Source organism: Lacrimispora brassicae, from assembly GCF_054772055.1.
The window spans coordinates 173,015-230,685 of the sequence record NZ_BRYH01000048.1; the positions used below are offsets into that span (position 1 = coordinate 173,015).

Annotated in this window: 48 protein-coding genes (2 of these 48 running past the window's edge); 8 read left to right on the forward strand and 40 right to left on the reverse strand. The window is 44.0% G+C overall.

The features are described from left to right. The 16 genes from ACYVD3_RS21820 to ACYVD3_RS21895 all read right to left on the reverse strand — a co-directional run. Positions 1-1,524: the 5' portion of an FAD-dependent oxidoreductase gene (locus ACYVD3_RS21820; RefSeq protein WP_460644607.1), read on the reverse strand. Its footprint begins 228 nt before the window's first position; 1,524 of the gene's 1,752 nt are visible here — the first part of the coding sequence; the start codon lies at positions 1,522-1,524; its stop codon lies beyond the left edge, outside the window. Then, entirely contained in the window at positions 1,521-2,804 is a 1,284-nt protein-coding gene (locus ACYVD3_RS21825; protein ID WP_460644608.1) for an FAD-dependent oxidoreductase, read from the reverse strand. Before ACYVD3_RS21825 ends, ACYVD3_RS21820 begins: the two co-directional genes overlap by 4 nt. Positions 2,805-2,814: 10 nt before the next feature. Beyond that, entirely contained in the window at positions 2,815-3,666 is an 852-nt protein-coding gene (locus tag ACYVD3_RS21830; RefSeq protein WP_460644609.1) for a carbohydrate ABC transporter permease, read from the reverse strand. Between the two features lie 227 nt (positions 3,667-3,893). Next, the gene (locus ACYVD3_RS21835; protein WP_460644610.1) at positions 3,894-4,790 is read right to left on the reverse strand and encodes a carbohydrate ABC transporter permease; all 897 of its coding nucleotides are present in this window, start codon (positions 4,788-4,790) and stop codon (positions 3,894-3,896) included. Between the two features lie 131 nt (positions 4,791-4,921). Next, positions 4,922-6,319 (reverse strand): ABC transporter substrate-binding protein, encoded by a 1,398-nt coding sequence (locus ACYVD3_RS21840; RefSeq protein WP_460644611.1) that lies wholly within the window; start codon positions 6,317-6,319, stop codon positions 4,922-4,924. Positions 6,320-6,581: 262 nt separating this feature from the next. Further along, on the reverse strand, positions 6,582-8,228 hold the full coding sequence (locus ACYVD3_RS21845) for a response regulator (protein ID WP_460644612.1): 1,647 nt from the start codon (positions 8,226-8,228) through the stop codon (positions 6,582-6,584). Continuing rightward, complete coding sequence (locus ACYVD3_RS21850; protein ID WP_460644613.1) at positions 8,203-10,050, reverse strand: cache domain-containing sensor histidine kinase; 1,848 nt, start codon at positions 10,048-10,050, stop codon at positions 8,203-8,205. Before ACYVD3_RS21850 ends, ACYVD3_RS21845 begins: the two co-directional genes overlap by 26 nt. 409 nt (positions 10,051-10,459) lie before the next feature. After that, complete coding sequence (locus tag ACYVD3_RS21855) at positions 10,460-12,436, reverse strand: ABC transporter permease (protein WP_460644614.1); 1,977 nt, start codon at positions 12,434-12,436, stop codon at positions 10,460-10,462. Continuing rightward, positions 12,426-13,190: an ABC transporter ATP-binding protein gene (locus ACYVD3_RS21860; RefSeq protein WP_460644615.1), complete on the reverse strand. Its 765-nt coding sequence runs from the start codon at positions 13,188-13,190 to the stop codon at positions 12,426-12,428. Before ACYVD3_RS21860 ends, ACYVD3_RS21855 begins: the two co-directional genes overlap by 11 nt. 17 nt (positions 13,191-13,207) lie before the next feature. Further along, positions 13,208-14,020 (reverse strand): TraX family protein, encoded by an 813-nt coding sequence (locus ACYVD3_RS21865; protein ID WP_460644616.1) that lies wholly within the window; start codon positions 14,018-14,020, stop codon positions 13,208-13,210. 105 nt (positions 14,021-14,125) lie between these two features. Then, complete coding sequence (locus ACYVD3_RS21870; RefSeq protein WP_460644617.1) at positions 14,126-14,755, reverse strand: biosynthetic peptidoglycan transglycosylase; 630 nt, start codon at positions 14,753-14,755, stop codon at positions 14,126-14,128. A gap of 131 nt (positions 14,756-14,886) precedes the next feature. Continuing rightward, the gene (locus ACYVD3_RS21875) at positions 14,887-15,897 is read right to left on the reverse strand and encodes a sensor histidine kinase (protein ID WP_460644618.1); all 1,011 of its coding nucleotides are present in this window, start codon (positions 15,895-15,897) and stop codon (positions 14,887-14,889) included. Then, positions 15,894-16,556, reverse strand: coding sequence for a response regulator transcription factor (locus ACYVD3_RS21880; protein ID WP_460644619.1), 663 nt, complete (start codon positions 16,554-16,556; stop codon positions 15,894-15,896). The genes ACYVD3_RS21875 and ACYVD3_RS21880 overlap by 4 nt, the downstream gene beginning before the upstream one ends. A 61-nt stretch (positions 16,557-16,617) precedes the next feature. Next, positions 16,618-16,770, reverse strand: coding sequence for a hypothetical protein (locus tag ACYVD3_RS21885; protein WP_460644620.1), 153 nt, complete (start codon positions 16,768-16,770; stop codon positions 16,618-16,620). A gap of 355 nt (positions 16,771-17,125) precedes the next feature. Continuing rightward, positions 17,126-17,884 (reverse strand): class I SAM-dependent methyltransferase, encoded by a 759-nt coding sequence (locus ACYVD3_RS21890; RefSeq protein WP_460644621.1) that lies wholly within the window; start codon positions 17,882-17,884, stop codon positions 17,126-17,128. Next, entirely contained in the window at positions 17,878-18,777 is a 900-nt protein-coding gene (locus ACYVD3_RS21895) for an AraC family transcriptional regulator (RefSeq protein ID WP_460644622.1), read from the reverse strand. Before ACYVD3_RS21895 ends, ACYVD3_RS21890 begins: the two co-directional genes overlap by 7 nt. Positions 18,778-19,005: 228 nt before the next feature. Between ACYVD3_RS21895 and ACYVD3_RS21900 the strand changes: the two genes are divergently transcribed. Then, positions 19,006-20,196 (forward strand): coenzyme F420-0:L-glutamate ligase, encoded by a 1,191-nt coding sequence (locus ACYVD3_RS21900; protein WP_460644623.1) that lies wholly within the window; start codon positions 19,006-19,008, stop codon positions 20,194-20,196. A 144-nt stretch (positions 20,197-20,340) separates the two neighbouring features. On the opposite strand, the gene ACYVD3_RS21905 is transcribed toward ACYVD3_RS21900, so the two are convergent. The 8 genes from ACYVD3_RS21905 to ACYVD3_RS21940 all read right to left on the reverse strand — a co-directional run bounded on the left by ACYVD3_RS21905 (position 20,341) and on the right by ACYVD3_RS21940 (position 32,687). Continuing rightward, positions 20,341-20,829, reverse strand: a complete 489-nt coding sequence (locus ACYVD3_RS21905; RefSeq protein ID WP_460644624.1) for a pyridoxamine 5'-phosphate oxidase family protein — start codon at positions 20,827-20,829, stop codon at positions 20,341-20,343. Positions 20,830-20,949: 120 nt separating this feature from the next. Continuing rightward, positions 20,950-21,789 carry a nitroreductase family protein gene (locus tag ACYVD3_RS21910; protein ID WP_460644625.1) on the reverse strand — a complete coding sequence of 280 codons (840 nt, stop codon included), beginning with the start codon at positions 21,787-21,789 and terminating at the stop codon, positions 20,950-20,952. 118 nt (positions 21,790-21,907) lie between these two features. After that, positions 21,908-22,279, reverse strand: a complete 372-nt coding sequence (locus tag ACYVD3_RS21915; RefSeq protein WP_460644626.1) for a nitroreductase family protein — start codon at positions 22,277-22,279, stop codon at positions 21,908-21,910. Between the two features lie 7 nt (positions 22,280-22,286). Then, entirely contained in the window at positions 22,287-22,436 is a 150-nt protein-coding gene (locus ACYVD3_RS21920; RefSeq protein WP_460644627.1) for a nitroreductase family protein, read from the reverse strand. A gap of 27 nt (positions 22,437-22,463) precedes the next feature. Beyond that, the gene (locus ACYVD3_RS21925; protein WP_460644628.1) at positions 22,464-22,922 is read right to left on the reverse strand and encodes a MarR family winged helix-turn-helix transcriptional regulator; all 459 of its coding nucleotides are present in this window, start codon (positions 22,920-22,922) and stop codon (positions 22,464-22,466) included. Positions 22,923-23,086: 164 nt separating this feature from the next. After that, a complete protein-coding gene (locus tag ACYVD3_RS21930) occupies positions 23,087-24,022 on the reverse strand; it encodes a metallophosphoesterase (RefSeq protein ID WP_460644629.1) in 936 nt (311 codons plus the stop codon). A gap of 92 nt (positions 24,023-24,114) precedes the next feature. Continuing rightward, entirely contained in the window at positions 24,115-26,547 is a 2,433-nt protein-coding gene (locus ACYVD3_RS21935; protein ID WP_460644630.1) for a GH36-type glycosyl hydrolase domain-containing protein, read from the reverse strand. A gap of 41 nt (positions 26,548-26,588) precedes the next feature. Beyond that, entirely contained in the window at positions 26,589-32,687 is a 6,099-nt protein-coding gene (locus ACYVD3_RS21940) for a glucoamylase family protein (RefSeq protein ID WP_460644631.1), read from the reverse strand. Between the two features lie 436 nt (positions 32,688-33,123). On the opposite strand from ACYVD3_RS21940, the gene ACYVD3_RS21945 reads away from it, so the two are divergent. The 3 genes from ACYVD3_RS21945 to ACYVD3_RS21955 all read left to right on the forward strand — a co-directional run bounded on the left by ACYVD3_RS21945 (position 33,124) and on the right by ACYVD3_RS21955 (position 34,292). Beyond that, complete coding sequence (locus ACYVD3_RS21945) at positions 33,124-33,486, forward strand: winged helix-turn-helix transcriptional regulator (protein WP_460644632.1); 363 nt, start codon at positions 33,124-33,126, stop codon at positions 33,484-33,486. Between the two features lie 87 nt (positions 33,487-33,573). Further along, a complete protein-coding gene (locus tag ACYVD3_RS21950; protein ID WP_460644718.1) occupies positions 33,574-33,993 on the forward strand; it encodes a pyridoxamine 5'-phosphate oxidase family protein in 420 nt (139 codons plus the stop codon). Positions 33,994-34,091: 98 nt separating this feature from the next. Continuing rightward, entirely contained in the window at positions 34,092-34,292 is a 201-nt protein-coding gene (locus ACYVD3_RS21955) for a DUF4177 domain-containing protein (protein WP_460644633.1), read from the forward strand. 361 nt (positions 34,293-34,653) lie between these two features. On the opposite strand, the gene ACYVD3_RS21960 is transcribed toward ACYVD3_RS21955, so the two are convergent. Then, positions 34,654-35,190, reverse strand: coding sequence for a flavin reductase family protein (locus ACYVD3_RS21960; protein ID WP_460644634.1), 537 nt, complete (start codon positions 35,188-35,190; stop codon positions 34,654-34,656). Positions 35,191-35,294: 104 nt separating this feature from the next. On the opposite strand from ACYVD3_RS21960, the gene ACYVD3_RS21965 reads away from it, so the two are divergent. The 4 genes from ACYVD3_RS21965 (at position 35,295) to ACYVD3_RS21980 (ending at position 40,286) form a co-directional block, all read left to right on the forward strand. Next, a complete protein-coding gene (locus ACYVD3_RS21965; RefSeq protein WP_460644635.1) occupies positions 35,295-35,615 on the forward strand; it encodes a winged helix-turn-helix transcriptional regulator in 321 nt (106 codons plus the stop codon). Between the two features lie 641 nt (positions 35,616-36,256). Next, the gene (locus ACYVD3_RS21970) at positions 36,257-36,814 is read left to right on the forward strand and encodes an SOS response-associated peptidase (RefSeq protein WP_460644636.1); all 558 of its coding nucleotides are present in this window, start codon (positions 36,257-36,259) and stop codon (positions 36,812-36,814) included. Positions 36,815-37,188: 374 nt separating this feature from the next. Beyond that, positions 37,189-38,901: a sensor histidine kinase gene (locus ACYVD3_RS21975; protein ID WP_460644637.1), complete on the forward strand. Its 1,713-nt coding sequence runs from the start codon at positions 37,189-37,191 to the stop codon at positions 38,899-38,901. Beyond that, positions 38,898-40,286: a response regulator transcription factor gene (locus tag ACYVD3_RS21980; RefSeq protein ID WP_460644638.1), complete on the forward strand. Its 1,389-nt coding sequence runs from the start codon at positions 38,898-38,900 to the stop codon at positions 40,284-40,286. The genes ACYVD3_RS21975 and ACYVD3_RS21980 overlap by 4 nt, the downstream gene beginning before the upstream one ends. A gap of 57 nt (positions 40,287-40,343) precedes the next feature. Here the strand turns inward: ACYVD3_RS21980 and ACYVD3_RS21985 are convergent, their stop codons facing one another. From ACYVD3_RS21985 to ACYVD3_RS22055, 15 genes are all read right to left on the reverse strand, one after another. After that, complete coding sequence (locus ACYVD3_RS21985; RefSeq protein WP_460644639.1) at positions 40,344-41,666, reverse strand: ABC transporter substrate-binding protein; 1,323 nt, start codon at positions 41,664-41,666, stop codon at positions 40,344-40,346. Between the two features lie 6 nt (positions 41,667-41,672). Then, complete coding sequence (locus tag ACYVD3_RS21990; RefSeq protein ID WP_460644640.1) at positions 41,673-42,980, reverse strand: alkaline phosphatase family protein; 1,308 nt, start codon at positions 42,978-42,980, stop codon at positions 41,673-41,675. A gap of 24 nt (positions 42,981-43,004) precedes the next feature. Beyond that, entirely contained in the window at positions 43,005-43,850 is an 846-nt protein-coding gene (locus ACYVD3_RS21995) for a carbohydrate ABC transporter permease (protein WP_460644641.1), read from the reverse strand. A 16-nt stretch (positions 43,851-43,866) separates the two neighbouring features. After that, on the reverse strand, positions 43,867-44,769 hold the full coding sequence (locus ACYVD3_RS22000; RefSeq protein WP_460644642.1) for a carbohydrate ABC transporter permease: 903 nt from the start codon (positions 44,767-44,769) through the stop codon (positions 43,867-43,869). Between the two features lie 3 nt (positions 44,770-44,772). Then, the gene (locus tag ACYVD3_RS22005; RefSeq protein WP_460644643.1) at positions 44,773-45,819 is read right to left on the reverse strand and encodes an ABC transporter ATP-binding protein; all 1,047 of its coding nucleotides are present in this window, start codon (positions 45,817-45,819) and stop codon (positions 44,773-44,775) included. Positions 45,820-46,215: 396 nt separating this feature from the next. Next, on the reverse strand, positions 46,216-46,773 hold the full coding sequence (locus ACYVD3_RS22010; RefSeq protein WP_460644644.1) for a YdeI/OmpD-associated family protein: 558 nt from the start codon (positions 46,771-46,773) through the stop codon (positions 46,216-46,218). Positions 46,774-47,130: 357 nt separating this feature from the next. After that, on the reverse strand, positions 47,131-47,337 hold the full coding sequence (locus ACYVD3_RS22015) for a hypothetical protein (protein WP_460644645.1): 207 nt from the start codon (positions 47,335-47,337) through the stop codon (positions 47,131-47,133). A 30-nt stretch (positions 47,338-47,367) separates the two neighbouring features. After that, the gene (locus ACYVD3_RS22020; protein WP_460644646.1) at positions 47,368-49,065 is read right to left on the reverse strand and encodes a right-handed parallel beta-helix repeat-containing protein; all 1,698 of its coding nucleotides are present in this window, start codon (positions 49,063-49,065) and stop codon (positions 47,368-47,370) included. Beyond that, positions 49,062-49,841, reverse strand: a complete 780-nt coding sequence (locus ACYVD3_RS22025) for an SGNH/GDSL hydrolase family protein (protein WP_460644647.1) — start codon at positions 49,839-49,841, stop codon at positions 49,062-49,064. The genes ACYVD3_RS22020 and ACYVD3_RS22025 overlap by 4 nt, the downstream gene beginning before the upstream one ends. Before the next feature lie 55 nt (positions 49,842-49,896). Further along, entirely contained in the window at positions 49,897-51,546 is a 1,650-nt protein-coding gene (locus ACYVD3_RS22030; RefSeq protein ID WP_460644648.1) for an MGH1-like glycoside hydrolase domain-containing protein, read from the reverse strand. A gap of 17 nt (positions 51,547-51,563) precedes the next feature. Further along, positions 51,564-53,240 (reverse strand): alpha-amylase family glycosyl hydrolase, encoded by a 1,677-nt coding sequence (locus ACYVD3_RS22035; protein WP_460644649.1) that lies wholly within the window; start codon positions 53,238-53,240, stop codon positions 51,564-51,566. Between the two features lie 67 nt (positions 53,241-53,307). Next, entirely contained in the window at positions 53,308-54,411 is a 1,104-nt protein-coding gene (locus ACYVD3_RS22040) for an ABC transporter ATP-binding protein (protein WP_460644650.1), read from the reverse strand. 10 nt (positions 54,412-54,421) lie between these two features. Next, entirely contained in the window at positions 54,422-55,465 is a 1,044-nt protein-coding gene (locus tag ACYVD3_RS22045) for a carbohydrate ABC transporter permease (protein ID WP_460644651.1), read from the reverse strand. Then, on the reverse strand, positions 55,462-56,370 hold the full coding sequence (locus tag ACYVD3_RS22050; protein WP_460644652.1) for a carbohydrate ABC transporter permease: 909 nt from the start codon (positions 56,368-56,370) through the stop codon (positions 55,462-55,464). Before ACYVD3_RS22050 ends, ACYVD3_RS22045 begins: the two co-directional genes overlap by 4 nt. A gap of 109 nt (positions 56,371-56,479) precedes the next feature. Further along, a protein-coding gene (locus ACYVD3_RS22055) for an ABC transporter substrate-binding protein (RefSeq protein ID WP_460644653.1) crosses the window boundary here: on the reverse strand, positions 56,480-57,671 show its 3' portion. Its footprint extends 149 nt past the window's final position; 1,192 of the gene's 1,341 nt are visible here — the last part of the coding sequence; its start codon lies off the right edge, out of view; its stop codon occupies positions 56,480-56,482.

Genomic DNA, 57,671 nt, shown 5'->3' on the forward strand with positions numbered 1-57,671 from the left:
CTGGTTTATGGACGGGGTGATCTCCCGGCTTAAATTGGAATCCAGTATCAGGCGTATTTCCCTGATGGGCTTCTTTTCCGGCAGAGATAAAAGCAGGGAAGGCTGGTCCTCTATGGGGGCACGCCAGCAGTTGGACTCTCCCTCAACCGTTCTTGCTACTCCGTTTACTGCCTTTTCCGGCTGGGATCCCGGGATATGGCAGGTGGCTGTCACTACCGCCTGCCTGGCGTAATCAGCAGGATCCTGGTTGACAATAAAGGGGATATAACAGTCATCCTTTAAAAGCTCCTGCTGAAGCTCTCCCACACAGTTAAGGATCTCTCTTGGTACCAGATTCCTTTTTACCGCCATGGAAGCGGCGGTACCTACTGCCTGGCCTACGACCCCACAGGTTCCCATAACCCTTGTGGAGGAAAATGCCACATGGGAACAGCTAATGGCCCTGCCTCCTAAAAACAGGTTCCGGATGTTTTTTGAATACAGGCACCGGTAGGGAATGGAGTATATGCCTTTTACCTGGTTCCAGACCGTAGGAACCTCACCCTCATTTAAAAAGCCTTCTACCGTATGAATATCCATGGGCCAGCCTCCATAGGCTACGGCATCCTCAAACCGGGTGCTTTCCAGACAATCCTTTTCCGTCAGAACATAATCTCCTATGAGCCTGCGGCTTTCCCTTTTTCCAGGGAGAAAGCCCACCCATTCAAGCTCCATACGCTCCGCTCCGTGATCTCCGCCGTTTTTAATATGATCCCATACGCCGAATACAGCCTTTAACAGTTCATCCCGAAGCTCTTCCCCATGGGAAATCACATCCCGTTCTCCGCCTCCCAGCTCGATCCACCAGTACCCGGAGGTGACGTCGCTGTGGTCCCGCAGCATAAGCTGCTCCCCGGTATAGGTATTGGCCCAGAAAGGCTTTATAAAGGGCACCTCATGTCCCATATCCCTGGCCTTGAACATGAGGGAATTTCCCATGGTATAAGGATCCTCTGTTTCCGGGGCCAGAGACTCTCCATATTGGGAACTGCTCTCTCTTCCCATCCGGTACTCCGCTCCTGCCTTAGCCCCCAGCACACCGTCTCCCGTGGCATCTAAAAACAGATGGCCGTAAATACAGAAGTTTTTCTCCGTTGTCATCTGTAGGGCGCATACCGCCTGGATCCTGTCGCCATCACATAAAACCTCCGTCATATGAGTATTTAAATAAAGGGTGAGATTTTCCTGATAATGGACCTTTTCCCATAGAACGGAATCAAAAATCGGATACACCATCTCCGGGTTTCTCCGCTTGTTCTCCAGAAGGATCTCTTCTAAAATTCCGGTTTCCCTGGCATTGGGAACCGACATGTGATGATCCGCCCCGCAAATGTGCATCCGGATTTCAGAGCTGGCATTGCCCCCTAACACCGGCCTGTCATGGATCAGGGCCGTTTTTGCCCCTCTTCTGGCGGCGGCAATGGCCGCGCAGACGCCGGACATACCGCCTCCCACTACGACAAAGTCATAATGAAATGTATTCACGGATTCACCCCCAATTCCATGAGACGGCTCTGAACCTTTTTCACCTCAAGGGCTCTGGGAATCATTCCTGAAGCGGCGCACATGGCTGCTGCAATGCCCACCGCCTGCCCCATATTGGCGCAGATGGGCATGACGCGGTAATTGGAATGGGCCATGTGGGTTCCTGAAATATTTCTTCCCGCCAGATACAGATTGTCAATTTCTAAAGGCACGAAACAGCCGTAAGGGATGGTATACCCTTTTGACTGGGGGAAATGCTTTTGACAGCCGGTTTCATCAAGGCCATTGCCGGTCAGATTGTGCACATCAAAATTGAAACTGGCCTTTGCCACCACCCAGTTGTCGAATACCCGGGCCTCCAGGATATCCTCCTCTGTGATGGTCTCTTCTCCTTTAAAATGCCTGGTTTCCCGGATTCCCACCAGGGAGGCGGAGCTGATGATATAACAGTTTTCAAAGCCAGGGACATATCTTCTAAGAAAAGCAACTATTTTCTCCATCTGCTCTCTGCAGACCAGGGTTGCCTTTGTAAGATCCTCCACACTTGTGCCGTCCACTCCGGTGCAGTTGGTCATATTACAGGTGACCACTCCGGGAAGCGTTGTCTTGTATAAGAGCACATGTCCCGCAGGACTGGGCAGGTATTTTTTTCCCAGCTCCTGTAAATCCCCGTCAGGAAGGGCAAAGCTTTCTTCAAAGCCGCCTGGAAAAACGCCCCTTTCCTCATCCACACCTGCCACCTTAAACATGATCGTAGCAGGCTGCATGAGCCCGTCGCCTTCTCTGCCCTTAAAATAAGGAGCACCGGCCTTTGCCGCTATATCCCCGTCTCCTGTGGCGTCAATGACGATCTTGGCAAGGACAGCTTCCCTGCCTGATTTGCTTTCCAGGATCACTCCCTTAATCACATTTTCTTCCATAATGGCGTCGCTGGCAAAGGTATACAACCGGAGGCAAACCCCTGCCTCCGTAAGCATGCGAAGGAAAACTGTTTTTAAGCGCTCCGGATTGATGATCTGCCGTCCTTTTCCGGTAAGCTCTGCCGAACGGCTTAAGATTTCCTCGTAAAATCCCCCTTCCGTTTTCCCCGTCCAGTGGCTCATAAGCCCCGTGGTGGCAATTCCTCCCACATCTCCCGTCTGTTCCGCCAGCATGGTTACTGCGCCTTCTCTTGCAGCCGCAACCGCCGCCCCGATTCCTGCCGGGCCTCCGCCCAGTACCAGCACATCCACTTCACGTATTACGGGTATTTCTCTCTTATTTTCTGTTATATATTTCATATTCTCAACCTTATCCTTTCACCGCACCGGCCACCAGGCCCTTGACAAGAAACTTCTGCCCCAGCAAAAATACGAGGAAAGCCGGAACCAGGGCAGAGGCTGCCGCTGCCATGACCAGGTTGTATTCCGTCACGCTTTCTTCAATAAAATTCGTAAGGGCAATGGGAATTGTATACAATCTCCAGTCGCTTAAAAATACCAGCGGCTCCAGATAGCTGTTCCAGTTCCAAAGGAACACCACCATTGCCAGAGACGCCATATTGGGCTTGGCAATGGGAACCATGATCTTTAGCCAAATGAGAAACTCATGGGCGCCATCCACCCTTGCCGACTCCCTCAGCTCATCGGGAATCTGCATAAAATACTGGCGCATGAGAAATGTGCCTGTAATAGTAATCAGCCCCGGCAGGATCAGGGTTAAGTGAGTTCCGGTCAGACCCATTTTGTTGAACATAACAAACTTGGGAATCAGCGTTACCTGGCCGGGGATCATCATGGTGGCCAGATAGATCAGGAACAGAACATCTCGCCCCCTGAACTTTATTTTGGCAAAGGCATATCCCGCCAGTGTGCTGGTGAGCACCGATCCCGTCAGATTGATGGCAGCGATCTTTAAGGAGTTCCAGTATGCCAGGCCAAAATGGTAATTCCTTGCTGCCAGGCCTCCCACATTCCACACTTTCTTGTAGTTATCCGGATAAAAATATTTTGGTATCCATTCAATCGGCAGCTTCATGACATCCAGTGGAAGCTTCATTGATGCCGAAAGCATCCATAAAAACGGGGTAACCATGGAGACAGCCAGAGCCCCTATGACTACAGTAAACAGGACCCTTAAAATGATCCGTTGATATTTCTTCATTCCATCCGCCTCCTTTCCTCTTTATCGCCCATGTCCTCTGGGCATACAGGTATACCCGCAGGGTGTTTCCTCTTTATTGCCCATGCCCTTTGGGCATACAGGTATACCCGCAGGGTGTTTCCTCTTTATTGCCCATGCCCTTTGGGCATACAGGTATACCCGCAGGGTGTTTCCTCTTTATTGCCCATGCCCTTTGGGCATATAGGTATACCCCCAGGGTGTTTCCTCTAATAGCTGACCCATTTTTTCTGCCCTGCCCATTGGAACATGGTTATACCGAATAAAATCAAAAATAATATCCATGACATGGCAGAAGCATATCCCATCTTGTAAAAGGTAAAGGCTGAAGTGTAAATATAGTAAACCAGCACATTGGTGGCCGTTCCTGGGCCGCCTCTTGTCATGATCTGTATGGGCGCAAACACCTGAAAGGAAGTGATAAACGTGGTAATGATCAGGAAAAAGGTGGTTGGTGACAAAAACGGAATCGTAAGCCTGAAAAACTTCTGAACTTCATTGGCGCCGTCAATGTCCGCAGCCTCATAAACCTCCTGGGGAAGCCCCTGAAGTGCTGACGTATAGATCATATTGGCATATCCCACTCCCGACCATACGGTCATGAGCATCAGCGCCGGCAGAGCCCAGGTTGTATCTCCAAGCCACTGGGGAGGATTTTCCACTCCAAAGAACTTTACCATCTGGGTAAATGGTCCCCAGGGGGAATACATCATCACCCATACTATGGCAACCGCCACGATATTGGATATGTAGGGCATAAAAAGCGCCAGCCTCATGGGAAGTCTGGCAACGCAGTATTTATCGATGATGACCGCCAGCACCAGTGCCAGGAAAACTGTTACCGGCACCACTCCCACCGCGAAAATTATGGTGTTAATCAGGGAACTGGTAAACCATTTATCCTGCCACATTTCGACAAAGTTTGTAAGTCCGATAAAGTTCCAGTTGCCGATCCCCTTGGTATAATCCCAGTCCGTAAAGCTGATGATCAGGGAAAAGATCATGGGAAACAGGGTGAAAAGACACACACCGATAACATTGGGCAGTACGAAAGCATAACCTGTCAAATCTATTTTTAACTGTTTGCTAAGCCTGATTTTCTTCATGATCAGCGGTTCCCTCCTTTCTTCTTTTTTGCTCACGTATTTTGAGCAGCCAGGTACACCCGAAGAGTGTTTCTTTTATTTTCCCGGGGCTGCCGTTTCTTTTACGGCAGCCCCGGGAAGTATGTCTCCGATTATTTCTGCAAAAGCTCATCTGCCCTTGCTTTGGCCTTTTTCATGCCATCTTCAACCGTCTGCTTTCCGATAAAGATACCTTCCAGCTCCTCGACAACGATTTTCTTTACCTCTGCGATATGATTGGTAATAGAAGGAACCGCATAATTGTCGGCTGGTGTTATGAGTATCTTCTGAGTGGTTTCTGTATCCAGATAATCCTCAGCTCCCATGACAAACGCCTCAGTCACTTCCAGGGCATTATAAGTATTGGAAGCCGGTACACGGCCGCCTTCTACTACAGGAAGCATTCCCTCGGTGGCGTACCACTTTGCAAATTCCCATGCAGCGTCAATGTTCTGGGACTTTGGATTGATGCACAGATGATCTCCATAGCCGCCCTGGGTGTATTTTCTCTGTCCCTCTTCCACCACCGGATAAGGAGCAAAAGCCGTCTTAAAATCATGAGGATAGCTGTCCTGATCTTTAACGCTTCTTACAATCCATGGGCCCACCGTCATTGCAGATTTTCCTGTCAGGAACATGCTTTCCTGTGACAGCTTCTGGGTTACGGAATCCGTATGCGTAGGAGATGTTTTATCCACATTCATCATGTTATTGATCAGCTCAACGGATTTAAGCACTACCGGATCGTCAAAGCTGGTTTCCTTGTCATTTATATACATAGGATCTCCGCCGTTGGTCTGGGCGGCTAAATAGCCGAAAAGGTAGGTCAGATCCTGCTGGGAATTCCAGAACATGCCGTAAACCTTATCCTGACCTTCTCCATGAGTAAGCTTTTTGGCAATCTCCCGGAATTCCTCAAAGGTCCATTCCGTAGGAATTTCAATCCCAGCAGCTTCAAACATGTCTTGATTTAATACTATTCCGTACTGATCCAGCTTTGTTGGAATGGAATAAGGCTTCCCGTTAATGTAATACGCTTCGGCCAGAGTTCCAAAATATTTTGTCAGCTGGAAATCATCCCGGGCAATGAGCTCCGAAAGATCCAGCGCCATGTTTCCTTCCGCCCGCTTTGTCAGGACATCGGTGGCGTAGGTCATATAAAGATCCACTCCGTCTCCTGAGAGAAGATTTGTTTCCAGCTTTAAATTTCCCGTATCATCATTTACAAACCTCTCGTACTCTACCTGTATCCCTTTATCCTTGTAGAGCTGATTAAAGTTATCGCAAACCGCCTGAGGCCCGGCTTCCGCGGGAACGCCTCCCCACATCCGTAAAACCACGGGTTCTCCGTTACCTGCTTTTGGTTCCTCAGTTTTTGCTGCTTCTGTTTTTGCTGTCTCTGCCGACGCAGTCACCTGTTCCGTCTTCTGACCTCCCTGGCAGCCGGCCATCACTGACATTGCCATGAGAGATGCCATGACGAGAGCCCCTGATTTTTTCCACTTTCTCATTGTACCTTCCTCCAATAATTTTGATTTAGTTCAGACATGCAGAAATATTTGCGCAATTTGCGCGTGTGAGCTTGCTCACTAAGAGCAAATTACGCAAATATTTCTATAGGGCAGATGCCCCACATGCTTAAACCGTAACAACTGTTTATACTATAGCAAAAACAGCAGGTAAGTGATATCCCTCTGCCTGCTGTCTTTCTTCCAATTTTATCGATTCCCGGTTCCCCTGGTTCCTTTTTTTTCCAATACTTTAAAATTCTGCTTATTTTCTTTCAGATCCTGCTATTTCCTCTGCTTTTTTTAACCGTGCCTGGCGGTATTCCAAAGGGGACTGCCCCACGCTCTTTTTAAACTGGGTGCTGAAATAATTGGGATTAAAAATCCCGACCTGGTCTGCAATCTCATTCACCTTCAAATCGCTGCGTTCCAGTAAGTATCTGGCATGCTCCATCCTCACCCGGTAAACATATTCCACAAAGCTGATCCCTTCCTCCTTTTTAAATAGGTGAGAAAAATAACTGCCGCTCATGTTCACCATGGCCGCAATGTCCGCAACCTGCATTTCTTCCTTCATATGGCTTCGTACAAAGCTCTTTGCTTCGGCAACCTCTTTCCTTAAGACCCTGCCGCTGTTTGATTCATACTCCTTTTTATACTGCTCCACCAGCTCCAATACAGATTGCCGGATTTTTTCCAGATACGTATAATCATTGATGGAAGCCTCCATGTTTATTCCGTTTTTATCCAGGAATATATCGATATCGGCTCTGCTGCGGGCAAAGGAGGCTGCCAGGGCCCCATAAGCCTTTCTCAGCAGATAACGGATCTCCTCCGGCTCCCATTGGTTTTTTTCTTTCAGAAATTCAAAAAACTCCTCCAGAAACTTTTTTATCCCGTAAAAATCATGCTCCGCCGCCAGGCGCTCTAAGACAGAGCTGTGAAACCCCGACGGCAGCACAGCCCTTTCCCTGACGGTCCCCATGTATTGATGAAGCTTTCCGGGTTCCGAAAAAAAGCGCAGTTTCAGCGTGTCACGGTTCTGGGCAATGGCTTCCTTTATCCCTTTGATCCCTGTATATTCCCCGCTTAATGCTCCGCTTACCTCCAGGCCGTAATACTGCCTGGCGCAACTGGCAAAGATGCCAAACTCCTTTTCCATTGCAGTAAAAAAGGATTTATGGTCCTGATGTTCTTCCCGGTTTACTGCCACGGCAAAATCATATTCCCCATATTGGAACACCTCCGCCTGGTGATGGCGGCCAAACAGTTCACTAAGAATATTATCCATGGTAAATATGAGAAGCTCCAAATCCATAAAATCCCCTTTTTTTCTTGCCACCTTAAAATCATCGATGGTAATGGAGAGAATACAGAATGGCCGGTCAAAGCTCATGGCAAGGGGCAGCTTTGCCAGCTCCTCCAGATATTTTTTCAAAAAGGTTTCAGAGTTTAAGATCCTTTTAAACAATCCTCTTTTTATGACTTCCAGATTCCTTTCCGCCAGTGCGGAGGCTTCCTGGGCTGTGTCTGTCCCTTTTCCGGAAGAAGTGGCTTCATCCATGATTTTCAGCAGCTCCTCCGGCTTCACCGTCAATTTAAAAACATAATCAAACGCCCCCATTTTCATGGCACTTCTTACGTTGTCAAAATCATTATAGCTGCTTAAGACAACAAACTGAATGTGAGGATACTTTTCCCTGCACTCAGAGATCAGCTCAAAGCCATCCACCGGGCTCATCTTTAAGTCCGTAAGAACGATATCCGGCTGGTACTGCCTGATCTTTTGAAGGGCCTCTTCCCCGTCCGATGCGTCACAGACGATCCGGTATCCATAGTTTTCCCATTTGATCAATGACTGGATTCCCAGGCGCACCAAAACCTCATCATCCACGATCATTACCTTTTTCATCCCCTGATTTCTCCTCTCTTATTACCGGAAGCGTGAACAATACCACAGTCCCCCTTGTTTTAAGGCTTTCTATGGTCAGCCCGTATTCATTGCCAAAGGTAATCCGGATATACTCATCCACATTCTTGATCCCGATGCCTGTCAGCTTGCTTTCCTTTACCCGGTCCTTTCTGTAAGCCTCAAACTGCCTGATGACATTGGGGGAAATGCCCACTCCATCATCCTCCACATAAATGTTAAGGCTGCCCTCCTCCGTAAAACCGTAAATCCGGATCTGGATTTCCTCCCTGTCCTTGTCATATCCATGGATAATGGCATTTTCCACAATGGGCTGAAGGATGAATTTAACTGTTTTCAAATTCATGATGTCTTCTTCAAGATCGATTTCCAGCCTGCAATGGTTTCCATAGCGGCAATTCTGGATATAGAGATAATTCCTGATGTTCTCCACCTCTTCCGCCACCGTTACCATGCAGTTTTCCCTGCTCATGCTGTATTTTAATATATGGGCCAGAGCATCAATGCCATCCACAATATTGTCTGCTCCCCTTATGATCGCCATCCAGCGTATGGTCGACAGAGTATTGAAGAGAAAATGGGGATTTAACTGTGCCCGCAGGGATTCATACCGGTATTTTTCCTTTACCTCGTGCTCGTTTTTAAGCTGTTGAAACAAACCGCGGATGTTTACGGACATTTGCCGGAAGGAGCGGTTTAACTGGCCGATCTCATCGGAGCGCTCCATGTCGATGCCTTTTAAATCCATGTCCAGAGTATAATTTTCCATCTGGCCGCTGAGTTTTACAATGGGCTTTACCAGCATCCTGATGGATAAATACAGGATCAGGATCAGAGCGCATATGACGATCAGAAGGGTCACGTTCATCCGGAACCCGATCATTTCCATCTGGTTGGTCACTTCCTGATAATTGGTAAAGTGAAAAACCTTCATCTGCTGCTCGTTAAACACCCAGGGCTTTGGTATGGTGTAATAGCTGATGAGAAAATTCCCCCCTTCGGTCTGGTACCGTAAGTTCCCGCTTTTTTTCTCCGCCGTCTCCCGGTACAGGTGCCTTAAATCCTCTTCATGAATAAGTCCCTTGGTGTCATTTTGCAAAAGTACGGTTCCTTCTCCCACGCAGACATAGGCAATATCACCGGCATAGGCGTATTCCATCAAAAGATCGCTGAATTTTTTCTGGTCAATGCTGATAATAAGAGTTCCTATGACGTTTCCTGTGGTATAGTCCTTAAGAAGAGATTTTGCCAGGGAAATATAGGTCTGGTCTTTCTGTTCACCAATGATATAGGCCGGATTAAACATGGCCCAAACAATATGTCCATTATTCTCCCTGCTCTTTTTCACCCAGTCCTGATCCAGGAGAAACTGGTAATCCTGATAATTCATGCTCCAGTTGGAGTAGATCCTGTCGTAATCGTCAAACAGGAGAATCTTCATATCCTGAACAAAATCAAACCCGCTGGCAATGCTCAGTTTATGTACCATCTGGTCAAAGTACTTGGTATTGTCATATTCGGAGGTATTGGGATCTGTTATGCGCCTTTGCAGCTCCTCATCATACACAAAAACATTGGTCAACGCAGCTATGTTCTGTAAATTATCGCAGATATTCCGTTCTCCCCTTGAGATGTTCTGAATGACTTTTTCACTGAGCTTTTCCTGGATAAAATGTTCCATACTGACCCGCACGTAAATACAGACTCCTGCCAGAGGCATGACCACGCACAGCAGAAGCAGCAGGAACATCCGAACTGACAATTTAGAAGGCTTTTTCATCCCTTTTCCTCTTTCTGGTTTCATTTTATAAACAGCTCCCTATATCAGGCAGCAATGGGTATCTGGATACACAGCAATTTTTATTATAACAAATATTTTATCTCCTGCAAAGATGGGCATTTTTTTAAATCTGCAAATCTTTCTCAATTTCCCTATGGCACTTTTGCCCATACCAAGTATATTTTAATTGATTTTATTTCAGATTTATTTAAAAACAAAAAAAATAATGCAGTGCTGCTCCAGCTCCACAGCCTCCCAGGTGTTGACGATTTCATTGAAAATACGGTTGACCTTCCGGTCAATAGAAAAAGCCCATGTTTTTCAATATAGGAAAAACACGGACTTGTATTTTGAATGTTCAGACTGCCGCTGCTTTGCTGCCGTCTGTTATAAAGAATTTAATTTTCACATGGTATCAAAAGGAAAAACCCCTTTAATAATGATCCCTTCTTAAAATATGTTTGCACCCGATATAAGTCAATCCAAAATAAACGCCATAAATAACAATAATAAATAATGCCGGGATAAGAACGCTATCCATCACATTCACACGCTCAAAAGCCATCATTACATCATTTACAGCCTTAAGCCCAACAATGGAATGAGCAATTCCAAGCATTAGAGGCAGTAAAAAGTAACAGAGTATTTGTACAAACAATGCTTGGTCCAGCATTTTCTTTTCAGCTCCCAGCTTCCTTAACAGTGCATAACGTTCCTTGTTATCCGCTGCCTGGGCAAGCTGCTGGATTGCAAGAATTGCCGCACAGGCAACCATAAATACAATGCCAAGATATATGGCTAAAAAGGATATAATGGCTTTCATGGCAATTGAGGAGGCATAGATGTCCTCTCTGCTTGAATAATACCAAAAGCCCTTTTCCTGATAATCCTTGCTGTTGCTGTATTGATTCAGCTTTTCCTGAAGTTTCTTTGACTCTTCCCCTGTCTTGCTTTTCATGTTAAGCACATGATCCGGCGACTTGTCAAGGCTTTCAGAAAACCCGTCATTCACAACAAATGTAATACCGGAATCACTGTTGGAAAGCTTTATGTTTTGCACGTTCCCTTTTGGCTGAAGGGTTTTATTTCCAAGGGAAATCGTTACATTTTTATCAAGAAACTGCTGTGCAACATGCTGGTAAACATCACCGGTAGCAATGATGAAATACTCATTTTCAGGAAGATCGTTTTTTTCCTTTCCCTGCATTTCCAAAAACGTTTGGTAATCAGAAAACATTACAAAATCAAGAACACGCTTACCAATATCAAAGGACAGAGAAGAATATTCAACCGGGAAATCCTTGTAATGAAGGTCTCCGCGGTACGTGCTATATTCATGGCGAATGGCATCAATACTTTTTATTGACAAAGGCAGGCTTTCATATATGTTCTCATGATTCCCTTCCTTATTGCTGCCATAAAAACTGACATCGTAGGGAGCAGTCTCCTTTAAATCAGCCGACAGAATATTTTTCATGCTGTAACCGGTTGAAAAAATACCGATTACCAGAAGCAATACAATACTGACCACGGATATGGATATAAAATTTGTGTTGATTTTACTGGTGAGCTGACGGGTTACAAACATGGTCAGGTTTTTATAATACAGCTTCTTATTTGATTGTACCAGCTTTATAAGTATTCCCGAAAGGGAAAAGAAAAACAGTAACGAACCAACCGTTCCTAAAATAATGGACCAAAGGAAGGTACGGTTAATATTAATAATTCCATTTTTCAAAACCAAGGCATATGCGGTTCCTAAAAAAACAATGGATACCAGGAAAACCAGTAAGGATAATCTGGTACTTCTGATTTTTAAGCTTTCATTTTTCCGGCCGCCGTAAATCAAGTCAATCAGTTTATACTTGCTCACTGCAATTGTATTGAAAATGATTACGGTCAAAAAAATAATTGCAAAATAAAAGATACTTTTCACCGCTGCATCTGGTGAAAATATGAATTTATAGGCGGTCATATCCGCCTCAAATATCTTAGCGGTAAACACAGACATAAACTGTGAGCCGAAAACACCGGTTACCAGCCCTGCAATTAAAGCAAGGAGTCCCATGAGAAATGTTTCAAGTACAAAAATGGCAGAAATTTTACCTTTGCTCATACCCAAAGTCATGTAAATACCCATTTCTTTTTTACGGCGCCTGATGAAAAAACTATTCGCATAGACGATCAAAAAACCCAGGATCACCGCAACGAATACGGATATAACCGATAATATCTTTCTAAGTGCAATCATGGAATCAGTCAATATTTCCGTCACTACCATGATCTCCTGCTGTGCATAGATGGAGTTAAACATATAAAAGATAGAAACCCCAAATACAAGAGTGAAAAAATATACCGTGTAATCCTGCATGCTTTTTCCGACATTTTTAAAAACAAGCTTAGTCAGCACTTAAATCACCTCCAAGAAGGGCTATAACTTCCATGATCCGGTCAAAAAATTCCTTGCGTGATTCCTTTCCCCTGATAAGCTCATTAAACAGCTTACCGTCTTTAATGAACAAAATGCGTTTGCAATAGCTGGCGGTAAAAGCATCATGGGTTACCATCAAAATAGCAGCATTTATCTGTTCATTGAGATTTTTAAAGCTTTCCAAAAGCATCTTTGCAGACTTGGAGTCCAAGGCTCCGGTAGGTTCATCTGCAAGAATCAGGCTGGGATTTGTAATGATGGCTCTGGCTGCAGCTACACGCTGCTTTTGCCCTCCTGACATCTGGTACGGATACTTATGCAATACCTCCGTGATGTTTAAAAGGGAGGCGGCCTGGTGGATCCGCTCATCCATTTCTCCTGCAGGAGCTTTCATAATTGCCAGAGCCAGGGCAATATTTTCATGGGCAGTGAGGGTATCCAAAAGATTAAAGTCCTGAAAAATAAAACCAAGTTTTTCTCGTCTGAACTTTGACAGGGCCTCTGCTTTCATCTCAGTAACATCAGTTCCGTCAATATAAATATGCCCTGAGGTCGCATCATCAATGGTGGAAACACAATTAAGAATGGTGGTTTTTCCGCTGCCCGATGCCCCCATGATCCCGATATATTCTCCTTCTGAAACATTAAAGCTGATATTGTCAACAGCCTTTGTTACATTGCCTTTGTTGCCGTAATATTTCTGAAGGTTCTGAACCTTTAAGATTGTATTCATAATGTCCCTCCTCTCCTCTAATATTTAGAAATAATATTGGCTAAAATCGTTAAAATATAAATATGGGCCGGATAAAAGGCATAAAAGAAATATTTCATTCCACGGCCCTTCTGTTTATTATAGAGCAGCATAAATGGTAAAGCAAATACCATATACCACTGAATATTATCCAAAAACATGCTTTCCACACCGATCTCGGGATTATAACCCATTGCAAAGATCAAAAGGCTGAGCAGAAAATAAAAGATACCTATTTTCTTTTTATCCTGGTTGCATAAATATAATCCAACGCCTAAAGCAACCAGTACAATACCGCCTTCACAGAATAAGATGGAAGGAACAAAGAGCATTATCCCTCTTGTTATAAACAATAAACCAGGATTAGACATGGTCATTAAAATGATGATACTGCTGAAAACAGGAACAAGCATTAAAAATATATATTGCAGAAATGGACGGCTCTCTTTCCTGCATATGGAAATCCGCTGAATACTGAATATGATCAGGCATATTACAAATAATGTAGAAAAAATATTATTTATAATCATCCCACCGCCTGGCAATGGGAAGTAACTGTTAATCAGTTCATTGCCAAAACCCATAAATACAGATCCAACCCATAAACGCATTAAATATTTTACCGGGTTTCTTGTGTATCTCATGCCGTTGGCTGTAGCGAAAATGAATAAAGGCGCCGATAATCTGCCCAGCATTGTAAACCACAGAGGAACTTGATAAATGCCTGAAAACGTATAATGAATATGATCCAATACCATAAGCACCAAAGCTATTATTTTAATCTGAAAACTGCTGAATCCTTTTTGTATCATGTATGATCTCCTTTTCTATATCTGACTTCTATTTATTATAATTTCATCTGCCGTTTACAGCCATTGATTTGGCTTACAGGAAACGAACATTTTTGTCAACTTCCATTATACCGGTATTTCTTTGTAAACATTGGGATTGTAGTTATTTGGACTTTTAATTGTCCACACAAGTGCTTTGACCTGTGTGGTTGTCAGCCCGTAAGGTTCCACACCGTAATAATGATTTGCGGCCTGTTTTAATCCATAGCAGCCTTCCCCGTAGTATGCAATATTACAGTAAAGTTCCAGTATCTCCTCCTTTGTAAGTTCTTTTTCAAGCTGAAAAGCAACAAACAGTTCTGCGATCTTCCGCTCATATTTCTTTTCAAAAGAAAAATACATATTTTTTGCAAGCTGCTGGGTAATGGTGCTTCCCCCTTGTACAAAGCCTCCCCCGATCACATTGTTTGCCATGGCTCTTGCAGTGGCTATGGGATCAATGCCAAAATGATAATAAAAACGTTTGTCCTCTGACTTTAACACCTGGGTTATATATTCTTCCGGTATTTCATCAAATGTAATATAGCTTTTCTGCTGTTTAAGTTCTTCAATCCTGTCCGGTACGCCTATGGTTTCTGTTGCGGTTTTATACATTTCATATCCGGCAGAAACCATAGGAGATAGTTTCACAATACCCATAAGGAAACTGATGACAGCAAGCAACAGGATACTGATACTGGTTATTTTATTTTTCATCAAAATTACTCCTTTCCTGGTTTGTTTCTTCAGTATAACAGCGAAAGGATTCTGTAACCATAGATTTTACTTACGTGAAACGAACAAATTTGTAAGATAAAAGGGTTCCGCTTGCAAATATGCGGAACCCTTTACTGCAGGAAAGACTGTCTGTCTTTCGGAAATATTATTTTAATAGTTGTCCCCTGGCCTTCCCTTGACTGGGCTTCTATTCCCAGATACATTTTCTTACACAGCTCACGGCAAAGGTACAGCCCGATCCCCGTAGACTTGGCGAAAGCTCTTCCGTTTTCTCCTGTAAATCCTTTTTCAAACACCCTCCCAAGGTCACTTTTAGAAATACCGGTTCCGTTATCCCCCATAGAAAGAACAATATTTTCCTGGTTTTCATCAGCAAAAAAACATAGAGTCAGACCATCTTTTTTATATTTGATACTGTTGGCAATCACCTGCCCTATAATGAAATCAAGCCACTTTTCGTCAGCATAAACGGTATAGTCAAGATTGTCCAGTGTAACCTGTGCGCCGCATCCGATCAGTTGTTTTGAGTGTTTCTTTACAGCGGTTTTCACCAGGCTGTCAAGGGAAAACCTTTTGATGCTGTAGTCAGACGCTACGTTTGTGCTTCGGGCATAATATAGTGCCTGTTCAATATAAGAATCCACCCGTACCGTTTCCTCAGAAATTTTCTTTGTGATCTCATTGCGGTTATTTTTGCACATAAGATCAATGCAGGAAATGGGGATCTTTATCTCGTGGATCCATGTTTCAATGTATTCCCGGTATTCATCCTGGGATATTTTATAGGATGCAATCTCATCGTTCATGGCTTTTGTAACCTGCTTAAGAATCTGGCAGAGAATTTCTGCTTCGGCAAAATCAGGCTCTTCTAAAAGTGAAGCAATGTACTGCTTTTGTTCCATGGACTCCAGGGTTTTATTGAGTCCATGATAATATCTGCTGCGGACTAAATATTCGTATATCAGCGTACCGGAAGAAATTATGACAATGGTCATGGATATAAGTATAATGGCATAATGGCTGATATGGTAAACATCTAACAGTAAAACTAAAAAAACAATGATAAAGCCCTGGGCCAACAAAAATAAAATCTTATCTTTCAAAAAGCTTGAAATCTTCATATCATATACCCTTGACCGCGTTTGGTCTTTATAACATCCACTGCCCCGATTTCTTCAAGTTTTTTACGGAGACGGTTGACATTCACTGTCAGTGTGTTGTCATCCACGAATTCATCCGACTGCCAAAGCTCATCCATCAAATCATCCCGCGACAGGATGCTGTCTGCATTCTGCATTAAAACGGAAAGGATGCGCAGTTCATTTTTCGTAAGCCCGGTTTCTTTGCCTTCGTAATATGCTGTACTTTTTGCCATTGACAATGTCAAGCCCTTATATTCTATTTCTGATGAATAATTTTTCTGATTGGTACGTTTGAGTATGGCTCCGATCCTGGCAAGCAAAATCTGAATGTTAAAAGGTTTCGTAATAAAATCGTCGGCGCCCAGGTTCATGCTCATCAGTTCATCCATGTCATTGTTGCGGCTTGTTACAACAATGATCGGCACATCTGATGTCTTGCGGATCTCCCGGCACACGTGATATCCATCGCAATAAGGCAGATTGATATCAAGTAAAATCAGGTCGGCGTTTGAACCCGTTGCTTCCGATATAATATTTTTAAAGTCATCACTTGTTTCACAAGAATAATTATAGCTTTCAAGCAGGGAAATCAGCTCTGTTCTAAGAACCTTATCGTCTTCAATGATAAACAGTTTCAAATTGAAATTACCTCCCAAATTCCTATTTGCCGTATTGGTATGATACCCGTTACTTATAGGATCAACCAAAACTTGAAAAGAAATCAGAAAATAGCTGATCCTGTTCAGGCTTATGGGTAACATAGCCGATTTGTTTCTCTGTCTCAAAACATGCCTGATGCACCTCCGGATTATAATGACTTCCCATGAGTAAAAATGCAAATTTTTTCTTCATATTATTTTCTCCTCGTACAAATATTCTGTAGCTTAAAATTACCACCTGATAATTCTGTCAGGCATTTCCCAGTAATAAATAAGCCTTACGTTCTGGTTGCCGGTGATTTAGCAGCAAGTAACAATAAAGCCTGAAAGATATCATTTTGATATCTCCCAGGCTTTTATCCTTCCTTACCGAAATTATAAAACTATGAGCTCTCTCCAGGTCATAAACCTGTTAAACTTTAAAATCCCAGAAAACATTATTTTTTTATAAGACAATATTCTTTTAAATTGGTTATTATTATACATTTTATTAACCCATTAGTCAATATTCTTTGTTTGGGAATCTGGCGAACAACTCTTTTTTAAGATTAATCCTTTACTACAGCCTCAAAAGTGATGATTTCTTCAGAAGATGATGGATATTTTCCCAATTTATAATCGGAAGAAATCACAATATCTTTAAATCCGATGCTTTCAAGCACTAATCGGAACTCTTCTACTCCATACCACCGTAACGGAAAAAGCTCTAATTCCGTCTGCACAAGTACGCCTTCCCGCCACCTTTCATATCGCCCATGAGAAATTGTATATTGGTTGATATAATCAACTTCTACAATTTTATTTTCCAATGTAATGATATCTCCATTGGGACACTCCCAGGTTCTTGTGGAAACAATGCCTGTTGAAATATTTTTTTGCAAAGATATATCAACCATTAACCGGCCGCCATTGGATAGATGCTCATAGAAATTCTGCAATGCTTTTATGGAATCAGCCCTTTTGTACAATAGAAGAAATGTTCCTGTGGGTACTATAATAGCCTCATAATTAGTATCCTGTGAAAAAGACTCCATCTTTGCCTCAAAAAGTTTAGGATTCAGTCCCCTTCTTTTGCAGTTATCATGACAGATGCGCAGCATATCCTTTGAACTGTCAAATCCTTCTACATGAAATCCTTTTTCTAAAAGCGGAATTAATATACGTCCGGTTCCTGTTGCAGGTTCAAGAATCTGGCCCTTACACGACTTTAACCTATCCGCATAAAATTCTATATCTCCAAAAGAATGGCCCACAGGCTTATCCATATCATATACTTCTGAAGACAATCTACCATAATAGCTTAACATCCTTCATCCCTTTCTTCCCTGATTATTCTGTTATCTTGCTTTTTAACAGGGATATAGATATCCATAACCGTATCCTGCCTGTGATGACAGCGTTCATCGTAAAATTCAAAATCAAATTTACTTTCGTCGTAAACATAGCCGCTGTCTCTGAACCAATCTTCAAAAATATATTTCCATGTGCCTGCAATCGTCTTTGCAAACTCTTTTTGTTCCCAATCATTGGTGGTATCCACAGGATTGGTGGTAAAAACAGCATACTCGGCATTTGGAATTTCTACTGTCAGCATATCTTCCTGGGTATTTGAAAAATCATCAACAATTACACCCAAAAGATAGATTGCATCACCACATTCTGATAAAGGAACATACAATCCCACTTCCCCATGCTTTGCCGGATTCAGAATTTTGTACATTTTACTTTCTAAATTTTCGCCGTTATAATTGCTCCAGAAAGATGCTACATCCTTTGTATAGGCTGCCCCGGTAATATCGGTTTTAATTCCATAGCCGGCAACCTTAAATGCGGGTCTTTTTACAATAACAGGACATGCACTTTTTATATCAGCATACCCGGACATCCGTTCCACATACTGTGTGGGGGTATAGCCAAAAGTTTTACGGAAAGCTTTGGCAAAACCGCCGGATGTCTCAAACCCATAATCAACTGCAATATCAATGACTTTCCTTCCCCTGAATAATTCCGTGGCTGCCAGGGACAACCTGCGCCCTCGTATGTATTCCATGACAGATACACCCATGCACAGATTAAAAACTCTGCAAAAGTGATAAAGAGAATACCCGGATTGATTTGCAATTTCTTCAATAGTAACATTTTCTCTAATATGGTCTTCAATGAATTTAATACATTTATCCATATGTTCTCTGTAATTCAATGTTCACTCCCACCTGCATTTTTCTGTATGATAACTTAATTATAGCATTAAGTTTAAAAGAAAGATGTTCCTGCCTTGCTAAATATTAATAAAGGGGTAATATAAGTAAAACTTATGTCATATATAAAAAGCATTAAGTTTACCAATATCAATTCTCATGTTATAATAAAGTGAATTAAAAAACATCCCATCAGCATTTGTCGTGGGTTTCAAAGGAGAATCATGCATATGGAGAGACTAATAGGTACTGTTTCAAGAGGCGTACGCGCTCCAATTATCAGGCAGGGAGACGATATTGCAGAAATAGTAATTTCAAGTGTACTTGATGCAGCAAAAAGTGAAAATTTTGAATTGCGGGACCGAGATGTTATCGCCGCTACCGAAGCCATTGTTGCCCGTGCTCAGGGTAATTATGCTACGGTTGACCAAATCGCCGCTGATATAAAAGATAAATTTGGCAATGAAACCATCGGTATTGTATTCCCTATTTTAAGCCGTAACCGTTTTTCCATTTGTCTTAAGGGCATTGCAAGAGGTGCTAAAAAGATCATAATTATGTTAAGTTATCCTTCGGATGAAGTAGGTAATCACCTAATCGATCTTGATGCTTTAGATGAAAAAGGCATTAATCCCTGGACTGATGTTTTGACAGAGGCACAGTACCGTGAACTTTTTGGCTGCAGGAAACACACCTTTACCGGAGTCGATTATATTGAGTACTACAAGGAGCTTATCCAAAAAGAAGGCTGCGAGGTGGAAGTTATTCTTGCAAATGACTGCCGTACCATCTTAAATTATACAAAGCATGTTCTTAGCTGCGATATCCATACCCGTTTCAGAACGAAACGTTTATTAAAGGCTGCCGGAGCAGAGATTGTGTTTGGCCTTGATGATATCTTAACCGCAGCCGTTGATGGCAGCGGGTATAACGAAAATTATGGCTTGCTTGGCAGCAACAAAGCTACCGAAGACACGGTTAAGCTATTCCCAAGGAATTGCGATCCGGTTATTAAAAGCATTCAAAATGGCCTCCTTGAAAGAACCGGAAAACATGTGGAAGTCATGATTTATGGTGACGGCGCTTTCAAAGATCCTATGGGTAAAATCTGGGAATTGGCAGATCCGGTGGTTTCTCCGGCGTATACGGAAGGCCTGGAAGGCCAGCCCAATGAAGTCAAATTAAAATATCTTGCCGATAACGATTTTGCTGATTTAAGCGGAGCAGAACTAAAGGCTGCTATTTCCAATTATATTCAAAGCAAAGAGAGCAATTTAGTCGGCAGCATGGTATCTCAGGGAACTACCCCCCGCCGGTTAACCGACCTGATCGGCTCCCTTTGTGATCTTACTTCAGGCAGCGGCGATAAAGGAACACCCATCGTATTAGTACAAGGCTACTTCGATAATTACACCAAATAAATTAATGTGTGTAATTAATTCTCTTGTATCTTAAAATATTTACTTCAATATCATAATCGGATATAATAAAGATGATAAGGGGTTAAAAATGGCAATGGCTAAAAGCCATTGCCATTTTTATTAAGGGTCTTTATGTGTAAAGACTCATTGCTGTTTTGCCCTGACAAACCCCATTGCTTCCTTACCGGTTATGTGTTCCACATCAATTGCAATTAAGTAAGCCTGTGTGCATCCGGCTATTTCCTTATGTCTGGCATCTTCAGGTTGGTCACCTGAATACTTTTTTGCCAGGGCCTTGAATGCTTCCAGCCTTTCATCACCCTCCACAATTCTGGCTTTTCCAAAGGCAATAACACTGCGGAAGTAAGAAGTATATTCTTTACTTACAATAGTATCTTCATCAATTACGGAAAAAGATACCTTTGGGTATTTGATGACAGCATCAATTTTATGTCCGGCTTTTGCTGAATGGAAATATATTTTTCCATTAAAATATACATAGCTTAAGGGAACAGCATATGGGTAATCCTCATCTCCTAAGCATGCCAAGACCCCATTTGTACATCGGTCCATTACGGCAGTTGTATCTTCAGACGATAATAATTGTTTGTTTCTTCTCATTTCTCTAAACATTTGGTACTCCTCTCTTTCCCTGCATCCCATTGCAGTAAATTGGCTTGATTTAATTATAGCAAAGATAGTCAATAGTCTGATGGGCTTCAAAGAAAGATCTTTATTGCCATAGAGCAGGCATTAACTCCCAATCCAGGAAAAAACATACTGCACCTGTTCCTGACTTTGGATTTCGGGTTTTACAAGTTTTTGAAAGGTTCCCGGCAATCCCTTTTCCAACGCAGCCAAATGGAAATGGCTGGCGGCTATGCCTATATCGACCCTTGGAAGATCTATTTTTGCATTGTCGCTTTTTTGAGATCTTGCCAGATAAAAATGATACATGTCTTTATCCTGCACAATTCTCCAGGGCTGCTTATTGACTGCGGAAGGAGCCAGCCGTACCATTTCCAGTGGGAAGGCAAACTCCCCTGCCTCGTCTTTTGTCAAAGGCCGGGAGAAATTCTGTTTAAAAAACAGTTCACTCCATTGTTTTCTCTGATCTGACTTTACTCCCCACCCCATCAGCGATTCCAGCATTCTTTTTTTACCTGTGGGATATCCTATAGGGGAAATACAGGGGAAAAGGTCCCCCTCTTTTAAATTCATGGCTGCGGCAAAACCGCTGCGGTTAAAGGTCCCGCCAAGCCAGCAGGTACCAAGCCCAAGGGATGTGGCATACAGAACCAGTTTTTCAAAGGAATATCCCAGGGCTTCCAAAGCCAATTCACTGTTCGCCACCGATGCGCCGATATAATTTTCGGTACCTTTAATGACCCCATAAGTTCCCAGCTTTTCTCCCTCAGATGAGGCAGTCTTTTCCAGCAGACGAAAGGTAACGTCTATGGAAAAAGGATTGGATAAACTTGCAATATAGGTGTTGATTTGATCCTTTTCATTTTTTGAAAGACCACGGTTCTCATAAGTACGGATACTGCTGCGAGCCTTGACTGTTTTTTCAACAGGGAAATCCATTTTCATATTTTACTGCTCCTTCCGTCAGACTAACGTCTTATAACGATTGATCTTTGCTGCTGAAATAAATTCATCTGCTTTTTCTGCTTTGATGAAATTCTTTGCAAAGACTTTTATCATAGGTTTATAAACTCTCTTTTGCTGTTTGTTTCCAATTTTCGTAATGTACCCGATCTGCCTGATAGCGGTCAACAAATTCATTTTTCTGCCCATCAGGGTAGCCTATGGAAATCAGTGCAAAAGGCCTGATATGATCCGGAAGCTCAAACAACCGGCTCACATTTTCCGCAACAGCATGGGATGTGGCAACCCCCAGCCATACACCTCCAAGTCCCAAATGAACAGCTTCCAAAAGCATGTTTTGCGCTGCAGCGCTCATGTCCTGCTCCCATCCGGTGGGCACTGCCAGCGCTTTATCATTGGCCAGCAAAACAAAGGTTACAGCAGAATTCGCAGCCAGCTTTGCATAAGGAGAGGTTTGGGCAACTTGAGCCAATGTTTCCTTATCCCTGCACCACAATAAATTCCCAGGGCTGTTGATTGGCTGCTGATGGAGCCTGCATGGCCGCACGGAGCAGCTTATCAATTTTTTCAGGTTCTACTTCCTGAGCTTTAAACTTTCGAATACTTTTTCTGATGAAAATTTCTTCCATAGACATGACCTCCTGAATTTTGATTTCTTATTTCATTTTTTTATCGTCCATACTTTTAAGCAGCTTGCTGCTGATTTCTATAAATCTGGCAGTTTCTTCTTCAGTCAGTACATCCTTATACTCGTCTTGAAGCATATTCCACGCTGTTATAATTTCACTTTGCATGGCCAGACCCTCTGGCGTCGTACAAAGATATACATTCTTTCCTTCTGCTTTTTTTGCAATAAGCCCTTTTCGCTCAAGTCTCTCCAGGAGACGCGTTATGGTAGACGGTGTCAAGTGCAGCGTTTCACCAATTTCCTTTTGCTGTATGCCGCCTCTGAGATTTACAATATACAGGAGTATTCCATGGCTGGGGGACAATCCCGTTTTGCTGAAGGCTTCATCCGCCATTCTTCCCATTTCCCGGGCGAGTTTTGCAGAAGTAAAAAACAGACAGCCATTGAGCTTACATTCCTGATCCTTTGATTCGAAATTACAATCCAAAACACTACCTCCTTTGTTTGTACATACAAATATATCATTTCTTTGTTTCGCCGTCAAGTATACTAATGAAAAAATACTTATATACTGCACAAAACCTCTGAAATGTAATCAAGGCAATGGTTCCAGCCTTTACAGCAATTCAGAGGTTTTGGCATAAAAATTTATTAATCGTCATCATAGCTTTTAAGAGGAGTGGAATATGGATTGTTTTTATACTCATAATTTTCAATTGGCACCGGTCCTCTAACTACTGTCCTGTGAATACGCAAATCTCCATTTTCAGCAGCAGCAATTCTCCAGTCAACCATTTGTATTTTACCGTCAACAATTTCAATCCCATTTATACCACGAGTTCGTATACAACATCCAGTATTAAAGTATGGGAGTTCATTTGCTTTAGGAAATTTGGGTCTGTGAGTATGTCCGCAGATAAGCATCATTTTATGTTTTTCTATCCATCTTCCATATACCTTCTCTACTTTATGTCTTTTATATAAATTACGAGCCGGGCTAGTTGGATTGCCGAATCCGACAATATGCAAATACCTCCAAAAATACCGAAGTAACAACATGGAAAAAAACCATAACTGATCATTCATAAAGTCGCCCTGATGGCCGTGGAGCACAAAAATCTTCTGTTTCGTTTTCTTATGTTTAAGAATGATAGCCTCCTTCGGCTCCAACCCTCTATATAAGTCTACTCGTATCTGATTGTATTCATCATAATATTGATAATAGTTTTCTTTGATAAATCGCTTTGATTTTAAATAAATATTATGATTACCATATAACATAATAAAGCGGCCTGCATCATAAAACTTTTTTATTACTGTAAAAACATCGCTATGAGCCAAACGAATAACACTAAAATTCTTGTATTCCCAAAGCTCATCTCCGTCACCAACTTCAATATATTCATATCCTTCTTTATAATAGTAATTTAATGCATGTAAAAAAACATTCTGATTTCTTGTGAATTCATCGGAGATGCTGTCATCACCCCTGTGCATATCACTAAAAAATATATATTTTGAATCATTATCAAAATATATTGTATCAGCATTTTTATAGGCATTCGTCAATCGTCTTTCAGTCTTCATTTTACCTCCATTAATATCAAGTTTATAATCTATTATTGGAAATTTAACCGATAACTGTTGTTCGATTTCCCCATTTCTGTTGTTATATTATACTATACGATAATCCGATGCTTTTCTCCATCATCCACCAGCAAAACCCGGTTCCCCTCAATGGCTTTGCCATCCACAGTGATTGCTTCCGTTGTCAGCACTCCCTTGCTTCGGCTCTCAACCATGATCTCATAAAGGGACTTCCCATACTTATATTCAATGGAAAAATCTCCGAAACTTTCCGGCGTGGCCGGATCAATGACCAGTTCATTCCCCTCTTTCCGAATGCCCAGAAACCAGCTTAACAGCCCCTGATACATCCAGCCTGCAGAGCCGGTATACCAGCTCCACCCGCCTCTTCCGGTATAAGGGGGGCAAAGGGATATATCCGCCGTCATTACATACGGTTCCTTCTCGTACTTCAGCACATCCTTCCTGTTTTGGGTCACGTGAATCGGGTTAAGTATGGTGAACAGGGTCTGAGCCATGTGATGGTCACGGAGCATGGAGGTGGCAATGGCCAGCCAAACCGCCGCATGGGTATACTGGCCTCCGTTTTCCCGCATGCCGGGGATATAATTCTTAATATAGCCTGGATTTTTGCTGGTCTTGTTAAAGGGAGGCGTTAAAAGCAGGGAAATGGCATCCTCCTCCTTAACCAGATAACTCCATGCCGACTGCATTGCTGTTTTCGCCCGTTCTTCCTTTGCCCCCTTTGATATCACACTCCAGGACTGGCTGATGGAATCTATCCTGCACTCATCATTTTCCTTTGAACCCAGCTTTGAGCCGTCATCGTAAAAGGCCCGTAAATACCACTCCCCATCCCAGGCGTGTTCTTCAATGCTTTGAAGCAGTTTTTCCCGTTTCTGCTCCAATTCCCGGCCATAGGCCCCATCGCCTTCCTGATCGCACAGGGGAATAAAGTCACCCATTACGGTATACAAAAACCATGCCAGCCAGACACTCTCCCCCTTTCCCATCATTCCCACCTCATTCATGCCGTCATTCCAGTCCCCTCCTCCCATGAGAGGAAGTCCATGTTCTCCAAAGCAGGTCCGGTCAATGGTTTTTCTACAATGCTCATACACACTTCCAGAGCGTTCAGATATTTCCGGAGTAAACATTACATCATGCTCATCCTCCTTAAGCACCGGACCCTTGATGTAAGGTACCTGCTCCTTTAAAATTGTGGCATCTCCGGTGCTTTTGATATAAGCAGCGGTACAATAAGGCAGCCAAAGTAAATCATCGGTTATTCTCGTTCTTACCCCGATTCCCATGGGAGGATGCCACCAATGCTGGACATCCCCTTCTTCAAACTGCCTGCTGCAGGCAATTAAAATCTGCCTGCGCAGAATTCCGGGATCTGCAAAGAGAAGGGAAAGGGTGTCCTGAAGCTGGTCCCGGTATCCGTAAGCACCTCCGCACTGGTAAAAGCCGGCTCTTGCCTGAATACGGCAGGCCACTGTCTGATAAAGAAGCCAGCCATTTAACAGAATATCTACCGCCCTGTCTTTCGTCTTTACCTGGACCGTCCCCAGTAATCCGTCCCAATAGGCTTTCACCCTGTTAAACTCCGTTTCTGCAGCGGAGACCTCCCTGTACTTGTGTCTGATTTTGTAAATCTCGTCAAGGCTGCTGCTCTGCCCCAGCCCGAACAACACGGTCTTACTCTCCTGGGGCTGAATTGCTATTGATACCTGAATTGCTCCGCAGGGATCATAGCTTACCCCTGTATTGCAGGATAGCTTGACTTCCGCTCCCCGCGGCTCCCGGATGCTGCCCTTCTGTCCCAAAAACTCCTGTCTGTCACCGGTATAGCCGGAAATGGTTTCACTGGAGAACAGGTAGGAATAGGTGTTTTGAAAATTCATGGTATAGATGTTCTTTGCATATAAGCATTCGTGTTCATTGTCATAGGAAGTCAGGATATAGGGATTGGTATGCTCCCCCTGGGTGCCCAGCACCCATTCCACATAATAGGTCAGGCTTAAATATTTCACTTTATCTGAACGGTTCGTCAGGGTAAGGTTCCATAGCTTCACCGACTCTTCCAAAGGAGTAAAAACAGTCAGTTCCTGATCAACCAGTTCTTCCTCATGAAGGAACCTGGTGTATCCAAAGCCATGTCTTACCCGGTAAATGCCCCGGTCAGACCTTCCAAGAGACATGGGAGTCATTACCTCACCGGTTATTTCATCCAGAATATAGATCGCCTCTGAGGCTCTGTCACTTACGGGATCATTGGACCAGGGCGTAAGCTTGTTTTCCCTGCTGTTGATGCTCCAGGTAAAGCCCCCGCCCGACTCCGATATCTGGAATCCAAAGCTCTTGTTTGAGACAACATTAATCCAGGGTGCCGGCGGCCGGTTATTGCCCTCCAGCAGAATTTCATATTCTCTGCCCTCACAGGCAAATGCTCCGAAGCCGTTAAAAAATTCATAACCTTCTGTTTCTTTCTCCTGTGTTGTTGGTGCATATGCTGTGTCCAAAGCCTCTTCCTCCTTAAAACCTAATATTCCTCAAGTAACTCTTACAGATTTTCTTTTCCATTGGTAAAATAAATCCCCGTCTTCTCTGAAAATACAACCCGCGCCACCGTATACAGCAAATCAATCTCCGCCGGCTTCATCTCGTAGGTATGCAGTTTAAAAAAGCTTGGCTTCTCGCTTCTGGAGTCATAAATCCGGAGAGAGCTTGTCATATCGTTGATTAATTCATCCACTTCCTGATGATAACCATGTTTGGAATCAATCAGGAGGATCAGATCCACCATAACACGGTTGATTCTTAAATATTCGTAAGCCTTTAATACATCCTTTACGATTCTTTCCTCATCCATGGACCGGACCATGAAAAGCAGAATGGGATTATCGCCGGATATGCCGAATTTCCATAAGAAACTCTGATTCATAAAGTTACGCCTTATATTTTCAGCCGGTCCCCGGTAAATGCCCCCAGGATAGAAAATGGGGCTGATTAAATCCTGAAAAGCGTTTAGCTGGGTCCTGTTAATCTCCAGATATTTTAACTCCAGGTTTGTTTGAAGCCTGAATTTCTCCAGGATATCGTCAATCCGGTAACCTACATTCAATTCCTCTGCGATTTTTATTGCTTCCTCCTTGCTGCCGCACACTCCGGTAATGAAAGAAATGCAGACAGTTTCACCTGCTCCAATGAAGAACTGGGCCCGCAGGCTCATGATGGGATCATTGCAAAAGCCCGAATTATTGAAAAAAGCAACGCTGTTAACCACAGAATCCGGATTCTCCAGGGTATTGTTTCTCCCCATAAAGTGTTTTCTGTCATTTTCGTATTCTAATTTTTTACACAGCTTCACTCCAGTTCTTGCCATGTGCATCACATAAGGATTATCATCCTCTTTCTTCCTCCGTCTTTTTGCAAGAAAGATTTCCTGCTCTTCCAGATACTCACTTTCCAGAAACAGCTTATTAAACGCAGGATGGCTGATCTCTGCCAGATGGGTGTCATCCACCACCTCCAGATAGCTGGTCACTTCCAACTGCTTCTCCTCATTCCCGTGATTGGTAAATGTAATCTTTCGTATCTCAAGATTATGGTCCGCATCCGGGCTGACAATCATGTGTGACGAGATGTCCCCGTCCCTGCGTTTAAATTCCGCCTGGTGGGGGCAGAAAATCACCTGGTAATCCTCTGGCTCTGTTTTGGTGGGATGATAGGCCGCACTCCAGATCTTCCCCTGTTTCATGTCCTTGATATAGATATAATTACCTGTATTCGCGTAAATATCCGATCGCCAGCGGTAAAGCATCCGGTCCTCATATTTACTGAAACCGTCTCCATCAGAGGTTATCATCAGTGAATACTTACCATTTGACAAATAATTCACAACTGGTGGATTTACGCCTTGGCGGCTGACATACCGGTTGCTGTAAAAATCTTCTTTAAAAAGGGGCTTTCCGATTTTTATTGTATATCCCTGCTTGGCAATGGAAATCAAATAGGACTGGCGCTTTTCTTCCAGCAGGACTTCCGTGGCCTTTATCATCATCTCCCCGTGAAACCTCTCCCGAAGGATGCCCTCATTCAGATAGTTATTAATGGCTGCCAGATTCATCCCCTGATGATGGGCCATATAGGATTTTACAATGCAGTAAGGCGTCAGCTCTACCGAATTTGGAACATTAAAATCAACGGACTCATAGAAGCCGTAAGTGCCGAAAGCGCCTAATTCCTTCAGCCGCTTTAAATTTTCCATGCATTCCTCTTCTGCCACATCCAGTGCCAGCATCGTTGCATAGGGAGCCACCACCATGGAATTTTTACGGACCGGCTGGAGTCTTATCTTTGGTACACCAAAGGCTTTGTACTGGTAATTTGCATTTAAATCAAAGCGGTAATACTGAGATTCCGATATTCCCCAGGGTATTTCCGCCTCCTTTGCATACTTCATATGCTGAAGTACCGCCGCCCTGGAGGTCTGGGCGTAGACCGAGCCTTCATATTCCTTGAATACAAGATTCGGCATCAGATATTCAAACATGGTTCCGCTCCAGGATACAAAGCATGGAATGCCCTTGACAACGGTCAAAGGTCTGCCCAGCTTGTACCAGTGCTTTACCGGCACTTCTCCCATGGCTATGGCAAGAAGGCTTGTAAGTGCCGATTCCGATGCCATCAGGTCATAGCAGCCCTCATCCAGCATATGGGAGGATACATGATATCCAATATGGAACAGCATTCTCTTTTCGTTAAATAAAAAACGGAAATCAACATTTGTTAAAATGCAGTCTATTTTATTGGCCACAGCCTTGATCCGTTCTATCATGCTGTCCGCAAATTGATTTCCCTCCGCTGCAATACGGCAAAGGGATGGATAGGAAGAAAAACTCTCTTCCTTCAGTTTTAAGGCCGCAGCTTCATTTACAGTACTGTCAATGAGGTTCATCAAATGTCTGCTCCACAGGTAATCAGCAGACGGCCGGATCTCCCTCTCGATTAAATCTTCCCAGATATCCGCAATGTCTTCTATCATTTCCCCGATCCTATGATACCCGTTCCTAAGGCCGTTTCCAGTAGGATTGCCTGTTTTGCGTTTAATTTCCTCATTGCTGTCCTTAACTGCGATCCTAAGCTCGGACAGAAAATTGTCGGGATAAACCGGCTTGTGGATCTGTTCTAAAAGGCCGTTTTTCAGGGCAACCAGATGTCCCAGGAAATTCCCGCTGTCCACGGTGGATATATAGGCAGGGTTAAGCACCTCCAGAGTTTGAATATGATACCAGTTATAGAGATGTCCCTCCCATTTCGGCATTTTCTGGACCGTTTCTATGAGGTTCTCCACGGCTTCCACCGTAGAGCTGAGCGTCTCAAACCCAAAATCCCTGGCTGACAAAATTGCCAGAAACTGAAGTCCTATATTGGTCGGCGATGTTTTATCGCTTACTTTTTTAACCATTGAAATCTGGTAATTATCGGGACAGAGCCAGTTATTTTCTTTCGTGGAAAACTCCTTAAAAAACTGCCAGGTTCTGCGTGCAGTATCCAGAAGCACCTCACTGTCCTGTGCTTTATCCCTCAGATGATGCTTTTCTCCCGGCTGGCTGATCCGGTATGCGATTTCAAAGGCAAGACTCCAGGCAGCAACTGCCATTGCTGTAAGAATCATTCCTGCCGGGTTTAAATGTCCCATAAATAAAATTATCATTAGCACAACGGCCGGAAGAAGAGAACTCCACATGGTAAGAAAATATCCTCTTCTGGTATTGACAATGGAGGCATCCACTGCTTCCGCCGTATTCCAGCGAAGCAGATTTTTTTTGCTGATGAGTATCCGGTACAGAGTTCTGACAATTGCATCGGATGCCACATATGCACGGTAGGGAGTGATGGTAAACTCCAGGAATGCTCTGTAAAACATGGCAGCAAGCTCCTTTAAGAAGCCTTTATAAACAAGGGCAAGCTTTGGCCGGGTCAGCTTCTGGGTGATCACTGCAAGCAGCAGAATCACCAGGGTGAATATATCATTAAAGAAAACAAGGGGTAACCAGAGATAAAATGCTTTTGGCATCCATGCCAGATTCAGCAATACAAACAGCGTCTTACTCAAAGGAACCAGGCTTCTTCTTAAGTTGTCAAAGATTTTCCATCTTGACAATGCACATAAGCTTTTCCCGTCCCGGGTCTTCTTCATGAATAACCAGGGCAGAAGCTGCCAGTCCCCCCGCAGCCACCGGTGCTCCCTTTTGGTAAAGGATAAAACGCTATTTGGAAAAGTGTCCATGATCTTGACTGTGCTGGAAAAAGCCGTCCGCGCATAGCAGCTTTCAAAAAGGTCATGGCTGAGAATCCTGTTTTCCGGCACCTTATTTTGAAGCACCTTGTGGAAGGCTTCAATGTCATAGATGCCCTTCCCGGTATAGATTCCCTTGTTGAAAATATCCTGATAAATATCTGATATTACGGTTCCATAATGGGCAAGGCCCGATTCTCCTCCAAAGATTTTCGTAAACCTGCTGCCGTTCTTATCCACGATATGGTTTCTTACGGAGGGCTGAATGATGACATAGCCCTCCTTCACCATCTGTCCTGCAGGATCCAGAACCGGCCGGTTTAAAGGATGATCAATCAGTCCCACCAGTTTTGCAGCATTGTCACGAAGGAGATTCGTATCCGCATCCAGTGTAATCACATACCGGAAGGCAGGAAGAAGCTTTTCGTCGCAGTAAATGGAAGAAAAGGTGGTATTCTCCTTTCCTGCCCCAATTAAAAGGTTGTTAAACTCTTCCAGCTTTCCTCTCTTACGCTCCCAGCCCATATAGCAGTTCTCCGCCTGATTCCATTTACGGCAGCGGAAGAACAGGGAAAAACGCTGGGGCTCCGACGGATAGAGTTCATTCAGTTCCTTCATGCGAGCAGCAAGGGCACTTTCAATCACCTCATCCTTTGGCATAAACTGGTCCGGGGAATCCTCAAAATCAAGCAGCAATGCGAAAAAAAGGTTCTCCTGCCGATTTGCCAGGTAATGCTTTTGAAGACGGTCCATATACCCCAGGCCCTGTTCTTTTGAAGAGACAATCACCGGCATGACCACAAAGGTTCTTGCTTCCGGCCGAATTTCCTTTAAATAGTTCAGGGATGGGATCTTCCGGACCTTAATTCTTCTGGTAAATATAAAATTTGTAATCTCTATGGAAATACCCATTAACAGCGGCATTGCCGCCAAAAGGAGAATCACATGGCGGCCGGTATCCTGCAGCCCGCCAAGGGTTTGGAAACCATAGAGCAGGCCGGCACTCAGCCCCAAAATAATAAGACACAGGGAAAAGAAATAAAGGAAGCCGCTTACGTTCATCCTTTTTTTAATGCTTTGAGGGACCGGCTTCCCTAATGCCTTTGCTTTCAGAACAGGATAACCCTTCCCCAACAGATAGGCCCCTACATGATGAGAGCAATGCAGGTCATCCCTTCCCAAAACCGCCAGTTCCAGGCAGTCCTTTGCTATCTTTTCCTCCGTCAGCCGGTAACGGAGGGATAATTTAACAATGACTCCACGGTACATGCCCCTGGACTCTAAATCCATCTTTGTATAAACACCATCCGGATCCTGTGATAGAATCTGCTCCAGACAGGAATATTCCTCAAAGAATTTTTCTTCATCTACTTCATTGATATCCCTCAGGCTGACAATCAACGTCCGGATATTTGTTTCAAGAAATGATTCTATTTTTCCTTCCTCCAGGAATATGCCGGAGGCCTTTACCTGTCTTTCCACGGAAGAAAAGTGATATTCCAGGTAGCGTTGAATGGAGGCCTCATCAAAAGACATGCTTTTTAACAGGTATATTACATGAGCATGGAATGAGTAGTTCAGCCTTAAGTTATCTTCTGTTTTACAAAGCAGTGCTGATATATCAGCCGGCCCCTGTGTTTCTGCCAGCTTATCCCGGAGAAATTTTTCTGCCTTTGATTTCACATCAATCATATGAAGAATTTCATCCGCGATCACAATGATCTCTTCCAGAAGGCAAAAGCCCAGCACCTCCGGCAGAACCCAGATTTCCTTGTCCGTAAGAGGTATCTTCTGCTGATAAGCCTTCAGCATCAGGTCAATATTTTCTTCACTTAAGTGCCCGCCGGAAAGAGCCACCATCTTTTTCGCCACAACATAAATACGGGGAAAGTTACGGTATTCCTTTCCCTTTAAAACCGGCAATACGGCATAGCTGGTTCCCGAGGTACGTACTCTTTTAATTTCCCGGTACAGCATCTGGAAATTGTCAAAGAGCCAGCGTGCCGCAGGAATCAGGGAAATAATATCGGTAGAGACAGAAGAGATGCTGTTCCTGATTTTATTCAGCTTTTTATAGGCAGCCTGGTTATAATCATTAAGAACAAAGCTATGTCCCTCCAGCCTGACCTGACTGTGGCCTTCTGCCAGATCAAGCATCTGCTTCTCCCACTCGCTGGGACCTGGTTTATCTCCTTCTCCCAAAAAACAGGCCGGAAAATGCTCGTTCTTATTAAAATGGTAATGCCGGTAATACAGCAGGAATAATACAAAACAGATGGACACAGCCAATATCAATAGAATATTCAATAAAAACGGTGAATTTATATAAAAATCAATTTTTTCCAACAAGCTCAGCAATGGAAGCTCCTCCTTATTTAAGAAATCCATCAAACATGACAACATCTTTTTACAGATAGTTTGTCTGTTTTTCCATAAAAAATAGCACAATATTATATTGTAGCACTTTTTATGTTTTTTATTAATTTCTTGTCAGATTTATAAAATTTATAGGAACTCCATGTACCTGTGGGACTTTTTGATTTAAAACACTTAAATGTAGCGGCCCTCCTTCCAATTACTGTGATATTTTTAATACTTTTCCATTGGGTTCCGGGTAAAAAGGAACTTGGGGACAACTTAGCCCAATGAATCAGAATTGTGAAGTTGAGAAAAATGCTGTATAATAATGTTGATGGCTTAGCCCTCCTCCCATCAGCAATGGGAAACCGCTTAGAAATAACCTTTCTTTGAACCTTATTTTAATATGACCTGGACGAAAGCCCGGAGGTGCCCAATGAAAATACGAGAACAATATACTTGCCCTTTGGAACTGACACACGACATTACAAAAGGCAAATGGAAACCAATTATTTTATGGCAGCTTGGTAAATCCGATAAATCACTGTCTCAGCTTGAAAGGGATATTTACGGTATCAATCAAAAAATGCTGTTGGAACAGCTTAAGGAATTGATTGAGTTTGGCATGATTGTTAAGCATTCCTTTGACGGCTATCCACTTAAAGTGAAATATGCTTTAACGGAACGGGGCAAAAAATTGTTAGAAGCTGTGACCATTATGCAGGGTGTGGGCATTGAACTGATGAAGGAAAACGGCATGACGGATGTCTTAAAAGCTAAGGGTTTTATTGACCAATGAATACCCACAAAAAAGTGGGTAATTTACCCTCCGGCAAAGATGAGCTATAATTACCTCAGATATACTTAAAGGAGGCAGATAAATATGATGAAGGACAAAAATCAAACAATCGGTAACTTGATCGACAAACAAAATGTTTCTTTTATAAGCTCAGTGGATGAGGAAGGTTTCCCAAACTTAAAGGCTATGCTGCTGCCGAGAAAACGGGAGGATATTAAAACTTTCTATTTTACAACCAACACTTCTTCAAAGCGGGTGGCTCAATACCGGGAAAATCCAAAAGCAAGTATTTACTTCTGCGATAAAAGATTTTTTCGCGGTGTCATGCTCAAGGGGATGATGGAGGTGCTGGAGGACGCCGCCAGCAAGGAAATGATATGGCAGAAAGGTGACACCATGTACTATCCGGAAGGAGTTATTGACCCGGACTACTGTGTATTAAAATTCACGGCAGCTACAGGACGCTACTATGCTAATTTTAGTTCAGAAGATTTTACAATTGAATGATCTGCCATTAGGAAATGGATTGGCGCCATCTGCTGGCGAAACGGTATGGATGCCCCGTGATTTCTATCACTTAAAAAGGAATATAGGAGCGTTAGAATATGGAACAATTCGAATACAAAACACTGTTTACCGATGCCAAAGGAGTATTAGGAGGCAAAGTTGACCAAAGTGCATTTCAGAAGGATTTAAACGAATTAGGCTTACAGGGCTGGGAACTGGTAAGCACAGTTGCTGCCGCTCAAAGCTATGGCAGCACAAGGTGGATCATCTCAACCTTTAAACGCAGGATCACCTTCTGAATAACAGACAAATGCCTGTCATAAGTATAAAGCGATCAGGGCTGTCGGAAGACGGCTTTTTTCCATACCTGGAATCATAAACATGGCAGAGCCTTGGCGGCAGGGATGATTTTGAAAAAATACTCTATCCCCTGATTGTCCAAAGCTCTGCCATTTCCATCCGTTAATAATTTAATATTGATGCCTTTCAGAAGGTTTAACAATTCATTGCCCGTTAACTGTGATTTTTGACCTCAATTGATAATCTTCAGCTTGCCCTGCTGTTTTACCGCCTTTTAATCGCGATCTCATTGATAAATTGATTTTTTTTGATCTGGCGTTATGTTCATAATCAAACATTCCATTGAAAAACCGTAATCGTTTATTCAATGATATATGCGCTTACAATTTCTCCATAGTAAGCAGTGTGAAAATCCCTGTTTGCACCATGAAATGAACTTTCAACATCTTGCGGGTGAAATTTAGTTTTATTTTCTTCTGAGATTTCGCTCTCATCTTGTTTTTGTTTGTATACAACCCGGCACTCAAGTGTAAGGGGGAGTTCCTTAATAGCAGGAACTGAAACACATTCAGGGGATTCCAGTGTCAAATTCAATTCCTTGATTTTATCACTTGAATGACCAGATTTTGTGCCGCAAATCCCTAATATTTTTTTATCGAACTCACCAATAGGTATGTTTATGGTGAATTCAGGACTTTTCTCCAGTTGATGTTTTGTAAAGCGGTTTTCTCTCACGAAAACTGTAAAAATCGGTTTCCCCCATTCTATCCCCAGGGTTCCCCATGAAATAGTCATGGAATTAACTTTATCATCTGCCTTTGTGGTTAATAAAACACCTGTTTTAAGTGCTTCAAAAATTACATTGGCATAGTCAAATACTTGTATTTCTTTCTTCATGATAATATCCTCCTTGAATAATTGATATCTCTATGATAAATTAATATATAATCAACTGCAAGTATGTACTTTTTTGTTAGATACTATCTCAAAGGAGAGTAACCATGAATAATGAGGTAAATATTGAACCATTTGCTTACGCAATTTCTTTGATTGACGGTAAGTGGAAAATGCACATATTGTTTTGGCTTTGGAAAAAACAGGTTTTGAGATACGGTGAGTTAAAACGTTCTCTTGGAACGATTTCCCATAAAATGCTTAGCACACAGTTAAAAGAATTAGAAACAGATAATATAATTATCCGAAAAGAATATCCTCAGGTTCCTCCAAAGGTAGAATATTCTCTGTCCCAAAGAGGATTAAGCATTATGCCTGTTTTGCAATGCTTATGTGAATGGGGGCAGAATCATATTGATGATTTATAGTATTCAATCTCGAAATAATTACCTGCTAAATCAAATACGGTAATGATATCCTCTGAAAAAATAAAATCATAGATGAACAACATAACGTTGCCCAATAAGTTATATATCTGATCTGCTCTTCATCGAACATTTCCTTTTCATCTATCCACGCACTAAAGATGCCATATATTAATTCATCACGAAACTCAGGATCAATATCACCTATATGGTCAAGCATTGGCGGTTTATGGAAGATATATTCTATAATAGCATGTATCGTTGCTAATTGATATCTATAAGTACTTAACTAAATCTGTTAAAGGTTATCAAATCGCTGTTATTAACAACATGGACGGGTACGGGATATTGGGTATCTGCCCTTTGCATCAGTCATTTCAATTAATTCCTTCGGCCCTCCTAACATACGTTTACACCCATGCATCAAAAGGTGAGAGGCTTGGCCTTATTATTGACATATATGCAGCACTGTCATATAATTTAGGAAGCGGAGAAATAAAAGTATTTATTCTTATCAGATGCATATTGTATGCAGCCAGAAGTAGGTACTAAAACTATGCTGATTTTATTAAACAGAAATTATGAGCCAATCGTTATAAAAGAATTTAACGAATTTCCTATGCTCAGAAAGGTGGCCGGATAGCATGTGCGGCAGATACTATATTGAAATTGATGACGCTGAGCTGCGTTCTATTATCTCTGAAGTTGAGAGAAAAACATCCATAAAAACCGGCGAGATATACCCAACAAACCTTGCGCCTGTTTTATCCCCCGCCGGAACCATGAAGGCAATGCGTTGGGGATTTCCAAAGTTTGACGGCAAAGGCGAGATCATTAACGCCCGAAGCGAAACGGCAGCAGAAAAAAATATGTTTCGGCGCCCACTCTTGGAAGGACGCTGCCTGATACCAGCCAGTTGGTATTTTGAATGGGAAAAGCGTGGCTCCCAAAAGGTAAAATATGCACTGATGACTCCGGATAACAGCCCGGTGTGGATGGCAGGACTATCGAGAACAGACCCTCAAACGGGTGATTCTCTTTTCGTTATTCTGACCCGTCCGGCATGGTCCGGTATTTCATTTATTCACGATCGAATGCCGGTAATACTTCCCCAAAAAAGTCACGATGAATGGCTTTATGGCCATGATCCAATAGGTACAATGAATCGGGGGATGAATGAAGTCCGCTATAAGGCGGTATAAGAGACCGGCAGGTGGGTATTTGCCTGGTCGATTTCTGTTCAAAGTCACTCTGCAACAATTAGAAAAATGCAATATTGATTATTTTAAAATAGGAGGACTTATGATGCATGTCATAGGTTCTCCTATTGCATTATTTAACCAATCCCGGATACGATAAAAATATTGACAGCAGTACAGATATCTGAAATCCCCAGCAACATAGCAATAGCAGGAATCAGTCTCTTGTTCCTGCTTCTGCTGGGAACTAAAAGCCGGCATTTGCTGTTTTTCAAAGTGCTTTCATAGCATGTATTTGTCGGTCCATTGATTGATAAAGACCTTTTTATCTGATATACTTATGGTTAATACATACTCTTAGAAAGGACGCTTATATCATGAAAAACCAAAATACAGCTTCTCTTTCCAGAAAATTATTTTCAAGTTTCATCATAAGCTTCCTGGTCCCCATGGTATTGGTTAACTGCATCGTCTCCTATCTGTTTATTGCAAGGCAATACAGGGAAATCAACCAGCAGGCAGAGAATAATAAGAAACTTATATCTGCCTATATGACCAAATATATCAATGACATTGACAACATCACGAAAGCGCCTTATTACCACTCCTATTTCCAGTCCAAATCATCGCTTGATTCCTTATCGCCATATGACCAGAATCAGATAAGCAAGGAGATTGGCCAGCTACTTCAGCTTACTACATATTCCAGGGAGGATTTTGGCGATCTGGTGGTAATGTCGGACAATCATGTGCTTTATTTTAATTCCATTGACTGGTATCAATACCTTCCCACTGTCAATCCCCTCAATTCCCGGGAATGGTACACTGCTGCTGTGGAGCTTGGCTGCCGTATCGCCATAGTCCCCTCTGACAAACAGGAATCTTCCGAAGGTATCCTTCATACAGACAGCTTTTATATTTCACGCAAGCTCAATAACATTTTCTCTCCTGAGCAAACCAATATCATAATGGTGAACTTAAAAACAGATGCTTTAGAAAACCTGTTTTCCAGTCTTACCTCCGCAGCACCACTCATGATATTGTTTACAAACAATAACGGACAACTGATATATTCGGATACAGATGTGGATAAAGGATTCGTTGATTCACTGACATCTCCAAAGCTTACATTTAACCATAAAACCTGGAACCACTATTCCCAGGATTTAGAAGACTATCCTCTTACCGTCCATGTACTGCTATCTTCCTCTTATATTACCCGACAAATATCCACCTTTATGATGACCTCCTTTTTATGCTATATGGCAGGCGTTTGCATTGCTTATATTTTATTCAAACGGAATAATCAATGGATCAAACAGCCTACCTATCATATTAAATCCACTTTAAAGGAACTGGAAAGCGGAAACCTTACTGCAAGATGCCATGCTCTTCCTGTGCTGGAATTTAATGAAATCGGCTCTTCCGTAAATGCCATGGCATTTCAGTTGCAGGAGAAGATAAAAAATGAATATGAACTCTCCATTGCCCAGAAGAACCTCCAGTTTCAGGCTCTGCAGTCCCAGATTCAGCCTCATTTCATCATCAATACCATTTACAGCTTTATTACCTTGAACCAGATTGGTGAACAGGAACTGCTGAATAATTCATTCTACTCCTTTGCCCACTTACTCCGCTATGTACTGAGCAAGGACAGCAATACAACCATTGGCAGGGAACTGGAGTTTCTGAATGACTACTGTTGTCTCTGCCTTCTCCGCTTTGGAAACCGCTTATCTTATGAGATCCAGTGTCCAGACAATTTGCGTGAACAAGGCCTGCCAAAGCTTATTATGCAGCCCCTTGTTGAGAATGCAGTCATTCATGGAATTGAACCCAGCGAGGTTCCCTGCAGACTGGAAATTCATGTGGAAGAATGTACTGATACACTGTATATCATGATTGAGGATAACGGAGTCGGCTTTACCGGGGAACAGCTTAATTCCCCCAATTCCATCGGTATCAAAAATGTGGAAAACCGGATCAGCATCTGGAATCCGGCTGCCCGCCTTTATATATACCGGATTAACGGCAGCACCATCCAGGTTATAGCCATTCCACAGACTACTTACGGAGGCAGTGAGTTATGATGAACATTTTAGTTGTAGACGACGAACCTTTGATCCATATTTCCATTGAACGGCTTATACAGTCAGGAACAGAGGACACCGCAGTATTTCATGCCTCCAATGGCCGTGAAATGTTGGAACGCTTATCAGAACATGACTTTGCACTGGCCTATGTAGATATTAAAATGCCGGGAATATCAGGGCTGGAAGCACTTCGTCAGGCACGTGAGATTTCACCTTTTACCAGCTATTACATCATGACCGGCTTTGACGAATTTGAATATGCCAAACAAGCCATCAAATTAAAGGTAGACGACTATCTTATGAAACCTCTGGATACAAAAACCATCCAGGAAACCATTGATGCTGCCAGGAAACAGCAGCAAAAACATATGGAACAGAAGAAAAGCATGTTCAGGAATTGGTTGGAAAGTACCTTAAACCACCGTGACAGCTCCTTCGGAGAATACGCCGGCACTTACTGCGGACTGCTGCTGGTAACTGTGGATATGACAGGAATTCCCGCCGAAGATGTATATATTCCGTTCCGATCTTATGAAAATAATATCGTATCTATCTTCACGGAAAACGGCTTGCTCCTGCTGTGCTTTTCAGAGAAATCAGACCTGATCCACGGAATGTTCAAAACCTTTTCCGTCTGCAGCTATCCCCAGGGCGTAACGTGTTTTGCGTCTTCAATTACAAGGGAGCCGGAAGACTTAAAGGCAGCACTGCCCATACTTGTGAAGTATTCTTCCTTAAGGGTATTGTTAGGCCTGAACCACTTCTATTATCTGAACCCGCTGCAGAATTACAGCTCTGCCTTACTGGATTTCTGCCAGATCTCCATGGAGGTGCGGACCGCATATGCTGCAAAGGATTACACCAAATTCTCCACCGCATGCAGCCTGTTGTTAAACCAATACCGTCTTCAGGAAGACTTTAAGAAATACCAGGGAGCATTTATCACTTACCTGTCCTTATTATTTGACCGAACGCTTGATACCGGACCGGATGCAGACACATCTCTGGAGACTCTTTTTGAGCTGGCCGGCAAAGACCTTTTAAATGCTCCTTCCATAGAGTCCAAGGCTCAGTCCATTGTACGTTTTATCCAGGAGCATTACCAGGACAATATCTCCGCAGCAGACCTGGCCAGCCGTTTTGGCCTGTCTGCAAATTATATCAGCAACCTGCTAAAGAATGCCTTGGGAATCCGGTACAATGATTATGTCACACAGCTTCGCCTGAACCACGGAAAAGAGCTTTTAGTATCCACCCACATGCCCATTAAAGAGGTAACTGCAGCATGCGGTTATTACAGTCAGAGTCATTTTACCAGACTTTTCGTTGACCATGAAGGCTGTACCCCTTTGGAATACAGAAAAAACAACGCTTCCTGCTGACAAGAAAACGCTGCGGCACCCAATTGGATGTCCGCAGCATTTTTAACAGAACCTATATCAGAATAGCTTTTTTACTCTTTCTTTCATGGCTTCCACCGCCTGTTCAGGCGTGTAATTATCCTCCAGAATGCACTTCTGAATTTCATTTGCAAATATTTCCTTGGCCTCCTGATATTGTGGTATAAATGGTGTCTTATAAGTGCTGTATTCTACCTGGTCAACAATAATCTGCAGGTTGGGGTCTTCTTCTATCATCTTTTTATATGTATCAGATTCCATACAGCTTTTCCTGGTAGGAAGATATCCTGTACCATTTGCCCACTTTAAAGCATTTTCCGTATCTGTCATGAACTTTAAAAACTCCCATCCGGCTGCCTCTTCTTCCTCAGTATGTCCCTTAAACATTAACAGATTCGAGCCGCCTGCCGGGTATGAAAGGGTAGAATCCTTAGGAATCGGCCCTGCTCCCACCGGAAACTGGCAGGTCTTTTCCAGCCCTTTTAGCTGTGCGCTGCTCTGCATAATCATGGCTGCAGTACCGCCTGCAAATGCATTCCTGCAGGCTTCCGACGAGTTATAGTCCTGTCCTGACGGTACATGCATGATCCCGTCTGCAATCATTTCCTTCCACAGGTAAAGAGGCTTTGTCCCGCTTTCTCCTGCAAACCCGATTCCGTCGGCCTGCTCATTGAAAATGGTTCCTCCTGAATTCATGACAAGAGACATATAATACCACTGGTCCAGCGGACAGGAATAGCCGTATGTACCATCAGCAGTCAGTTTTTTGGAATATTCCTTTAACTCTTTCCAGGTAACCGGCGGCTGGTTCTCATCCAGTCCGGCTGCCTTAAACCGGTCCTTGTTATAATATAAGACAGGAACGCTTCTGGAGTGAGGAAGTGCTACTAATGCATCATTGTAGTAAGATGCATCTAACAGTCCTGGCATAAAGTCCCCGATATCATACCCTTCGGCGTTCACAAATTTCTCCAGGTCCACCAGTTGTTCTGCATCAGCAAAGATTCCCAGCATACCAATCTCCATTTGAGCCAGTACAGGCGCTTCGCCTGCTGCAAGGGCAGCCTGCATCTTGGTTCCTGCATCTGTATAGGACCCCTGATGGACAGCCTTGACAAAAACCTTATCCTGGGATTCATTGAAGGAATCCACGATCTTCTGAATCAGCTCTCCATTAGAAGAACCCATGCAATGCCAAAATTCAATAGTTACCTTCTCTCCTCCGGCCGGTGCATCCGCTCCAGCCTGCTTTACGGCTGTTCCTGGTGCCTGGGTGGTCTCTGTCCGCTCACCGGAGCTGCATCCTGCCAATAAAACTGCCGCCATTCCTGCTGCCAATAACATTGCTGCCTTTTTCCTCATATCGTCCTATTCCTCCTCATTATTATAATCCTGTTTAAGGATTTCTTTCATTGGCTTTCCCTGGGCCCAGGGCATTTCTACCCCCAAAATAGCTGCAAAAGTAGGTGCTTCATCAATCAGACTGCCGCGTTCCATCACAACATTTTCCCTGATATCCGGACCGGCTGCAAAGAAAATAGGCTGTGGGCCTTTCTGAGGCAGGTGACCATGGGCTGAAACAGACAATTTATAATCCGAATTATCCGTCGGACAAAATACAGGGCCTGTACATTTATTTCCAAAGGAAGTACCTGCCCGCCCTTCAATTACATAGTGGAATGGTCCCCTCAAATGCAGTTTTTCCATCTGTGTCTTGTCAAATATCTGTTCACAGCCATACTCTTCTTTTTCCATCCAGGTTCTAAGCAGAGCTTCCACCTGTTCTCTTATTTTCTGATTTTCCGGATTTTTTAACACCACATGAGCCGAAAGACCGGCTGAGTGAATACAGCATTCATAATCCATTACCCGGCCTTCCCCATCTAAGCGGATAAGCCCCTGTTGGGCCAGCAGGACATTAGGATTGAAAACCTGCCTGACAGGCAGATGGCCATGATCACCCATAACGCAGATATTATATTGTCCTAACAAGCCTTTTGCCTGCAAAATATCCATCAGTTCCCCAATTTTCCGGTCACACTCCATAAGAGCGTTCTTTGCCTCCGGAGCAAATCCCCCATAGCTATGCCTTGCATGGTCCAGATAGGAAAGGTGAAGCATTATGACATCCGGTTCATATTCCCTTATAATATCCTTTAAGCAGGCCACCCCGAAATCGTCCAGCTCCGGCTGATATTTCCAGCGCAGCATATGCCGGTACTTGTCATACAATTTATCCATTCCCTGGGAACATACGGTCAGGAACCTTGGCCTGGAATCTCCTCCAGGCCCGTCTGACCATATCTCAGGAATCAGATAATCAATGCTGGGATCTGCTCCGGTCACCGGCCAGTTTATGACTGATATGGTATACCCGCCTCTTTTTGCAGCATCAAAAACAGTATCTGTGCCCAGCTCCCTCCTGTACCAGTGCCATGCAGGATGTTCTACTCCCACCTCTACTTTTTCATTATGATAAATCCCATGGATCTCCTCATGGCATCCGGTCATCATAGTAGAATGTGCTACATAAGTCATGGCAGGGTAGGTGGACATCATCCTCTGCACCACTGAGCCCCTTTGATAAATTCCATAGAGATTCGGACAATCTGTTAACCATTGTACATCATCAAAGAACAGCGAATCAACGGATATAACAAATAATTTCTTTTCCAACTCATTCTCCTTCTTTCCCCACAATTATTTAATCCCTGAGTATACAAAAGAATTTCTGATCTTCTTGCTGGCAAACATATACACAAGGAGGATAGGGATCACCAATACCACATTGCCTGCCATGATGATATGCCACATCTGGAGTGTCTCAGATGATTTAAGTGCAGCAATTCCTACAGGCAGCGTTCGGAAGGTTTCACTGGATGTCATGATCAACGGCCAGAAATAACTGTTCCATGTTGAAATAAAGGACAAAAGTCCTATGGTTATCAGTGCCGGTTTTGCCATAGGCATCATTACCTTGAACATGATTTTCATATTACTGGCATCATCCAGCCTGGCCGCCTCAATTACCTCCTGGGGGATCTGCATGAAATACTGCCGCAGCATGAATATACCAAATGGATTGGATATAAAAGGCAGTATCAGTGGGATAAATGTTTTCAGCAATTTCATTTTGCTAAACATAAAATAGACCGGCAGGAAGGTTATCTGCTGTGGAATCATCAGACCCAGCAGCACAATGCCAAAAAACAGGTTTTTACCAAAATACTCATGTCTTGCAAAGCTGTATGCAGCCGGAACTATAATCAGATATTGCAGTACCAGGACCATCAGGCTGACAATTACTGAGTTGCGAAAGTACAATGCAATGGGTACAATCTCAAAAATATGGGTGTAGTTTTCCCAGTGCACTGTCTTCGGAAACAAGGTAGGCGGAAACTGGAGCGCCTCTGTATAATCTTTTAAGGAAGTACTGACCATCCAGTAAAAAGGGAATGCAATAACTACAATGATGAATAGCTTCAGGCACACATTTAACATGCGTCCCGTTTTTCTTAATACAATGCTTGAAATGCTTTCTTCCATGATATCTCCCTCCCCATTACTGATAATGAACCTTTTTCTTACCAATGCCAAACTGCACATAGGTCATAATGCAGACTAAAACCAACAGAACCACACCGGCCCCACATGCCATTCCAGGTTTTCCGTAACGGAAGGCAAAGGAATAAATATAATAAACCAAAGTATTGGTAGAATCCACCGGCCCTCCCTGGGTCATAACGTTAACTGAATCAAAAATCTTAAAGGAGGCAATGGAGGCCACCACTGAGGTAAACAGGATGGTTGGTGAAATCATAGGAAGCGTAATCTTAAAGAATGTGCGCATTGGGGGAGCATCATCCAATTCTGCCGCCTCATATATACTGGAAGGAACAGTCTGTAGCGCCGCCATGATCAAAAGGACATAATATCCCACACTTTTCCACACCATCACAAGCACCAGTGAAAACATAGATGTTGCAGGACTGGACAGGAATGGAAATTTTGAAAATCCCAGCTTGGTAATGACCATATTCAGGAATCCTGTATCCGGATCCATCAGCCATAAAAATACAATAGACACTGATACCATGGAAATGACATGGGGGGTAAATATAAAGCCCTCTACTGCACTGTTCAGTTTTCTGTGCTTTGAACCATTCAGCCATACAGCTATGATGACCGCCAACACCATTGTCAGGCCCACAAACAGCACCGTATACAGGATTGTATTGCTCAGGACCTTATGAAACGTCTCAGACACCCACAATTCTTTATAATTATCCAATCCCACAAATGCTTTCTTTGAGGATATGAGACTCCCTGAAAACAGTGAATAATAAATCAGATAAAACACTGGATATACGGTAAATGTAAACAGAAGAGCCATAGCCGGAACCACTGTCACAAAACCAAGAATGCGGTCCTTTTTTTCACTTATACTGATATTCTTCCGGTCCAAAGCCTATCCCTCCTCCCTGCCAAAGGTTTTTCTTATCATGGGTTTCTCGGCCTCTCCCAAAGCCATTCTGCAGCCCTGGTTATTAAACAGATACATGTCAGAAAACGGTACCCATAGACTTAAGCAACTGTCATCATCTACTTCATACTGGGATTTTGCCATTAAAACTCCATAAGTACTTTTTAAAGAATAGATTGTCTCTGCCCCCAGCATCTCCTTAGTCACTACCTCTGCCTGTATAGTAATGTGATCTTCCTCAACCTTTTGTAAATACAATTTTTCCGGTCTGAAACCAAGCTGCATGCCGTCAGGAAGCACATTGTTTATAATATTCATCTGTGGGGTTCCTATAAACTGGGCCGCATAGATACAATTAGGGTTCTGATACAGCTCACGGGGATTGGACTGCTGGACTATATACCCGTCCTTCATAAGCACAATGTCATCTGCCATGGACATAGCCTCCACCTGGTCGTGGGTCACATAGACAAAGGTGGTTCCCAGCTTTTTATGCAGGCTGATTAACTCTACCCTCATCTGCCCCCGGAGTTTTGCATCCAGGTTAGACAGCGGTTCATCCATAAGGAAAACCTTTGGCTGCTTTACCATTGCCCTGGCAAGGGCAACCCTCTGCCGCTGTCCGCCCGAAAGTGTGGAAGGCTTTCTGTCCAGATATTCCGTCAACCCCACTATCTCACATATATCTTTTACGCGCTTCTGCCGTTCTTCCTTAGGCACCCTTTTGTTCTCCAGGCCAAACTCGATGTTTTCCTTTACAGTCATTGTGGGATACAATGCGTAATTTTGGAATACCATAGCAATGTCCCGCTTACCAGGTGTTAAATCATTGATTTTTTGGCTGTCAATGAAAATGTCTCCCGAAGTTGGTTCATCCAGGCCTGTTATCATACGCAGGGTCGTGGATTTCCCACAGCCTGACGGACCTACAAGGACGGTAAAGGAACCGTCTTCAATCTCCAGATTAAGATTATGGATTACAACATCATTTCCAAACTTTTTTGTCACATCCTTTAATTGGATTGCCCCCATAGTTCTTTCTCCCTTTCCTTTGTCTCAAACAATACTGCTGACTTCTGATATTAATATAGCATTTATTTATTGGCCGTTTTTTGCTCTTTTTTATGTTTGGTTTGCTCTTTTTCATACCTCTTTAAGTTTTAAGCTATATCAAAAAAAGGCATTCCCCGCTTACGCGTTGAAAGCCTTTTTTTGATATGTTCCAGACCAATTCCTGTATTCATACGGGAAAACTTCCTTCTTCCCATACCCTTCTTTTTTCATCGTGATATAATATTCAGATGGTAATCAGGAGCATAGCCATTGTTGTTTGGTGGCGCATGCCAGCATATGAACGGTATACTATTAAGCGGAGAAGACAAACCAAAGAAAAAACATCGCCGCACCACAGTATGCTTATTAAGTACATTACATAGGTTTAAGATTTTGATTCAATCGTGATACGATTTTTTCAAATCGTCTTTGTTTTGCCTCATCAGATTTTGCATCAAGATATAAGCCAGTATAGTTTCTTTTTACGGAAGGAGACATGGCCATAAAATTTGAAAATGCGGGTTCATAATCTTTCAATTTTACAGTCAATAATTCAATTTGAACATCTGATATAGGCTTTGGCTTTGGAGCATCCCACATTCCATTCTTTTTAGCTTCCTCGACTTTAGCCCGCCCATAATCAGTCATCAAGCCGATGGATTCAAGCTTACTTACAATTTCTTTATTCTTATCGGACCATTTGCTCTCTTTTCGCCTTTGGGCAAAATATTTTAGGTAGCTCGCTTCATCAATACTTTGCATTTGACCGTCAATCCAGCCAAAGCATAATGCTTCTTCCAGTGCTTCGTTCGCTTTGAGCGTTTTTACACTTGCTTTTTTACCAAACACCAACCAAATTCCATCACTTGATTCGCTGTTTTGAATTAACCAATTTCTAAAATCCGCTCTTGTTTCAAATAACAACTGCGCCATGTTCATTCCACCTCCTAATACAAATACTATCCATACATCATAACACAAGCTGGTTACCGGGATACCCCTGATTTCTATTGCTAATATTATATCAGGATTATTGTATTCTTGAAAGAGTGAATAATTATTAAACCATATTCAATCGGAAAATATTTTATGGACTTTGTCAACAGACCCAACTTCGAGTTGTTTACAAAGTCCGTCATTCGGAAGAAATACTTAAATGGATTGGCTTATCTTATCCCACATACCCATGGATCAATCCGGTCTTCTGCCCCTTCCCGACATGCATGAGGCATTTACCAAGGCTTGCCGGCAGAATGAAGGTCTCCGCATAATGGTCGGATCATCTCTTCATCAAACCAGCAGGGCATGAAGCTTGACAACCTGCAGCATTTCCTCGTCATTTACTCCCGGATAGCAGTCGAATACCATCATAAAATCATTCTTATTCACATGCTGCTTTAATTCCGCAGTGATCGCCTCTGTCCCTGAATATACATGGCCAACCGGGCCCGGCATTGCAATAACCGGATATTTATTGTAATTTCCACAACCTGGCATATCCGTTCTCTCCCTTATGCTTTCTGTGATCTAGGATGTCTCCGCTCCATTTATAACGATTCCTTCCACAGTCTTGTCTTCGATTACGAAAGGATTCTTCACCCCAATAAACTTCAGATCCGTCATCGTCACTCCGCCTGCATCATGCAGTTCAATTCCCTGGTCGCAGGCCTCAAACCGGCAGCCGGATATTTGGATATTACGGTTGTATGGACCGGAAAATCCCTGGGACTTCACCGCGATTCCACCCATTCCGTAGGGACCATACCTGGGTTTATATCCGCAGTTTATAAAACTGCAGTCCTCTATGGTGATATTCTCTCCGTGACCGCCTTCACAATGGGTACTGAACTCCGCTCCGATTAAGATTCCCGCGTTCATCAGATTTTCATAGCAGCAGCCCCGGATTTTCACATTCCGGCACCGCAGCAGATGGCCGGCACCGGCAATGTTTTTAAATACGCTGTCCCTGCACTCATAGGAATCCGGTTCCCAGCACAGTGCATGAAGCAGGCTTCCGGATACGACAAAATCAGGCAATGCATCCTGTAACACCAAACGATACCGCGTTACCTGATTGACAGTCCCCGCCACGGCGGTTCCTGCCGTCTCCTCCTGAGATTGAAGGCTGCTTTCCTCAAAACCGCCGGCAAATTCCCAGCTCTCAAGGCGGAATTCGGACATTTCCAGCTCATGATAAATACCGACTGCGGCAGGAAGACGCAATGGTACCGGTGCATATTTGCAAGTACAAATCAGTTCATGATCGCCAATCCGTTTCTCCACCTGCATAAAATTGCTGTGCACATTCTGGCCATCCATCCGGACTCCTTCCACATGACACTGCTCCAACAATATGTCACCGCCGCAGCGGTAGATCTTCCAGCCATCCCTGGGACCGGTAAAGAACTGGTTTCCAGCCGGCTTTATAACCAGACGCCTTGCGGTTATATTCCGGCAGTTCTCTGTCAATATGGCAAAACCATTTGTATTACAGACTCGCACATTCCACAGACACAGATTATCACAGCCTCCAAAAAAAAGTTGAAAATCCGTGCGGCCTGACTGGTGCCAGGAAAGTCCTTCCCCCGGTTTCACCTTTCCGGACAACTCCCCATCCTTAAGACTAAGCAGCCTGGCACCGGTTTTCTTAAAACGCCGGTCATATCCAAAACCAAAGGTCAGACTTTCCCCCATCAAGCGGCGTTCTTTAATATCAAAACGATTCATGCAGTATGCGGCCATCCCGTCTTCACAAGGAAAACCTTCAAAAGTTCTGATTTCCACCTCATCCCCGGAAACCCCCGTCACCACTCCGGCACTGGCCGTCTCCGGTATTCTTGTCACCGCAATATGTTCAAGCTTTAGATCCCGGCAGTCTTCCGCCCACAAAACAGCCGGCATCAGGATCTGGGCTTCCGTCCCATGCCGTCCCGCCAAAACCGTTGCCGGCTCACCGTCCGCCCCACATGTTCCGCCGATTGTCAACCCTGCAGCTCCCGAAAGATAAAGAAAACAATCCTTGCTGCGTATATCGCCGCAGCCGTCATCATGGGCAATGGACGGAGTATCAATTGTTTCATAATCATCAAGGATATAAGTTCCACTTCCCAGCTTAACATATTGGCAGCCGGTTTCGACCGCATAGTTAACGGCCGCTCTCAGGCCCCCGGCGGCATACTGTTTATCCTTAATAAAGTCATCAGCCATCACACAACCTATTCTCATAGCAGGATCCTCCGGATCTCACGCTCCAGAACCGCCCCAATCCTCACATATCCGTCATGATTGGGATGGACTTTGTCTTCCAGATACATCTGGGCATTATCACGATGGATTCCGCATAACCGCCGCATATCGATGAGCGGAAATCCCAGCTTTATGGCGGAGTGCTCCAGCTCCTCATAATAATCCAGCATCGTGCAGCCCACTTTATTCGGCAAATCATAGGCTTCTCCCACTTTCGCAATGCCAGCCGGCTGTTCAAGGCGGTATATCGGTGTTACCCAGGCAAGGAGGGCCCCAGGAGCCGCGGCACGCAGTCTGTCCACGGCAATTCTTATGGCAGCGGAAAATTCCTCCATGGAACTTCCCCAGTACCAGTCATTGCTGCCATGCCAGATCAAAAACAGATCCGCATCCTCCGGGATCTGCTGCTGTTCAAGTACTTCCAGCATGCATTTCGGTGTCACTCTTGTCAGACCGCTGGAACCAATGGAGAAATTACTGATTTCCGCCAGTGCCAGAGCCTGCTTCAGCATTCCCTCATATCCGCCTTTGCCATGATTAATTGTGGAAATACTATCCCCGTATATCACTAGCTTCTTCATCCTGTCTCCTTTCTCCCGGTGTCCGGTTCCTTTCATCCAGCCAGGCCAAAAGCCCCAGAAAAACGGAACGGTCCGGATTCTCTGCCACCTTCCAGGATACCGGTCTCCATGGTGTCCACGCCTCCGGTCCACCTGCGCTTTTAATGCCGGCAGAATCAGGTCCTGTGCCTGCATCACGCCGCCGCTTTAAATAATGGTTTCCGGATCATAGGCATTTCGGGCTCCTCCGTTAAAATGTCAATTTCATATCTCCCTGTACGGTGACAGAATGCTGTGCCCCCTGATAAATCAGGTTCAGCTTAAAGCAGTCCTCCGTATGAATGGACACATTGAGAGAACCGCCCATGTCCTTTGCTTCAAAATCTGCTGTCTTTCCGGCAAACCAATACCGCTTACAGCCCAGTGCCCCGCCTTTGACGAGATTTTCAGAAATCTCCCAGCGCACTGTTGTCTCTGTTTCATTCCGGTCCAGGGACAGACCGACGGCATACTGGATTAAGTAAAGAATTGGCCCCAGTCCTGACCAGCCGACAAAATCCTTGTTGTCAGAATCCCCGCTGGAAATCTCATCAGGCGGATAATTCTCCCAGATCGTCCCGGTCTGCTGATATACTCTGGCGATAACATCCAGATGGTTAATTGCAATATCCTTTGCCAGCTTATGGAAGCCGTGTTTTTCCAGGCCGCACATAACCAGCGCATTGGTTGGCGCCCAGACAGAACCCCGCCAGTATCCGCCTCTGGGATCATATCCTTCTTCATCGGCAGCCAGAACCGGGATCCGGTGAATACGGTTAAATGTCTCCTTATCCTCCAGCCATTCAATCAGGCGTTTTCCCTGCTTCTCATCCGCCACACCAGATACCAGCGGAAAGAATCCGGCAATTGTCTTGATTCTTGTCTGCCGCTCTCCAAAGGTGATGTCATAATAAAAGCCATCATGCTCATTCCACATATAATAGTTGATTTTTTCAATCAGTTTTGTCCGGTCTTTGACAAGTGCTTCACGCCGTTTCTCATATTCCGGAACCTCGTATCCCTTCTTTACCAGTTCGTCCATAATGTCAACCAGATTACCGGCAAACATCACCATTTCACAGCTAGTATCCACCGCCAGGCCCAAATGTTTATTTCGCGGTGAATTGTCCATACTGGCCCAGTCCGTAACGTACAGTCCATTTTGGTGGCGCAGGTGGTATTTCAGCGCTTCATGATAACGGTACAATGACTCCAGCACCAGGTAAAGCCGCTGGGCATCCCTGGTATGGCAGTAGCTCTCCCATTCCGCAAAAGCCAAAAGCGGGTGATTGAGATTATCCAGGGTCAGATAGGGCTTCCTTTCAATAATCCGGCCCATATTCGGCTTATACATATCCTCATAAGGCAGGGTTCCCAAATCTTTGAGCACCCGAAAACCGTAATGGTTCTGAAAATAGGAATAAAGAGGGCTGTCAAAAGCATTTATCCACAAAAGAAAATCCTTGCCGGTATCCCGCACCATTTCCCTGGGAATCTCCCCGTCATCAAACTGCTTGCAGTAAAAATTGTCCAGGGAACAGATTCCCGGCACATAGGGATGGAGAAGGTTGCAGAACATCGTCATAAAAACCGTATCCCACAAAAAAATATCACGGTTAAACGCCGCATCCACAAAATTGCTGACAAAGCCGCTGCCCTCGGCCGGCTTATGGATATTGGAATACAGTACACGGACTGCATACCGGTAACATTCCATCCATTCCGGATGAATCGATATAAGGGGCTCAGGGAGCTGATCTTTTACTTCGTCATACTTCCCATAAGGAACCCCATCATATTCTTTTTTTTCAAAGTACAATCCCCGCTCAAGGGATTCTAAAAAATCATAATTCCTGTCCATAACCGCCTGCTCCTTATTTATGCCCTTTCGCTGTTTCGCTTTAACCATACGTATTCATATGGTTCCAGCGTGATCTTCTGATTCATTCTTTTTTCTGAAAGCAGTCCGGTCCCGTCCATTCCGGTCCTTAATTCCACCTGTTCCGGTGATACATTGACAAGCACCAGAACCTGATTCCCGGCAGTTCCCCTCAACAATGAGAAAACCCGGTCATGGAGCCTGAGTACCTTTTGTGGGCTGTTGGGAGAAAATGCGTCCTCCTGTTTCCGGACAGCCAACATCTTCCGGTAGCCGGAAAGAACTCTGCTTCTTACAGAATCAGGATCCGCAAGTTCTTCCTTCAGCCGGTCCGCATTCAGCTTTTCCCGGTTGATTCTCCTCTTGATTCCTGATTCCTCATATTCCTTATAACAGTTTCCTGATCCTAAAAGACTGTGATAATAAATGGCTGGCATACCCATAACTGACAGCAGGATGCACTGGGAACCGAGAAATTTCTGTACCCTCCGCTCCGGATTTGTTTCGTCTCCGGCTACGGCATCCAGGTAATTGATATTTAATTCGTAAGGAACCTCACTTCCGTCAGCCAAGGCGCGATAGCCGATCTGACCGCCCCGGGCCAGCACTTCCCTTACCATGAACTGCCGTTCCTTTTCGCTCAGCAGATCCTCTACGGGCCGCATGCCAATCCCGTCGTGAGAAGCCAGGAAATTAAAATATGAAGTCGCTTCCGTGGTCGGCTCCAGCCCTGCAGCCCAGTCTGTCAGATGCCCGGCATTCCCGCTTAAATAAGAGTAAAGAGTCAGCGGAGGCAGCGGAAACTGATAAACAAGGCCGGCTTCATCGTATCCATTGCCGAAATAGCTGATATTCTCCTGGTGGGGCACATTTGTCTCCGTAATAATGGTGCAGCCTTTGACACAGGCTTCTACGACACACCGCATCAGCTTGATCAGTTCATGGGTCTGGGGCAAATGCATGCAGGTGGTACCAGGCTCCTTCCAGGCAAAGCCAATGGCATCAAACCGGATAAATCTGGCTCCTTGGGCCGCATAAAGCAGAATAACATCCAGGATTTCCATCAGTACTTCCGGATCCTTATAATTCAAATCAAGCTGATCCTCACTAAAGGTGGTCCAGAGATATTTGCGGCCCATGGAAGTCTCAAACTCCGTCAGCAGCGGCAAGGCCCTGGGCCGGATAACCGAACTGTAATCTCCTGCAGGATCCGCTTCGATAAAGAAGTCTTTATATCGGGGATTTCCCGCCCCATATTCCTTAAAGTAATGGCTGGATTTTGATACATGGTTAATAACTCCATCAAACATCAGGTCGTAATTTTCTCGCAGCTTCTCTATATCACACCAATCTCCCAGTTCTGGATTCACTTCTCTGAAATCGACTACGGAAAATCCATCATCCGATGTATAGGGAAACATGGGCAGTAAATGAACCGCTGTCACAGTATGGGAAAGTTCATCCTCCAGGAATTCCCGGAGGGTGGCAAGAGGTGCCTGCCCGTCTCTTTTTATGCCGTCACCATAAGTAATCAGCATGACATCCCCTTTATCTACCCAGGGATATGTATCTTTCATCTCCGGTTTCCAGTGTTCTATTAACCTTTGGATCCGTCCTTCCAACTCCTCGTGACAATCGGGATATAGGTTTTGTAAATGTGCTTTTATACTGTCCATATTCTATCTCCACATAATTTATTATAAATAAAATTCCTGATAACCGTTTCCTTAATCAAGGACACTGTTACCGGATGCGCAGGGTCGTCTCACAATCAAAGAACATCACCTTGTCATCCTTTACATTTAACGCCACCTTTGTCTTTGGTGCCATCTCCATATACACAGTGGTGTGAATTTTCACTTCACCGTCACCGATTTTTGTAATCAAAATCCCATGGGATCCCTGAGGCTCCACAAAATCAATGGTGGCATCACACAGATAGCCCTTCACCTTTTCCCGGGAAAATGATAAATCAATATATTCCGGTCTTACACCCATATCCACTTCTTTTCCGGTGTATGGCAGAAGCGCCGCCCAAAGGGAATCCGGTACCTGATATCGGATATCCTGACTGACTGCAATCAACTCATCCCCCGCCTTTTCAATCTTGGTCCTGAAAAAGTTTGTGGGCGGTGTTCCGATAAATTCTGCCACAAACTTTGTTGCACTGTCCTGATAAACCTCCATGGGCGTCCCAATCTGTTCAATGTTTCCTTTGTACATAACCACAATCCGGTCGGCAAGGCTCATTGCCTCAGACTGGTCATGAGTCACGAAAATGCTGGTTGAATTCTGCTGAATATGAATGTTTTTAAGTTCTGTCCTCATGGATACCCGGAGTTTTGCATCCAGGTTGGACAGGGGCTCATCCATCAGGAAGATTTTAGGCTTTACCACGATTGCCCGGGAGACCGCCACCCGCTGTCTTTGACCGCCGGACATCTGGGCCGGATAACGGTTTAGCAGGCCCACGATATCCGTTGCTTCCGCCGCTGCCGTCACCCGTTTTTTTATCTCATCCTTTGGCACCTTCTGAAGCTTGAGCGGATAAGCAATATTCTCAAACACTGTCATGTGGGGCCAGATCGCATAGCTCTGGAAAATCATCGATACCCCACGGTCCTTTGGCTTTTTGCCGATCACATTTTCCCCATCAATCAGTATTTCTCCGCCGCTGATATCCTCAAGTCCTGAGATCATCCGGATGGTGGTGGTCTTGCCGCAGCCCGACGGTCCCAGGAAAACGATAAACTCCCCCTTGCCAATGGATAAATTCATCTTGTTAACAATCAGGGGACCATCCTTCGTATACCGCTTCTGTAAATCTTTTATCTCCAAATAGCTCATACATTTCCTCCTATAATTCAACTCCGCCCCACATTTGCCCGATATATTTTCTCACAATAAAGGTAAATACCAGTGCTGGAAGAATCAACACGATACTTCCCGCCGCAGCGTACTGAATGCCGCTTGACGTGGTGCCGATGGCCTTGTAGACAACCAGGGACAAAGTCTGATTTTTATTCGTCAGGATCAGCGCGGAAATGGTGTCATTCCAGGCGGTTAAAAACGAATACATTGAGCTTGCAGCCAAGGCCGGAAAGGCTAAGGGCAGCGTGATTTTGGCAAATGTCTGCACACTGCTGGCACCAAAAATCATGGATGCTTCTTCCAGTTCTTTGTTAATGCCCATAAAAATACTGTTGGTAATCCACGCCGTCAGTGCGATATTGGGCACCGAATACAGAAGGGCCAGACCGATCCTGGTATCAAAGAGTCCAAAGTTAATGAGGAGCATTGCCATGGGGATACTGATTCCCACAACCGGAAACATCCTTACAATCAAAAGCGAGACGTTAATCTGTTCCTTGAATTTAAAGTTAAAACGCGCCATGGCAAAGCCTGCCAGGCTTCCGATTCCCAGGGAAATCAAAATTGTATACAGGGAAACGATAATGCTGTTTTTCAGGGCTGGAACCGCATTGGGCACAATGCTGAAAAACGTTTTGAAATTATAGAACAAGTCCTTGTGATAAGTGAATTCCATGGGACCATTGGTCAGGGTCTGGTGAAAATCTTCCAGAAGCTTCTCACCGGAAACCGTAACTGCATACTGTCTGGTAAAATGAGCCTCCAGCTTGGATGCCTTTTTCGTCGTGATAATGGATTCATACCCATCGCCGCTGTCATAGAAGATTTCAAACTCACCCTCTGGGGTTGGAGCCACCTTTACTGTCAAATCGGACTTTGGCATCAGCCTCTTGGGAAACTCCGTCATATCCACGGAACTGGAGAATGCCACCGTTGTAAACGCCAGAATCGGAACTGCCACAAAAAGAAACATAGTCGCCAGAATCAGCGCCAGAACCGTTTTTTGTACGATATTTAATTTGTCCATCATCTCACCGCCTCCTTTGTTCCGCCTTTGGAAACCCTGAGATAGATCACCGTTGCACACAGCACTACAATGGTTGTCAGAAATGATAACGTGAAGGCCAGCTTCTGGCTGGTATTAACACCCGGTACCACTTCAACATAGAAAGCTACCCGTTCCACCAAAAACGGTACCTTGCCGTAACCCAGAACCATAACTGCAATCGCCCAGACCTGAATCGCAGCGATCAGCCTCATGATGATCGAGGTGGTGATGGAAGGCTTTAAAATCGGAATCACAATATCCTTAAAGATCTGCCACTTACCGGCACCGAAGAGATAAGCCGCCTCCTTCAGTTCTCTTTGGATACCCTGGAGTCCGGCGACCAGAATGATCATAACGGACGGCGTAACGGTCCAGGTATCAATCAGAATCACCAGGAATACCGCAGACAATCCATTGGCACCCATGAATACAATTGGCTTCTCAATCAGGTTCAGTCCTATTAAAACCGTGTTAATCCAGCCATCCCTCACAAGTCCCGTTTTCCAGAGGATCGCTACTGCAGTCGGGGTGATTGCCATGGGAATCATGGATACAAACATCAGAAGCTTGGCCCCTTTAAACTTCCTTGACAGAAGTACTGCCAGAAGCATCGCCAAAAGATATTGAAGCACAACAGATATCGCCGCAAAGGTCGCGGTGTTAAAAATTGCCGGCCCGATCAGCTCCGATTGAGCCATCAGCTTAAAATTGCCCAAAAGCGTGAAATTACCTTCAAAATCAGTAAATACTTCCTTCACTCCTGAAAGTACGGGAAGCAGCCAGAACACTGCATAAAAGAGGAACGCCGGAAGCAAGAGCAGGTAGGGAATGCTCTTTTTACTGAGTACCGGCTTCCTTAAAGTCTGTTTCCTGTCATTCTCATTCAAATAAATCTCCCCATTTCTTTGCAGACAGAACATGCTGCCTGCTTTTACTAAAAGCCCGGGACTATTTTGCGGAACCCGGCCCGCACCGTCCCAGGCTTTCACAATACAATTAGTTCTTTAATGCTTCCAGCTTACTCTGGACATCCGCAAGGAAATCATCTCCCGGGACCGCCTGATTCTTTAATATATCATTAAAAATATCGCCGTAAAGCAGTTTTACCGCATTCCAGTCCGAATACTCTGTTGCCGGAACACCTGTAACAATGGTCGTCTTCAGCATTTCAATACCGGCTCTCATGACAACATCGCTGGAATCCAGAATATCGCCCACCTCTTCAATGGGGCTTAAGGAACCGCCATAGTTGGAACAGAAATCATAATTCACTTCCGGATCGGCCACATAGCTGATAAACTTTTCTGCCAGTTCCTGATTCGGAGCTCCCTGGGCAATACCGTAGCACCATGCTCCGGAGGTTGAACCAGCACCTTCGCTGCCCTTAGGCGCTGCACCGATCACATAGTTGTTGGGTGATGCGTTATAGCTTGCGCCGACCGGAGCCATATGGGCAAAAGTCAGCCATACGTCACCGCTATTTAACGGATCGGTAGGCGCCGTATACTGATCCTGCTCCGCGTAGAAACCGTCTCCGGCCGCAATCTCGGCAACGATGCCAAGGGCCTTTTTAAATCCTTCTGAAGTGAATTCCGGGAATCCGCCGCCATAAGCCAGGCTCATGCCTCCCATGGGATACAGCAACTGGGAACCGGTTAAATTAGCCGGCATCATGGTTTTCCCTTCCCCTTCACCGGCGGCAATAGCCACCGCCCAGTCCGCGTACTGCTCCCAGGTAATACCGGAAACAACGTCTTCCTCTGTCAGTCCGTCAGGAAGGTACTCCAGCGCTTTTTTATTGGCACAGATAACATACACGTCAAAGCTCATGGGTACAAAGTAACGGACACCGTCCTTATTGGTTGTCTTGTCAAACATCTTTGTATAGGTAGAACCTGTATTGTTAACTAAATCCGTGATATCCTGCATCCAGCCGCCATTGACATAGGGCGCCATATTGGCCGTGTCCGCATAAATGACATCGGTAATATAATTCTTGCCATCCTGTTCTGTCTGGACCTTCTTTATGGCATCTGCCTGAGCAACAAAATCCACTTCTACTTTACAATTATTTTCTTCCTCAAATTTCTTGAAGAAAGAATCCATCAGATACTGCTTTTCATGAATTTCCGGTGTACCGCTGTATGTAATCTTTAAAACATCACCGCCTGTTTTCACGTTTGTATCC

What these genes read in the sequence shown, in the direction of transcription:
- ACYVD3_RS21825 (WP_460644608.1), bottom strand. Translation starts at nt 2,804, where the DNA reads ATGAAATATATAACAGAAAATAAGAGAGAAATACCCGTAATACGTGAA.
- ACYVD3_RS21830 (WP_460644609.1), bottom strand. Translation starts at nt 3,666, where the DNA reads ATGAAGAAATATCAACGGATCATTTTAAGGGTCCTGTTTACTGTAGTC.
- ACYVD3_RS21835 (WP_460644610.1), bottom strand. Translation starts at nt 4,790, where the DNA reads ATGAAGAAAATCAGGCTTAGCAAACAGTTAAAAATAGATTTGACAGGT.
- ACYVD3_RS21840 (WP_460644611.1), bottom strand. Translation starts at nt 6,319, where the DNA reads ATGAGAAAGTGGAAAAAATCAGGGGCTCTCGTCATGGCATCTCTCATG.
- ACYVD3_RS21845 (WP_460644612.1), bottom strand. Translation starts at nt 8,228, where the DNA reads ATGAAAAAGGTAATGATCGTGGATGATGAGGTTTTGGTGCGCCTGGGA.
- ACYVD3_RS21850 (WP_460644613.1), bottom strand. Translation starts at nt 10,050, where the DNA reads ATGAAACCAGAAAGAGGAAAAGGGATGAAAAAGCCTTCTAAATTGTCA.
- ACYVD3_RS21860 (WP_460644615.1), bottom strand. Translation starts at nt 13,190, where the DNA reads ATGAATACAATCTTAAAGGTTCAGAACCTTCAGAAATATTACGGCAAC.
- ACYVD3_RS21865 (WP_460644616.1), bottom strand. Translation starts at nt 14,020, where the DNA reads ATGATACAAAAAGGATTCAGCAGTTTTCAGATTAAAATAATAGCTTTG.
- ACYVD3_RS21870 (WP_460644617.1), bottom strand. Translation starts at nt 14,755, where the DNA reads ATGAAAAATAAAATAACCAGTATCAGTATCCTGTTGCTTGCTGTCATC.
- ACYVD3_RS21875 (WP_460644618.1), bottom strand. Translation starts at nt 15,897, where the DNA reads ATGAAGATTTCAAGCTTTTTGAAAGATAAGATTTTATTTTTGTTGGCC.
- ACYVD3_RS21885 (WP_460644620.1), bottom strand. Translation starts at nt 16,770, where the DNA reads ATGAAGAAAAAATTTGCATTTTTACTCATGGGAAGTCATTATAATCCG.
- ACYVD3_RS21890 (WP_460644621.1), bottom strand. Translation starts at nt 17,884, where the DNA reads ATGTTAAGCTATTATGGTAGATTGTCTTCAGAAGTATATGATATGGAT.
- ACYVD3_RS21900 (WP_460644623.1), top strand. Translation starts at nt 19,006, where the DNA reads ATGGAGAGACTAATAGGTACTGTTTCAAGAGGCGTACGCGCTCCAATT.
- ACYVD3_RS21905 (WP_460644624.1), bottom strand. Translation starts at nt 20,829, where the DNA reads ATGTTTAGAGAAATGAGAAGAAACAAACAATTATTATCGTCTGAAGAT.
- ACYVD3_RS21910 (WP_460644625.1), bottom strand. Translation starts at nt 21,789, where the DNA reads ATGAAAATGGATTTCCCTGTTGAAAAAACAGTCAAGGCTCGCAGCAGT.
- ACYVD3_RS21920 (WP_460644627.1), bottom strand. Translation starts at nt 22,436, where the DNA reads ATGGAAGAAATTTTCATCAGAAAAAGTATTCGAAAGTTTAAAGCTCAG.
- ACYVD3_RS21930 (WP_460644629.1), bottom strand. Translation starts at nt 24,022, where the DNA reads ATGAAGACTGAAAGACGATTGACGAATGCCTATAAAAATGCTGATACA.
- ACYVD3_RS21945 (WP_460644632.1), top strand. Translation starts at nt 33,124, where the DNA reads ATGAAAATACGAGAACAATATACTTGCCCTTTGGAACTGACACACGAC.
- ACYVD3_RS21950 (WP_460644718.1), top strand. Translation starts at nt 33,574, where the DNA reads ATGAAGGACAAAAATCAAACAATCGGTAACTTGATCGACAAACAAAAT.
- ACYVD3_RS21955 (WP_460644633.1), top strand. Translation starts at nt 34,092, where the DNA reads ATGGAACAATTCGAATACAAAACACTGTTTACCGATGCCAAAGGAGTA.
- ACYVD3_RS21960 (WP_460644634.1), bottom strand. Translation starts at nt 35,190, where the DNA reads ATGAAGAAAGAAATACAAGTATTTGACTATGCCAATGTAATTTTTGAA.
- ACYVD3_RS21965 (WP_460644635.1), top strand. Translation starts at nt 35,295, where the DNA reads ATGAATAATGAGGTAAATATTGAACCATTTGCTTACGCAATTTCTTTG.
- ACYVD3_RS21970 (WP_460644636.1), top strand. Translation starts at nt 36,257, where the DNA reads ATGTGCGGCAGATACTATATTGAAATTGATGACGCTGAGCTGCGTTCT.
- ACYVD3_RS21975 (WP_460644637.1), top strand. Translation starts at nt 37,189, where the DNA reads ATGAAAAACCAAAATACAGCTTCTCTTTCCAGAAAATTATTTTCAAGT.
- ACYVD3_RS21980 (WP_460644638.1), top strand. Translation starts at nt 38,898, where the DNA reads ATGATGAACATTTTAGTTGTAGACGACGAACCTTTGATCCATATTTCC.
- ACYVD3_RS21985 (WP_460644639.1), bottom strand. Translation starts at nt 41,666, where the DNA reads ATGAGGAAAAAGGCAGCAATGTTATTGGCAGCAGGAATGGCGGCAGTT.
- ACYVD3_RS21995 (WP_460644641.1), bottom strand. Translation starts at nt 43,850, where the DNA reads ATGGAAGAAAGCATTTCAAGCATTGTATTAAGAAAAACGGGACGCATG.
- ACYVD3_RS22005 (WP_460644643.1), bottom strand. Translation starts at nt 45,819, where the DNA reads ATGGGGGCAATCCAATTAAAGGATGTGACAAAAAAGTTTGGAAATGAT.
- ACYVD3_RS22010 (WP_460644644.1), bottom strand. Translation starts at nt 46,773, where the DNA reads ATGGCGCAGTTGTTATTTGAAACAAGAGCGGATTTTAGAAATTGGTTA.
- ACYVD3_RS22015 (WP_460644645.1), bottom strand. Translation starts at nt 47,337, where the DNA reads ATGCCAGGTTGTGGAAATTACAATAAATATCCGGTTATTGCAATGCCG.
- ACYVD3_RS22020 (WP_460644646.1), bottom strand. Translation starts at nt 49,065, where the DNA reads ATGAGAATAGGTTGTGTGATGGCTGATGACTTTATTAAGGATAAACAG.
- ACYVD3_RS22025 (WP_460644647.1), bottom strand. Translation starts at nt 49,841, where the DNA reads ATGCAGGCACAGGACCTGATTCTGCCGGCATTAAAAGCGCAGGTGGAC.
- ACYVD3_RS22030 (WP_460644648.1), bottom strand. Translation starts at nt 51,546, where the DNA reads ATGGACAGGAATTATGATTTTTTAGAATCCCTTGAGCGGGGATTGTAC.
- ACYVD3_RS22035 (WP_460644649.1), bottom strand. Translation starts at nt 53,240, where the DNA reads ATGGACAGTATAAAAGCACATTTACAAAACCTATATCCCGATTGTCAC.
- ACYVD3_RS22040 (WP_460644650.1), bottom strand. Translation starts at nt 54,411, where the DNA reads ATGAGCTATTTGGAGATAAAAGATTTACAGAAGCGGTATACGAAGGAT.
- ACYVD3_RS22045 (WP_460644651.1), bottom strand. Translation starts at nt 55,465, where the DNA reads ATGATGGACAAATTAAATATCGTACAAAAAACGGTTCTGGCGCTGATT.